The following is a 57671-nucleotide window of genomic DNA, read 5'->3' on the forward strand; positions in this document are numbered from 1 at the left end:
CGGTCAGATGCAGGAAGGCTGGCAAGGTACCGCTGAAGCTGGCGCACTGTCGCTGTCTTTTGAAGGGTCAACGCGCTTAAGAGATACCCCGGTAACGGCAATGAGAGCATCAATGCCAGGCAGATGAACAGCAGCGGATCATAAAGGCGATGCTGCGCCGGCAAGGCAACAAACAGCACCAGCAGCCCGACGGTGCAGGCCCAGTAGACATGATCGCTCCAGAACGGATTGATCATGTTGGCTTCTCTGGAGAAATTGATTGCGACGATGTTGGCAGCAAAAACGCCTGCCAGCGCAACATAAAACGGATAGGGAAAAGAGGTCGGCAAGGCGTGAAAGGCCAGCGCATAGGCTGAGGCGAGACCGGCGCACAACACCACAGATCGAAAGGCCAGCGAAACGGCGATCCTTAATCCGCTCTCGGCCGGAAAGCGTTCCTCCACCAGCCGCCACTGCCTTGCTTGCTCGATCTGCATGTCGAGCTCGTTAGCTGTCTGACCAAAGGAGCTCGGTCGTTGGTTCCGCTGAAAAGGCATCTTGCGATCCGACACTGTTGACTGTTCGGCAGACGATCACGCTTGACCGCATCCTGCTTCCAGTGCGCCCGGGAAAGACCCTACGTTTCCGCAGCGAGGCCCGCGCACCGGTTCCTGTCAAACACCTACATCAGCGGACTTAAGAACAACTAAAAACCGAGAAAATTTCGAACCACAACCTGCTGAAAGCCCAACAAATGAGACCCGGTGTAGTCGGCCGCAGGCCCCCTGCCAGCCCTCAAGGCCAATGCCTTCAGGGAAGTGCAGTGCCTTCCCTCCACAGGATCAGGCACCACTTGACACCAGTCATTCCGGCTTGTGGCCATGTACAAGCATGGTCATGCCCGGGATCATCGGCTCGATCGCAATGTTCTTGAACCCGGCTGCTTCCATCAGTCCGGCGACATAGGAGCTGGTGATGGAGCGGGCCTCGGGATTGAATGCCGTGTGCTGGAGCTGCCAGAGGGCGGCCAGTTTCGGACCGTCGCGCGCCTCGTCCACCATGAAGTCATGCACCATGAAATCTCCGCCGGGGGTGAGAACTTCAAAGGCCTTGCGTACCAGCCGCGGGATGGATGTCCCCGGCACACCGGAAAAGAGATAGGACATCAACACCGCATCCGCATGTTCCGGCCAGGGATCCTTCAGAGCGTTGCCGGGCCGGTAGGCGATCCGGCTTTCCAGCTCTTCCTCGGCTATGAACTCCTCACCGACCTTCGCAACATTCGGGAAGTCCAAAATGGTTGAGCGCAAACGCGGATAAGCCTTGCACAACGAGATCGAGAACGCACCGGTGCCGCCACCAACATCGAGTAGCGTTTCGGCGGCCGACAGGTCGACCAGCTTGGCAAGTCCCCGCCCCGGCCCCAGCGAACCGGCATGCTGGGATCTTGAGTAAAGTCGCGCCTCTTCCGGATCGCTGAACCAGTCTTCGTAAGAGGCCACCTGGTCCTCCTCGAGCGTATCGGTCAGCGCTTCATTGAGTTGTGTCAGAAACGGGTACATCTGCTTGTCGATCTGGAAGCGCAGATAGTCGCCGAAGTCATATTTGCGCCCCTTGACCAGAAAGGCCTCGGCAGCCGGGGAATTCGTGAAAGCATCGCCTTCCTTGCGCACAAGCCCCAGACTGGTGAGCGCTGTCAGCAGCGTGGTCGCCCGGTCCGGGTCGAGATCGCTTTTCTTGGCCACATCTGCAGGAGACAAGCTTTTCTCGGAAAGAACAGAAAACAAATCGACATGAAGTGCAGAAAAAAGTGCCTTTGACCCCATAAAACCAAAGGCAATATCAGAAATTTCTTCAGCCGTTTCCAGTGACTTCGCTTCGGCCATAATTGATCCTCCTCAGAAATTCTGAGTTAAAAATGTACAGAGCTCTCCCGGACAGGGAAAAATTCTTGAGAATGGTCAATTATAACTATTGTGCAGCGCAATGCAAATTGCACCGATAACGGCAGCCGGCAGCTGCCTGACCGAATTCGCTTGAAGATTTCAGACCTGCAATTCACCTTCGCAAGGTTCGACCGCCACAGCGCCAGATCTGGTCCAGTTTTGAAGGGATGACCGATGCACATCACACCCCGTTTTCTCGGTCTCCCGCATCATTTGCCTGGAGACCGACCAGCCAAAGCAGTTCTTTTCGGGGCCGGCCATGGCACGACATATCCCGGCCAGGACAGCAGCGGCCATGCGCTTGCAGCCGACGCCATCAGGCGCGCCAGCCAGGAAGACGCCGGGCTTGTCGACCGTTGGGATTTCGACCTGGGCGGTCCTTTGTTCAACGGCAACCCCGTGTGCTGCATCGACGCGGGCAACGTGCCAAGCTCCATTGATGACGCCGCCGGGAACCGCGCACGGATCGAACACATGATCCGAGAGGTGCTGAAGCGACCGGCTGTTCCTGTCCTCATCGGCGGTGACGACAGCATTCCGATCCCGTTTCTGGCCGGATTCGCCGATCATGGTCCCCTATGGGTCATGCAAATCGACGCACATCTGGATTGGCGGATCGAGGTCGGCGGCGAACCTTACGGCTATTCCAGTCCCATGCGTCGCATCAGCGAGATGCCGCATGTTGCGGGCATGGTGCAGGTGGGGCTCCGGGCCGTCGGCAGTGCCGGCAACGAGGAAGTGGCAGCGGCGCGGCAATTCGGCAGCCGCTTCGTGACCGCCCGTGAAATTCACGAGCGGGGGCCGCATGCAGCGCTCCAGCACATTCCGGAGGGCACGCGCTGCGTGGTGACGCTGGACTGCGATGGTCTGGACCCGTCGATCATGCCGGGTGTGGCGGCACGCACGCCGGGCGGACTGTCCTACACGCATGTGATCGATTTGATACAGGGGCTGGGCAGACGGGCGAGGATCGCAGGTTTTGACCTGGTGGAGTATTATCCACCCGCGGACATCGACAACATGACCGCACTCACCGCGTCACGGATCGTGGTCAATGCCCTTGGCACGATTGTACGGCAAACCTGAAACCCGGGTGCCATCGCAAACACATATGAGCTGTCCGGCGATTTGTGTTTGCCACCACCTGGCGACGGGATCTTTCGGCCTCAAAGACTGCGTGCAAACAGGACTTCGTCGCGGATCTCGATACCGTAGTCGCCGCGCAGCGGAATTTCCGGCTTCTTTTCGCGCTCGGCATCGATCACCCCCTGGGCGATCCGCTCCAGGCGGAAGCCGCGGCGCTGATAGAAGCGGAAGGCATCCAGGTTGTCATTGGAGGTGCGCACGGTCAGCCGGTCAATGCCGCTGGCTTTCGCGTCGTCGACAACTGCATTGAGAAGCAGCGTTCCGGTACCATGCCAGCGATTGAGTGAATCGAGCGTCAGGATTTCCCATTCCTGCTCACGTTTGATCAAGGTGACCAGACCCACAAGTTCATCACCGGCATAGGCAACGAAACCCGGCAGCGATGACGCATCGACGATTTCGCCGTCAAGCAGCATTTCAGGTCCTGCCCAGCGCTCGGCCAGAAGCTGGTAGACGGCGTCCTTGTCGTCCTCGGTGATCCGGCGTGTGACGATGCTCATGACCTGCCCTCAGCGGTGAAGTATACGTGACGACAGCGGTGTCCGCGCCTGCCAGCGTGCCCGTTCCAGTTCCGGATCGATATGCTCTTCTTCCGGAAATCCGACGCATAGATAAGCCACGAGCCGCCAGCTTTCGTCAACCTGCAGGATTTCCGAGACCTTTTCAGGGTCGAGGATCGACACCCAGCCGACCCCCACCCCTTCCGCCCTGGCCGCCAGCCAGAATGTGTGGATCATGCTGACCGTGGAATAGGCCAGCGTCTCCGGCATGGTCATGCGGCCGAGCCCGTGCCCCTGCTCCGGATCCTCGTCACTGAAAACCGCCAGATGCACCGGTGCTTCCTTGAGGCCCGCGAGCTTGAGTTGCCGATAGAGCTGTGCCTTGTCGTTGTCGTAGCTTTGGGCAGCTGCTTCATTTTCAGCTTCGAACGTTGCGATGATCTCGCCCCGTTTCTGCGCGCTGTCGACGATCGCAATCCGCCAGGGCTGGCTGTTGCCAACGGACGGCGCAAGATCGGCCAGCTCCAGCAGATGGTGCAGTGTTCCTTCCGGCAACGGATCCTGTCTGAACCGGCGCACATCCCGCCGCCACTTCAAAAGGGTCTCGAAATCAGTGCGAAACCGTTTGGAAAAGTCCGGTTTGGCGCCGTCGCCCGCTTGTCCTCCCGACATGGCGGCTCAGTGACCCGGAAATTCCACCAGCGTGCGCACCGGCACGTTGAGGGCTTCCAGCTTCTTTCGGCCGCCCAGGTCCGGCAGGTCGACGATGAAACAGGCGGCCTCGATATTCGCGCCCATCGAGCGAAGCAGCTTGCAGGCAGCTTCAGCGGTGCCGCCGGTCGCGATCAGGTCGTCCACCAGGATGACATGGTCGCCCGGACGGATGGCATCCTTGTGCATTTCCATCTCGTCCAGGCCATATTCCAGCGAATAGGCGATGCGCACGGTTTCGTGCGGCAGCTTGCCCTTTTTGCGGATCGGCACGAACCCGGCCGACAGCTGGTGCGCCACCGCGCCGCCAAGAATGAAACCACGCGCCTCGATGCCCGCGACCTGCTCGACCTTGGAGCCGGCCCAGGGCTGAACAAGCGCATCGACGGCCCGGCGAAACGCGCGTGCATTGCCCAGAAGCGTCGTGATGTCCCGGAACAGGATGCCCTCTTTGGGATAGTCCTTGATCGTGCGGATGGCGCTGATCAATTCATCCTGGATCGTCTGTTCGGTCATCACATGTCTTTCTTTTAAAAGCGTTCCGGCCGAAGCCCCCGGCCGGTGGTTATACCAAGTTTCCGCCGGTGGTCGAAGCCAATTCAGATGGACAAATGGGTTAGTCCCGGTTCAGCACACGCCCGGCCACTGCGTCGAGTTTTGCAACCAGTGCCGGATCGCGTTTGTCCGGTGCGGTCATGAAGGCAAACTCCAGCGCCGTGTCGGAGCCCGCCGGACAGGACTGGTGCTCTTTCGGCAGATCCCGCGCCACCCGGGCCACGAGGCGCTGCGCATTCTCCGCATTGTCGTGCAGGACCTTGATGATCGCCTGAATGTCGACTTCGCCGTGATCGGGATGCCAGCTGTCATAGTCGGTCACCATGGCAACGGTCGCGTAGCAGATCTCCGCTTCACGGGCGAGCTTGGCCTCCGGCATATTGGTCATGCCGATGACGTCGCATCCCCAGGACCGGTAGAGATGACTTTCGGCCAGCGAAGAAAACTGCGGACCTTCCATCGCCAGGTAGGTGCCACCTTTCGAATAGGCAAGGCTTTCCGCCTCCGCTGCCGACGCCACCGCATCCACCAGCTTGGGACTGACGGGCGTCGCCATGGAGACATGCGCAACACAGCCGGTTCCGAAGAAACTCTTCTCGCGGGCGATCGTACGGTCAATGAACTGATCAACCAGCACGAAGGTACCGGGAGCATGTTCTTCCTTGAGCGAACCGCAAGCCGAAACGGACAGCAGATCGGTGACGCCGCAGCGCTTCATCACATCGATGTTGGCGCGGTAGTTGATCGTCGTCGGAGAATAGACATGCCCCCGGCCGTGGCGCGGCAGGAACACGATTTTCAACCCGTTGATCGATCCGATACGCACCTGATCGGAAGGCGTTCCCCAGGGGCTTTCGACCGAGATCCACTCCGCGTCTTCCAGACCGGGAAGGTCATAGATGCCGGATCCGCCGATAATGCCCAATACTGCGTCTGCCATAACCGCTCCCAATCAAATCAGAAAACCGGTGCTTCGTCGCACCGGATGCCAGCAAGGTTTATTTCAACTGATCGGCGATGGCGTCAAGGCCGGCCTGCGCGCATTTGGCCTCATTTTCACTGCCGCCACCTCCGGCAACCCCGATCCCGCCAAGCAGCGTTCCGGAAGCCGTCACGATGGGCAGGCCGCCACCGAGCGGCACCACGCCCGGCATGGCACTCAGATCGCCGGCGCTGCCCGCCGCGACCTGCTGTTCCAGCTCCTGGGTCGGCATGTTGAAAGACGCCGCGGTCCGGGCCTTGGAGCGGGCGGCCTCGGTCACCTGTGCACCGCCCATATTGTTGCGCAAGGTCACCTGCTCGACACCGAAGCGGTCGACCACCGCAGCTCCCGCCTGAAATCCGGCTTCATTACAGACCTCCACGGCCCGCAGGGCAGCGCGCATCGCGAGCTGAAGATCCAGCACCTCGACCGTATGCGTTGCAGCGGACTGGGAACTGGCCGGTGCGGGAAGCAAAACAAACAACAAGACAATGAATGCTCGACGCATGCGTCACCTCAAAAAAGAAAAAGCCGCCGGAAAAACCGGCGGCTTTCATCATGCACTGTCACCGCGAGCAATCAATGCTCAACGTTGCGCCAGAGTTTCTTCTTCGTGAAGTACAGCAGGCCGGCGAAGACGATCAGGAAGATCATGACCCGGAAGCCGATCTTCTTGCGCTCTTCCAGATGCGGCTCTGCAGCCCACATCATGAACGCGGCAACGTCCTTGGCATACTGGTCCACCGTCATCGGCGTGCCGTCGGTGTATTCAACAGCCTCGTCATAAAGCGGCGGAGCCATGGAGATGAACTGGCCGGCCAGGAAGGAGTGGTTGTAGTACTGGCCTTCCGGAACCTCGAGCCCTTCCGGCGCATCCACATAACCCGTCAGCAGCGAGTAGATGTAGTCCGGGCCGTTTTCCTGGTACTGAGTGAAGATGTCGAACACGAAGCCCGGGAAACCGCGCTGAGCGGCACGGGCTTTCGCCAGCAGCGAGAAATCCGGCGGGTAGGCGCCGTTGTTGGCTGCACGCGCTGCCTGCTCGTTCGGGAACGGAGACGGGAAGCGGTCGGCCAGAATGGCCGGACGGTCATACATGTCGCCGAAATCATCCGGGCCATCGACAACGGTATACTCCGCTGCAATCGCCTTGGCCTGATCCTCGGTAAAACCGGGACCGCCGTCTTCCGCGAGATTGCGGAAGGCAACGAATTTCAGGCCGTGACAGGCCGAACAGTTCTCGCGATAGACCTTGAAGCCGCGCTGCAGCTGGCCACGGTCATAGAAACCGAACGGGCCGGAAAACGACCACTGCTGGTAGTCGATTTCAACCTTGGCGCCAGCTGCCATGGCCGGTGTTGCGATGGCAAGAGCTGCCACCGCCGCGAGGGAACGAACCATATTGATCATGGTGCTCATTGTCTCAATTAACTCCTGATCCGGTTCGCGTTACTTCGTGTCCGGTGCGGCAGCCGCACCAGCCGGTGTACCTGAACCACCCTTCAGAACCGCTTCGGAGATCGAGGCCGGCAGAGGTTTCGGCTTCTCAAGGAAACCGAGCATCGGCAGGATGATCAGGAAGTGGGCGAAGTAGTAGGCAGTGAAGATCCGCGACAGGGTCACGTAGATGCCTTCTGCCGGCATGGCGCCAAGGTAGCCAAGGGCCACGCAGACGGCTGCGAAGATCCAGAAGAACTGCTTGAACAGCGGACGGTAGGCGCCGGAGCGAACCTTGGACGTGTCCAGCCAGGGCAGGATGAACAGGACCGCGATCGCACCGAACATCAGCACAACGCCGCCAAGCTTGTCCGGAACCGCACGCAGGATCGCGTAGAACGGCAGGAAGTACCATTCAGGCACGATGTGTGCCGGGGTCACCAGCGGATTGGCCTCGATGTAGTTGTCGGCATGGCCCAGATAGTTCGGCAGGTAGAAGGCGAACCAGGAGAAGAGCACCATGAAGACGATGATCGCGAACAGATCCTTGACCGTGTAATACGGGTGGAATGGAACGGTGTCCTGCTTGGTCTTCGGCTGCACGCCCGTCGGGTTGTTGTTGCCCGTGGTGTGGAACGCCCACACATGCAGCAGAACCACGCCGAAGATCATGAACGGCAGCAGGTAGTGCAGGGAGAAGAACCGGTTGAGCGTCGGGTTGTCGACCGCGAAACCGCCCCACAGCCATGTCACGATGGTCTCGCCGACCAGCGGGATGGCGGAGAACAGGTTGGTGATAACCGTTGCGCCCCAGAAGGACATCTGACCCCAGGGCAGAACGTAGCCCATGAAGGCGGTGCCCATCATGATCAGGAAGATGATCACACCCAGGATCCAGGAGATCTCGCGCGGCGCCTTGTAGGAACCGTAATAGAGACCACGGAAGATATGGATGTAGACGGCGATGAAGAACATCGATGCACCGTTGGAGTGCAGATAGCGCAGCAGCCAGCCGAAGTTCACATCGCGCATGATGTGCTCAACGCTGCTGAACGCCATTTCCGTGTTCGGCGTGTAGTGCATGACCAGCACGATCCCGGTCAGGATCTGTGCGATCAGCACGAAAAAGAGAATGCCGCCGAATGTCCACCAGTAGTTCAGGTTTTTCGGCGTCGGGAAATCCACGAAGGAACCGCGAACGAGCGAAATGACCGGCAGGCGGCTTTCCAGCCACTTTGCCGCAGCGCTCTGCGGTACATAGTTTGAGTGTCCAGCCATGGCTGCCTCCTAAAAAATGCTTGCCGTTAGCCGATCTTGACGGTCGAGTCGCTGACGAACTCGAGCGGCGGAATGAGCAAATTCTCGGGAGCCGGTCCTTTACGGATACGGCCGGCGGTGTCGTAGTGGGAGCCGTGGCAGGGGCAGAACCAGCCGCCGAACTCGCCGGCGTCGCCAATCGGCACACAGCCAAGGTGGGTACAGATACCGACCTGAACCAGCCAGTTTTCCTTGCCCTCGACGCCGCGGTTCACATCCGTTGCTGCAGCATCGGCCGGAAGGTTGGCGTTTCGTGCCAGCTGGTCCGGCAGATCGCCGACCGGCACGGCCTTGGCCTCTTCCACTTCCGTCTCGGTGCGGTTGCGGATGAATACCGGCTTTCCACGCCACTGTACTGTAATTGATTGCCCCTCTTCCACGGCGGACACGTCAACCTCGATGGAGGCCAGCGCCAATGCGGAGGCGTCCGGGTTCATCTGGTCGATAAAGGGCCATGCCAGCGCGCCGGCGCCCACAGCGCCCATGGCGCCGGTCGCAATGTAGAGGAAATCGCGGCGGGTCGGTTCCGCCTGATCCGTATGTGCCAAGGTCGCGTCCTCTCGAAACCTGTTCTACCTGTACCGAAAGCCCGCAACAGGTCCGAATTCCCTTCTTGCCCAAGAAGAGAGCGGAACCATGCCGGGCTTTTCGGGGGCCAAGTACAGTGAAACTCTGCACTGGCCAAGCGGCTTGTCTTTTTGCACCCTTCGATACGCTTGTCCAGTTCAACAAACGTGTCGAAACGCATATGTCGCAGGCAAATCCACCACCGCGCCGCTTTTCTGCCCTTTTTTTGCAAACAAGCGCAAGACCGGAATTCAAATGAATCCCGGCCCCGCTGGTTTTCTAACGCTTTTAGGCTGCCTGAACAGAGGACAAAAAGCCGCCGGACTGGTGCTGCCACAGCTGTGCATAGAGGCCATTCCGGTCCAGAAGCTCCTGATGGGAGCCCTCTTCGATGATTCGACCCTGATCCATGACAATCAGCCGGTCCATGGCCGCGATGGTCGACAGGCGGTGTGCAATGGCAATCACCGTCTTGCCCTTCATCAGTTCGAACAGGCTCTCCTGGATCGCCAGCTCGACCTCTGAATCGAGCGCCGACGTCGCCTCGTCGAGGACAAGGATGGGGGCATCCTTCAGGAGAACACGCGCAATCGCGATACGCTGGCGCTGACCACCGGACAGTTTGACACCACGCTCACCGACATGGGCATCCAGCCCGGTGCGACCGTTCAGATCGGTCAGGTCCTTCACGAAGTCCGCAGCATGGGCCTTTTCAATGGCCGCCTCCACGTCCGCGCGGCTGACATCCGGCTTGCCATAGGCAACGTTTTCGAGGATCGAGCGGTGCAGCAACGAGGTATCCTGCGTCACCACACCGACATTGGCCCGGATATCATCCTGGCGCACCCCGGAAATGTCCTGACCGTCGATCACGATCCGCCCGCTTTCCAGGTCGTAGAACCTCAGAAGCAGGTTGATCAGCGTCGACTTGCCGGCTCCGGAGCGACCGATCAGACCGATCTTCTCGCCTGGCTTGATCGCCAGGTCGAGCTTCTCGATCACGCCGGTCTGTTTGCCATAGTGAAAGCCGATGCCCTCAAACTGGATCTCTCCCTTCGGGACCTCCAGGGCCACAGCGTCCGGCGCGTCCGTGACATCCCGCTCCCGCGAGATCGTGTTGATGCCATCCTGAACGGTGCCGATGTTCTCGAACAGACCGGACACTTCCCACAGGATCCATTGCGACATGCCCTGAAACCTCAGGACAAGCGCAACGGCAACCGCGATTTCGCCCGTCGTCACCTTGCCGGCCTGCCACAGACCGATGGACATGCCACCGACTGCAAACAGCAACATCATGTTGAGTGTCGTCAGGGTGATGTTCATGCCCGACACCAACCGCATTTGCAGAAATACGGTCTTCAGGAACGATGTCATCGAGGTCTTGGCATACTCTTCCTCCCGCTCGGCATGCGAAAACAGCTTCACGGTGGAAATGTTGGTATAGGCGTCGACGACATGGCCGGTCATCAGCGAGCGGGCATCCGCCTGGTCCCTGGACACGTTCTTCAGTCGCGGAATGAAGATCCGCATCGTGATCAGGTAACAGCCGAGCCAGGCGACAAACGGGATCAGGAAGTAGAGACTGGCTTCCGCGACCACGAACAGGGCAGCCACGAAATAGACGGCCACATAGACCAGGATGTCCGCAATCCGCGTGACGACCTCCCGGACCGCCAGGGCCGTCTGCATCAGCTTGTTGGCAATCCGCCCGGCAAAATCATTCTGATAGAAGGATATGCTTTGCCGCAGCAGGTATCGGTGCACACGCCAGCGCACCGACATGGGATAAGTGCCCATCAGCCCCTGGTGAAACAGCATTTCCCAGAAGGCTGCAAAGGCGGGCAGCAGCACCAGAACGACAAGGCCCATCCAGAGGAGCTGTCGCCAGTTGTCCTGGAAGAATGTTTCCGCGTCTTCCGTGCTGAGCCAGGTCACCAGCTCCCCCAGAAACGTGAAGATCATTACTTCCAGAACGGCAATGATTGCACCAAGAACGGACACGCCGGCCAGGATTGGCCAGACCGGCTTGGTGTAGTACCAGCAAAAGGCCCAGAAGCCTTTTGGCGGCACATCAAGTTCGGTATTTTCAAACGGATCTACGAGTTTTTCGAAACGTTCAAACATGGTCATCTCTCCGACCCGCTCAACCGTAACACGGCAAGGTGGGTCAAGGCATTCTCCTGATCAAAGGAGCGAGCGACGGGGCGAAGCGTGCGGTTTGACGCCAACATCAGGAGGCTCACCACGAAGCTTGTGAATGCCAGGGCCAGGATGAACGTGCCCCAGAACAGCGCACCGAGCTGGTCCGCAAAAACTGAGGCAGGCATCAGGCGTCCGGCAACTTCAAGCGCTTCGATCCGGCTCAGGTTGTAGATAAAGACCGGAATGAAAAACACAACGGCGGTTGCGAATGTCGCCCCCAGAAACACAGCAGCAGCGGCAAACAGCCGGCGCATGCGCTGAAAACGTCCTGGTTCCGGTTCTTCCGGCAGGGATACGTCGAAATCCGGGCGGTCTGCGAGCGCAGACAGGTCCGGTGAATAATGGACTGACATCGGATCGTCTCCGAAAAGGGATCGTTTTGGATGGTGACGGCAGACAGGCGCAAAACGACTGCAGCCAGCAGGCACGGCTTCAGCCGGTCACCGCAAATCTTGGATTTTGAAAGAAGGCTCGCTGCCTCCTAGCGGAGGCGGGCAGAGATCCTCGGGCAACCCGCAAGGGCGACAAACGGGTGGATCATGCAACGATCTATCATGTAGCCCTCCTGGTTGCGCAGCCGGGCGGCTGCTTGGGATAAAAAATCAGCCGTCTGCAGCTGACGATTGTGGTGGTAACTGCTTTTGAGTGGCTTGGGAAGGGCAATTGCGTCATTTCGCTGCATGAGGTCGAAACCTGTTGCCCAACCGCCACAGCCAATGAACACGCTATTGAACGCGCTTGTCCTGATCCGCATCGAGCTTCAGGTCGAAAGCCCGCATGTGCAGCTCCGCCTCGCGCGGTGACATGGGAGGAGAGACAACCTCCCCCTGGATCCTCTGGCACCCGAATTCCTTCAGAATGTCGAGTTGCTCGGATCGATTGACGCCAGTCGCACAAGCCTCAAGCCCCAGGTTTCCCGCAAGGCGGATTACAGACTGAACCAGCTGCCGCATATTGTCCTGCTCTTCCATGCCAGCCACCAGCTCAGGACAGATCTTGAGCATATCCGCGTCCAGACGGATCAGCTGACCGGCGCCTCCGTGTCCACCGCCGAACTCATCGACAGCGACCCGGCAACCGGTTGCGGACAGATCCTCTATCACGCCCACCAGGCCTTCCGGCTCATCGAAGCGGATGATCTTTTCATCCAGTTCGACAATGATATCGCTTGTCGGAATGGCGACATCCTCGCTCATCTGCCGGATTGCGTCCATGACGCCGGGTTGCTTGAGACCGACATCGGTCAGGTTGACCGACAGGAAAAACGGGACGTTTGAGGCTTCGCGCAGACGCTTTACCTCTGCCAGGCCGCGGCGAAGCGCAAAAAGCTCTATCTGGGCAAGTCGGCCAGTGTCTTCCTGACGTGACAGCAACCTTACCGGGTCGACAAGACCGTCCGTCGGATGCAGCCAGCGCGCATAGACCTCGTAGCCGACGATTTGCTGGCGCTTTAAACAATATTGCGGCTCCATCAACAGGCTCAGGTCACCTGTCTCCAGATCCTGATCCAACCGCGCCAGAACCATCCGGCGCTGCCGGTGGGCGGCACCGATCGCATCTGTGTACCAGGCGAAGCAGTTGCGGCCTGATTTTTTCGCCGCATAAAGCGCAATATCCGCGCGATGAATCAGTTCTGAAACACTTGCGTTGGCCGGATCAGCCAGGACCAGTCCTACGCTGCCCGCCACGCGCAGCTTCTGCCGGTCAACGGTAATCGGCCTGGAAAGCCCCCGCAGAATCTCCGCTCCCAGATGCTCCATTTGCTCCGGACCGGTCGGCTCGTGAACAACCGCGATGAATTCATCGCCGCCAATCCTGGCCACGAACCCCTCGGGTTCGAGCACCGACTTCAGTGTTCTGGCCGCCTGGCACAGCACCGCATCGCCAGCACTATGGCCATGGTGATCATTGATGTCCTTGAAGTGATCGAGATCCACATGAATGATGCCGATCTGCCCCGCTCCACCAGCACCGGTCGAACCCCTCTCCTGCAGATAAGCCGACATCTTCGCCCTGTTGGCGACCCCTGTCAGATCATCATGCTCGGCTTGATACTTCAGGCGCGTGCGGGCTTCTTCCAGTTCCTTGACGTGTTCGACCTGAGAGGTGACATCCCGGCAGATCAGGATGATCTTGGTGTCCTCGTCCGTTTCTCCCTCCACCACGGCGAAGGTCAGTTGATTCCAGAAAAGCTCGCCGTTCTTTCGGCGATTTCGGATCAGCTCGTGCACCCCGGACTGAACCTTGCTCAAATCATATTTGAAACTTGCGATCGTCTCGGGAGACAACTCGTTTTCCGGTGCAAGGATGAATTCCTGCGGCCGCCTGCCCCGGATTTCGTCGGCCGCATACCCTGTTATCCGTGTGTAGGCAGGGTTGGACCATTCGATATGTCCATAGATGTCCTGCATGATCAGGCCCTCATGGACGTGTTTCACGACCATGTTCAGGACCGCAGTATCATTCCCAAAGCTGGAGTTTTTCTTGGCGTCGGCCCGGCTCGCTTGCCTGCGGCCGGCAAAAAACCCTATCGCAAGGAACGCAAGGGCTATTCCCAGGCAGAACACCACATGATCTATCGGCAAATATGCCAAGTCGCCTGTCATATTCCAGCTTCAGCTCAGGTTTAAATCAGGCTTTATTTTATCCGCGCAATTCTGAACCAATCTCTAAACAATAAATCGCCATCTCTCCATATTAGTAGTTACACCAATACGGACTTTCATCTAAGTAAGATCCACTACGCTGCGCGCACACTCTGCAGGAATTGCTGGACCTGCTTCTGCAGATTGCCGGACAAATTGCCGAGTTCGGACGCTGCCCCATGCATTTCACGGGTCGCCGATTGGCTCTTCTGCATCGATCCGCTCAGGGCCTCAACGCAATCTGCGGCAAGTTCGGAACCAGAGCGCGCCGTCTGGGCGTTGCTGCTGATCTCCTGCGTCGCAGTTGTCTGCTCTTCAACCGCCTCCCGGATTTTCCCGGAAATCTCGCTGACCCGGCCGATGGTTTCCGCTATCGAACGAATGGCGGTTTCCGATAGTTCGGCGACTTCCTGAACCGAGGCAACCTGCGCGGAAATGTCGTCAGTGGCCTTGGTGGTCTGCTCTGCAAGCGCCTTCACCTCGTTTGCCACAACAGCAAAGCCGCGCCCGGCCTCACCCGCACGGGCTGCTTCGATGGTCGCATTCAGGGCCAGCAGGTTCGTCTGGCTAGCAATCTGGCTGATCAGTTCAACAATCTCGCCAATCGCCCGCCCGGTCTCGGACAGACGCCCGACGATCTCGTCGGTTTTCCGCGCCTCTTCCACCGCGACGCTGGCGATGTCCGTCGCCTGGTCAACATCTTCACGCACCCGGTTCAAGGACCCGGACAGCCGTTCTGCCGACCCGGTAACAATCTCGACCGATCCGCTGGTATCGGACGTTGCCGTATGGACCTGAGAGACAGCTTCAAGGGATGAGTTCACGGCGTCATTGAGGTCCGCGGAATTGTCCTCAACGCTTTGCGCCGCTTTCGAAAGCGCGGACACAACGCCGATGACCGATTTTTCAAAATCGTCCGCGACGTCCTGCATCAAGGCTTTGCGCTCTTCGCTCAGCGTTTCCTGATGTGCGAGTTCCTTGCGGGCCTGATCTTTTGCCCGTTCTGCCAGATCTGCCCGAAAGGCTGTCACCGATCGGGCAATGGCACCGATTTCGTCGCTGCGGCCTTCACCCTCGATCTGGATATCAAGATCGCCGGAGGACAATCTGTCGAGGCCATCCTGCAGACGTGCCAGGGGCCGTGCAAGCCCCACGGCAAGGACGACCGCAAAACCGAGAAACGCCAGCCCCACGGGTGAAACGACCAGTCCGATTGTAATCATCTGATCGAGAATCAAGGTATCGATCTGACGGGCGACATCGCCCGACAGAAACTGTTCAGCGCCCTTCGGCGTGCCGAGTTGTCCAATGATTGCCTGACGGAAAGTGTAGAAAGCAAATGCGGTGCCGGCCATCATGATAGCTGCTGCGGTGAGCACCATGGCAACAAATCGGCCCTTGATTGAAAGCGTCACGAGAATTCCCCGGTAATGTCACTGATCCTGGAATAGGCCATTCGCTTGGCTTGTCTCAGGCGGGCGAAATACTACCGCGATGCACGTAAAAATTCAGTAACGCGCCAGGGCTGGGGAAAATACGTACACGTCTTTAAGACACCACTCACGTCTGTCAAACGAGCAGTCTGGTCAGCAAATATCCGAGGCTTGCGGAAATGGCAGACAGAAACGTTCCCCAGGCCACATCGACCACGGCCACGATCACCGGCCAGTTTTTGAGCGTGGCGTAGTTTGTCACGTCGTAGGTGGCGTAGGTAAAGAACCCGAACAATGCACCATAGGTGATCGCGGTCACGATGCTCTCGTTCCGCAAGGCCGGCGCAACGGCGAAGATGACGATGCCGATCACATAGATGACATAGAACACGCCGGCCGCGGCGAGGTTCGGCTTCTCCATCAGGAGGTGTCCGATCCGGTCGAAGTAGAAACGGGTGGCAACTTGTGTCAGCCAAACATAATCGATGGCGAGAAACACAAGGGCCGTCGTGACATAGGCGATGATAAGCTTGAGCATGGAAATCTCTGTTGCGGTCTGGATGTTCTACGCCCACCGCCCCTTGCCGGATCAGATAAACGCCGATCTTGTGGAGCTTTCCGTACCGGCTCTCAGACAGGCTCTGTTTGAGATTTCAGGAAACCACCCGATTGCCGGTGCCAGAGCTGTGCATAGAGGCCATCGGTTTGCTGCAGCAGGGTCTGGTGTGTTCCCTGCTGCACGATCCGGCCTTTGTCCATGACAATGAGGCGGTCCATGGCCGCGATCGTCGACAGGCGGTGTGCAATTGCGATCACCGTCTTGCCGGTCATCAGAGCCTGAAGATTATCCTGGATCGCCGCTTCGACTTCGGAATCCAGCGCCGATGTCGCCTCATCGAGTACCAGGATCGGTGCGTCCTTCAAAAGCACGCGTGCAATCGCAATCCTCTGTCGCTGTCCACCGGACAGTTTCACGCCGCGCTCGCCCACAAAGGCATCCAGTCCCCTGCGCCCGCGCTTGTCTTCCAGCGCCTCGACAAATGTCAGCGCATGCGCCCGGCGCGCTGCTTCGACAATCTCGTCTTCGCTGGCTGTGCTGCGCCCGTAACCGATATTCTCCCGGATGGACCTGTGCAGAAGCGACGGGTCCTGGGTCACCATGCCGATGGACCGGCGCAGGCTCTCCTGACGAACGGTCCGGATATCCTGCCCATCAATCAGAATACGGCCACTCTCAACGTCGTAAAAACGCAGAAGCAGGCTTGTGATGGTGGTTTTCCCGGCACCGGAAGGCCCGACAATGCCAACGCGCTCACCGGGTTCTATGGACAGGTTGAGGTGATCGATAACACCTCCTGCCTTGCCATAGTGAAAGCGGATGTTTTCAAAGGAGATGGGGCCCTTGGAGACCTTCAGGTCAAATGCTTGTGGGCCATCGCTCAAAGCGATCGGCTTGACCACCGTCTCCATGCTGTCCTGCATTGACCCGAATTGCCGGAACAGGCCGTTGAGCTGATTGAACAGGCGGTTCAGCAGAATGTTGAGCCTGAGGATCAGGCTGAGGGCAAAGGCGACATGTCCGGCGCTGATGCCGCCATCCTGCCAGATCTTGAGCGCCATGCCGGCGATTGCAACGATCAGCAACCCGTTGATGAAGGACATCGTCATCCGGATCGAAGTCAGCAAACGGGTGAACACCTTCATCTTGTCGAGAAAGCCCTCGACGGCACCGCGCGCGCCGCGGTTTTCCTCTTCAAGGGATCCAAAAAGCTTGACCGACTGAATGTTCGTATAGGTGTCCACGAGCCGGCCGGTCACTCCAGAATAGGAATGGGCGAGATCTTTCGCGGCAACACGCACACGAGGAACGAAAGTCAGCGCTGCCACGGCAAAACAGGCGAGCCACAGCGCAACCAGAAGCCCCAGACGGAGATCAAGTTCGGTGATCAGCACAAGCGTTGTAAGGGCATAGACAACAATGAACCAGGCAACCTGAAGCAGGTTGATCATGAAGTCACCCGCGGACATGCCGGACTGCATGACCTTCTGTGAAAGCCGTCCTGCCAGATCGTCCTGAAAGTAGCTCAGGCTCTGTTTCATGACCCGTTGATGGCATTGCCAGCGCACCAGATTGAAGAAACCTGGAACGACGGTCTGTTCTTCCACCAGCGCCATCAGGGAATTGACGATGACCCGAACCACAAGCACAACGAACGCCATTCCGGCCAAGGTCCAGCCATGGTCGGAAAAGAACGTCTCCCGGTTGCCGTTTTCAAGAAGGTCGACCAGGTCGCCAAGAAAGTTGAAGATGGCGACTTCGACAAAGGCAGCTGCACCCCCCAGCGCCAGCATGGCCGCAAACGGCCAGCGCACCTGAGATACGAAATAGAACAGGAAGGCGATGCCGCCGCGCGGCATTTCGGCTTTGGGCGGCTCCCGGAACGCATCGATCCAGGATTCAAAAAGGCGGAACAACGGGGACACGGACAAGTTCCAAAAAAGGGGAAACGATTCTCGTCCCTATCCTACGCAAGCGAGCAACGGTTGGCCCAACGAAAAGAACGGGCCACGAAAACAGAGGCCCATCGGCGCATCAGTTCACCAAATTCTGGAAGATGATGCGGTCAATGCTGCCGTCCAGTTTCATTTCTTGCAGCACACGGTCCAGCTCCCGCTTGAACTTGTCAGCAGTTTGCTTGTCCCAGGCCTCGGAAAACCCCACATGGGCCGCCTCGTAGGTCAGCTGTTTGACCGGTTCGATCATATCGTAAACGTGTTTGCTCAGGATCGGATCCACCACGGACTTGTCCTGCACATAACAATCGGCGCGCCCGTAGTGAAGCAGCTTCAGGTTAAGCTCTGTGGTCTGTTCTTCGTTGAGAAAGATCTTGCCCTCGCCAACCAGGTCGAAAAATGCAGGGCCAGGGGTTTCAAATCCGCTGTTGTTGCCAAAAACAAGTCCCGTAAAATCGTCGGGAAACACCCAGCTGTTGTCAGCCACGCCCTTGCGGCAATAGACAAAAACGCTCTCATACGTGATGACGTCGGAGTATAGGCTGAGCCAGGGACGCTCCTTTGGTCTGTAGTAAGTGCCAAGGAGGGTGTTGATACGACCGCTGGCAACGAGATGCAGGGCACGGGACCAGGGCAGGGCTTCCAACTCGATTTGGTAACCCGGCAAACGCCGGTCGACCTCATAGATGATTTCAGCATAGACACCACCCGGTCCCGAAGGCGTTTGCATCATGTAGGGTGGAAAGCCAGAGTCCTGCACCATGGTGACGGTCTCAACCGTCAACTCTTTCGCAGCGGCCACCGGGCCGCACATGATCAAATATGCCGACAGAAACTGCAGAACTGCTCTGGAGAGAAACGCGTGCACGCCTCTTTTCCCATCACTTGAAACCTTGACCACAATACCGGTGTTTCCGGTGACCGCCTACAGAAACGGCGTTGCAAAACCCTTCCCCTCAGCCTGTGCTGGCATGCCGCCCGGGATTAGATTGCCCCAGTGGGAATGCTTGCCCCCATCCAGGCCGCGACGGGAGCGGGGCAGCGACTGCGCAACACGAGCAATGTGTCGCTGTCCCTCCAGGAGAAACGAGTCATTCAAGCCATTCCGTCATTCTCCACATTTTCTTGAGGAAAGAGCTCTAACCGCCAACGTAATTCTTGATGATCTTGTCGATCGTGCCGTCGGCTTTCATGTCCTTGATCGCCTTGTCCATGGCCGCGATGAAGGCTTCAGCCTCCGGTCCGGTCCAGGTCTCGGTATAGCCGATGAAAGACTCTTCCGAACTGGCATCTGTCACGCGTTCGACATTGTCGATGCCACCCGCATTGATCGCGATTTCCGCCGAGAGGCGTTCCTGCACATAACAATCGATTCGACCTGCGGAGAGCTTCTTCAGGTTCTGTTCCGTGCTCGGCGCTTCCTGAAGCGTGATGTCACCGGCTTCAACCATGGCAAAGAACTTGGCGCCGGGTGTCTGGAAACCGGTATTGTTGCCGAAGGTCAGTCCCTTGTAGTCGTCCGGGTAGGTCCAGTCCGCCTTGGCGACACCCGGATGGCAATAGACGCTGACCTGTTCTGTCATGGCCGGTTCGGAATAGGTTGCGATCCAGGGGCGCGCCTCCGGCTTGTAGTATGTTCCGACCAATCCATGGGCCCTGCCCTTCTCGACCAGTCCCACGGCCCGCGACCATGGCACGGCATCCAGCTTGAACGAGATACCGTCCATCCGCCGGCCGGCCTCTTTCACCACATCAGCCCAGATCCCCGACGCATCCGCGCCCTCTTTCAGCATGTAGGGCGGATAGGCCTCATCCTGAACGAGCACGATCTCCGCGGCCAAGGCCGGCCCGGAAACGGCGCCCATAAGGAGAAGAGTTGAAGCAAATAGGGAATGCAATTCACGGTACATATTTGATTACTCCTCACTACTTGCGATTTAGCGCGCAAATATTGTGCAGCGAGAAGTTTCTCCAAACATTAAGCCGAGTAATTACCAGCAGTAATCGCAATAAGATAATCAAAAAATCTTCAAGCCACGTCAGCGTATTTACGAAGACCCCAGGTAAGCGCTGATGATGCGGTTGACCGACCCGTCCTGGTGCATTTCTGTAAGCACACGATCCATCTCGACAATGAAGGCATCCGCCTCGGCACCAACCCAACTCATGGAATAGCCGATATGTGCCGTTTCTGAACTGATGGTTTGCACCCGCTGCACATTCTTCAGTCGGTTTCGGCGGATTTCCCGCTCGGCCGTGAGCTGTTCCTGCACATAGCAATCAAGCCGGCCGAGCTCCAGCATATTGAGGTTCATCTCCGTCGTCTGCGCTTCGAGCAGCGTGATATCACCGGCTTCGACAAGTTCGAAGAAACGCGCGCCTGGCGTCCGGAAACCCGTGTTGTTTCCGAAAGTGAGCCCCCTGAAATCTTCCGGATAGGACCAATCCTGCCGGGCAATACCCGGCCGACAATAGACACTGACATGTTCCGTGAACAAGGCTACGGAAAAGTGCCGGATCCAGGGTCTCACAACCGGCCTGTAATAGGTGCCGACCAGTCCCTGTGCCCCGCCGCCACGAACCAGCTCTATTGCCCTTGGCCAGGGAACCGCTTGCAGCGCAAACTCACTTTTTTGAAGCCGCTCGCCGGCCTCATCCAGAATGTCGCTGTAGACCCCGACGGCGTCTATCTGCTCCGCGCCCATGTAGGGCATATAGGAATCGTCTTGAACAAGCAGAACCTGCTCCGCGGCTGCATCAGCTGTCTGCATCAAAGACAGCAGCAGAATAAACGAACAAAAGGCAAATCGTCTCTCTCGCATCGACACCTGCCGCCGCGGCCTCCTGGTGAAACGCAGACACACAAATTAACGTAGCGTCATTAAGGAAATTTTACGGAAACCACCGAAAGTCGCTGTCAACTTGGCGTGACGACCAAACCAGCCTGTGCTGCAAGACCGGGTCACTTGCTTTGCGCTGCGGGTGTTCAGCTGATATGCCCCGCCCCATTGAGCTTTCACACAGGACACCATGCCCGACATCGCGCTTTATCAACCGGACATTCCACAGAACACCGGAACCATCCTGCGTCTTGCCGCCTGCATGAATGTGCGGGTGCACATCATCGAACCCGCCGGGTTTCCGATATCCGACAGTGCGCTCAAACGGGCGGGCATGGACTACCTGGAGCGCGCGGCCATGACCCGGCACATCTCATTTGACGAGTTCGAGGCCTGGCGCAAACCGCTCAGGAGGCGCATGGTGCTTTTGACCACCAAGGCGACTGACACCTACACCGGGTTCCGGTATTTCGCCGATGATATTCTCTTCCTGGGCCGCGAAAGCACCGGCGTTCCGGACAGCATCCACGAAACGGCAGACGCACGGCTGACCGTTCCGATGGTCGAGGGCATGCGATCGATCAACGTCGCGGTCACCTGCGGCATGGCACTCGGAGAAGCCTTGCGGCAAACAGGCACATTTCCTAGAAGCACAGGGTAGTGTTTTTGAAGGCACCGCGTCAGCGGTTGCACATTTCTTTGCTTAGGACGATGTCATGAACGCACCTTCCCCCGAAAACCGCGGCGGCCCCATTCCGGATGGCATCGACGACAAGAAAACCACCGCGCCCGCCTGGTTCAAGGAGTTGCGCGACCGGATCTGCCAGGCGTTCGAAGACCTGGAAGACGAACTCGGCACGTTGAACGGGCCGCTTGCCGACCAGCCGGCCGGCCGGTTCGAACGCACCCCCTGGGAGCGGACCGACAGCACCGGCGCAAAGGGCGGCGGCGGTGTCATGTCCATGATGCACGGCCGCGTTTTCGAAAAAGTTGGCGTTCATATCTCTACGGTCCACGGCGAGTTCTCGCCCGAGTTCAGGGGGCAGATCCCCGGTGCCAACGAAGATCCCCGTTTCTGGGCCTCCGGCATCAGCCTGATCGCCCATCCGCAGAACCCGCATGTGCCTGCGGTTCACATGAACACCCGTATGGTGGTCACGACACGGCAATGGTTCGGCGGCGGTGCCGACCTGACACCGGTTCTCGACGCAAGGCGCACGCAGCAGGACCCGGATACCGTCAGTTTTCACGAGGCGATGCAGACGGCCTGTGACGCCCATGACGTAGCCGACTACGGCGCCTACAAGACCTGGTGCGACGACTATTTCTTCCTGAAACACCGCAATGAACCGCGCGGCATCGGCGGCATCTTCTACGATTATCTCAACAGCGGTGACTGGGAGGCCGACTTTTCCTTCACCAAGGATGTCGGCCTGGCCTTTTTGAACATTTATCCCGAGCTTGTACGCCGCAACTTCGAAAAGACCTGGACGGATACCGACAGGGAGGAACAGCTGGTCCGGCGCGGGCGCTATGTCGAATACAACCTGCTTTACGACCGTGGCACGATTTTCGGGTTGAAGACCGGCGGCAACGTCTCTTCGATCCTGTCCTCCATGCCGCCTGTGGTGAAGTGGCCCTGACGGTTCCCGCCGCTTTGCGGTAAAGCCACTAGGCTCGGCTGATGTCGCCGAAGTCCCGATCGATAACCATGCGCGCAAACTGGTTCAGCATGTCCTGATCCAGTTTCTTGCCCATTTCCTTCATGGTGCCGAGCGCGGCCCGCACCGGCAGACCGTCCTTGTAGGCGCGTGTTTCGGTCAGGGCCGTAAAGATATCGCAGATCGTCATCAGCCGGACTTTGGGTGAGACCCGGTCGCCCTTGAGACCATCCGGATAGCCCGACCCGTCGAGATATTCATGGTGCTGGATCGCCATCTTTTTGATGTCGAACGGCACTTCGAGCCTCGGTTTCAGAATATCCCGGCCGAACTGCGGGTGTTTGTCGATGATCTTCCGTTCTTCCTCGGTCAGCTTGTCCGCCTTGTCGAGAATGGTAAGCGGGATCCGCATTTTGCCGATATCATGCAGCAGACCGCCTGCAACGACCTCCAGGCAGTCGGCCTTGCTCCAGCCAAGATGACCGGCAAACGCCCCCGCAAGCCCGGCAACCATCAGGGAATGGCAGTAGGTCGGGCTGTGATGGGCCTGCACGGCGTCGATCCAGGATGACATGCCGTCGAGCTCAAGAGCAGACAGAACCTCAGCTGCGCTTTCATTCAGCAGGTTGATCTGGATTTTCGACCCGTCAGCCGTCGACAGGGCAAGGCTCTCCAGGAAGGCATTGCCCTTTCGATAAGCTTCCAGGGTCGTCGCCGGAACACGTGCCGGCACGTCGCCCAGAGGGTCGAATTCGACCTTTCCCTTGATCGTGCGCAAGAGCAGCGCCAGCGGTGTCTCGCGCTCCAGCACCTGGGTCTTGCCCAATGCCGACGCCTGGATGACCTCGCGCCGGTTCTTCCGGTCCGCAAGGCAGATCACCGGTATCTCGGCAATGCTGTCCCAGGAATTCTTCAGGGCAGTCAGCCCGGCATCGGTCGCATTCAGAAGTTCCACCACGCCAATTCTTGCGTCTCCCACTGTGCGGGGCGAAACCTTGGCCATGTGAACAAGCCGTGCCGGAAAGAAGAACGGCAATTTCCTGACCGGGCTTTCAAGCGGAAGCGGACCGTCCGATATCAGAACAATTTCCATTCGCTCCCCCGTGTGTTCCAGAGCTCCGGCCCAGAAGTCGCTTCGACCCCGGTCCGTCACAATATGCTGCTGCACCAGTGGGGTGTAGCCCCCTAAAAATTAATTAAGAGCCGTGATCGGCCAACGCCAGCAAAGCTTCCCTGTCCAGCAAGAAGCGGCTGTCGCGCCATGCCGTCTCAAGCCTTTTCAGAAGATCGCCCAGGGCCGGTCCGGGCGCGTGACCGGTCGCGATCAGGTCTGCTCCCTTCAGCGGAAATTCCGGCCGTTGAACCTGTCTCAATCGCAACAGAAATTCCTCGAATTCACTGTCCGGCGCCGTGCCTTGAGCACTCCGGCCGGCCCAATGTGCGAGCAGGCCATCAACCGCCCCCTGTTGGCCGAATTCATAGATCATGTCCGCCGCGTCGGGCAGTTGGTCCACCCCGCGAAGGCGCTTCAACGCCGCCCAGGCCGTCCGCATTCTATTCCGCTCCGCGTTGGAGAGCCGAAAGCGGTCGCAGATCCGTTCCAGGTCTTCACGCACGAACCCGGCTAGCACCACGAGCCCGAGTTCCGGAGCCAGAACCTCTCCGGCAAAAGACTGCAGACGGCGCAGCGCCTCATAATCTTCAACACGCGCCAGGCCGCCGGTCGCGATCTCCCAAAGCCCGCAGTCATTCATCATTCTGAGGGCCGGGCCGGCAAGCGGAGCCTTGAGCAGCCGGCGCATTTCATGGCCGATCCTCTCGGCCGACAAGTGCCGCAGGCCATCACGCTGTCGCAGGCACGCACCAAGGCCTTCCGCATCCATGTCGCCAGCGCCGTAAGCTGCGTAAATCCGGAAGAAGCGCAAGATGCGAAGATAATCTTCCTGCAGCCGCTTGTCCGGGTCGCCAATGAAGCGGATCCGGCGTGCCAGACAATCCTCCAGCCCGCTGAGCGGGTCATGCAAAGTGCCGTGGCGGTCGACATAAAGTGCGTTCAGGGTGAAGTCGCGCCGTTCCGCATCCCGGGTCCAGTTGCGGCCAAACACGACCTTTGCCTGGCGACCGAAGGTTTCGACATCTTCGCGCAACGTCGTGACTTCATAGGGAAATCCGCCGGCAATCACGGTTACCGTGCCATGGTCGATGCCTGTGCCGATAGGTTTCAGACCGGCGGCCAGAGCACGTGCCGTGACGATTTCCGGCGTCGCGGTCGTGGCAATATCGACATCCGGAACGGGATGATCCAGCAAGGTGTTGCGCACGGCGCCGCCAACAACACGGGCCTGATCGCCTTGCTGCTCGATTGCGGAAAAAACCGCCTGAATGCCGTCCGTCCTCAGCCAATCGGCTTGGCTGAGGCGATGAATTGCGTCCGCTGTCATGACCTTATTCGTACCGCCCTGGAACAAATACGCCATCGCGCATCTGCGAGGGAATGTAATTTGCGCCTTCCGGGCTTCGTGTGAGGGTTGCCATGCTGACCAGACCGGCAATGACCAGAACCAGACCCGTCAGCGTCAGCCAGGCGATTGGCCCCTTTGACCAGCGCTCCGGATGGTTGCTTTTCTTGCTCATCCAGAGCCACAGGGCATAGCCGAAAAAGGGGAGCAGGAACAGAAAGAGATGTGCCAGGAAAACACGAAACATCAGCGATAAACCGTATCGTACAAGGAGCGGATGATTCCCGCGGTGACACCCCAGATATAGCGCTCACCATAGGGCATTGCATAGAAGTAGCGCCGTTTGCCCTGCCACTTCCGGCTGAGTTTCTGATGATTTGCCGGATCCATCAGAAAATTGAGCGGCACTTCGAAAACGTCTTCGACTTCGTCCGGATTGGGCCGGAATGCGGTTTCGGTCTGGATCAGGCCGATGATCGGCACCACCCGGTAACCCGACCCGGTCAGGTAGGGCGCCAGATGGCCGATAGGCTCGACTGCCGCAGGAGAGAGACCGATTTCCTCGTCGGCTTCGCGCAGCGCCGCTTCCACCGGACCGTCATCCGTCGGATCGATCTTTCCACCTGGAAAAGCCACCTGACCGGCGTGAGAGTTCAGATGTCCCGTCCGCTGTGTCAGCACCACATTCGGACCATCCCCGCGTTCCAGCAGGCCGATCAGCACTGCTGCATCGCGTGGCGGGCCGTCCCATTTTGCGTAAGGGCCAAGGTCCGGATTGAGAATATGGTCGCCGGTTTCCCTGACGCCGTCACCGGCTTTTTCCAGCGCAGTCGCCTCGGACAGCCGTATTCTAAGGCCATCAATCCAGGAGCGGGTGTCAAAGCTGTCAGTCATGAGCGGAACAGTCATGCAGCCGGGCCAACCGATCCAGTGTCAATTGTCATTCACATCCTCCGGATTGGCCAGAAGATCCGGACCAACCGCAAAAAAGCGGCCACCGCTCCAGATCCCCATTTCAACGCCGCTATCGGTGTCGCGTTCTTCCATCAGATCCGCCAGCTGATACATCAGCGCCCGCGTGAACAGGGCTTCGAGACGGCCTCTGACATGAACATAGGGTTTCAAACCGCCGCTGTCCGGTTCTTTTTCAAAGCGGATCGGATGATCGGCCCCGACGGTCACGACATCTCCCAGATTGGTCCGCAGGGTCAGCACCTGGTTGGAGGTCGATCCCTCCACAGCCATCTCGACCGCCAGCAGCGGCGCGTCCTCCACGGTGATGCCGATTTTTTCAACCGGCGTGACCAGATAATGTCTGCCATCTTCATCCCGGCGCAGCACGGAGGCGAACAGCTTGACCAGCGGCAACCGCCCGATCGGGGAGCCGAGATAGAACCAGGTGCCGTCCCGTGCAATGCGAATGTCCAGGTCACCGCAAAAGGGCGGGTTCCATTTTTCGACCGGTGGCGGTGCCTTGCCGCTGGCGTCCGCCCGGCTCATCAGGGCCTGAAGCCCCGCCGGCATGGTCTGCATTTCAGGTGCGGTTTTTTCCGCCATGTCCTCGCTCACCCCTAACCGTCGCCTGACCGGACCACCCGGATTTTTACCAAGTCCCGTCCCTTCACGATCATTTGCCTTCCGCCGCCGTCCAGAGGATGCAAGACCTTTTCCCCAAGGCATGGAAAGAATCTTGGACCTTTCCACTGTATGGCGCACAATTGCGCCTTATCTACTGATTTATATGGTGTCAGACTGCAAGAGTCGCAGCAACCACGGTGACAGGCGCAGCGTCCGTTATTTGGGTCTGACAGCCGGTTAGAACAATACGCGAAAGGTGATTCATGAGCGTTGTTTCCCCCTCCAGCCCCAGCGAAGAAGACCTCGCCGCCGTTGCTGAAAGCGCCGAACGCGCCGTTGCCCGCATCTCCGACGCCAAGACCGACATCGCCCAGATCATCTTCGGTCAGGAGACTGTCGTCGAGCAATCGCTCGTGACCATTCTGGCCGGCGGTCACGGATTGCTGGTCGGCGTGCCCGGCCTCGCCAAGACCAAGCTGGTGGAAACCCTCGGCACCGTGCTCGGCCTCGATGCCCGGCGCATTCAGTTCACACCGGACCTGATGCCCTCCGACATTCTCGGCGCGGAAGTGATGGAGCAAAGCAGCGATGGCGGCCGCTCCTTCCGTTTCATTCCGGGACCCGTGTTCTCACAGCTGCTCATGGCCGACGAGATCAACCGGGCCAGCCCGCGCACCCAGTCCGCACTTCTGCAGGCGATGCAGGAGTACCACGTCACGGTAGCCGGACACCCGCATGACCTGCCGCGTCCGTTCCACGTGCTGGCCACACAGAACCCGCTGGAACAGGAAGGCACCTACCCGCTGCCGGAAGCCCAGCTTGACCGGTTCCTCATGCAGATCGACGTGCATTACCCGGATCTGGAAGCCGAGCGCCGCATCCTCCTGGAAACGACCGGTGCCGACCAGGCCGTGGCGCAGGTGGCCATGTCGGCGAGTGAGCTCATGGACTACCAGCAGCTTGTCCGGCGCATGCCCGTTGGCGAATCCGTCGTCGAAGCGATCCTGAATCTTGTGCGCTCTGCAAGACCGGATGAAGGCGGCGCGTCCTCCGACATCACCAAGTTGATTGCCTGGGGTCCCGGCCCACGCGCCAGCCAGGCGCTGATGTTGACCGTTCGCGCCCGGGCGCTGGTCGATGGCCGCCTGGCGCCGTCAGTCGACGATGTTCTGGCACTGGCCGAACCGGTTCTGCAGCACCGCATGGCGCTGACCTTCGCCGCCCGCGCCGACGGCCATACGGTTCGCGACGTCATTCGCCGCGTGAAAGAACAGATCGCCTAAGTCACAGACAGGCAACGTCAGGAGCCCGAGAGCATGGATTCCAGCAGCGCACAGTCCGGTATCGACCCGCAGACCTGGCCGAATGTCATCGGCGAGGCGCGCTCGGTCGCCGATGCGCTGCCGGATCTCCTGGTCGAGGCCAGTCACGTCGCCAGTTCAATCATTGCCGGCTGGCACGGCCGGCGGCGCGCCGGCCCCGGCGAGAGCTTCTGGCAGTTCAGACCGTTCTATATGGGCGAACCGGCCAAGCGCATCCACTGGCGCCGCTCTGCCCGGGACGACCACCTTTATGTGCGCGAAAGAGAATGGGAGGCGGCCCACACGGTCTGGCTCTGGGCCGACCTTTCACCGTCCATGGTGTTCCGGTCCCGGCTTGCGGAGGTCAGCAAGCGGGACCGCGCCATCGTGCTCATGCTGGCCCTGGCCGACATGCTGGCGGAAACCGGCGAACGCATCGGCCTGCCCGGCCTGACCCGGCCGTTCTCGGACCGGCGGGCCGCTGAGCGCCTTGCCGACGCGTTGACCCACCTGTCACGACCGATCGCCTTGCCGGACACAACCGCCGTGCAACGTTTTGCCGACGTGGTGCTGGTGTCGGATTTCCTTGATCCGCTCGAAGACATCGCCGAATGGCTGTCGCGCGTCGCCAGCACCGGCGCCCGCGGTCACCTTGTGCAGGTGCTCGACCCGATTGAAGAGACCTTTCCCTTCGATGGACGTGTGGAGTTCACCGATCCGGAACTTGGTGTGCGCCTGACCGCGGGACGCGCCGAAAACTGGCGCGAGGATTACCAGAACAGGTTGGAAGCCCACCGAGCGGAGCTGCGCGACATGGCCCGCAAGGCAGGTTGGACCTATGTCCTTCATCACACGGACAGACCGGCCTCCGAACCATTGCTGGTCCTGCACAGCGCCCTCTCCGGCGCTCTCGATGTGATGCAGCAGGGAGGTGCCTGACCCGTGTTTGCCGGCCTCCCCCTGACCTTTACTGCGCCGTGGATTCTCACTGCTCTTGCGCTTTTGCCGGTAATCTGGTGGCTGCTGCGTCTGACGCCGCCCCGGCCGCGTGAAATCCAGTTTCCCCCGACCCGTCTGCTGCTCGATATCGACCAGCATGAGGAAACCCCGCAGCGCAGCCCCTGGTGGCTGACGCTTTTGCGGCTTCTGCTGGCCGCCATTCTGATTTTCGCCCTGGCAGGCCCGGTCTGGCGCTCGGCCGAACCGCTTGAAACCGGCGACGGCGTGCTTTGGGTTCTGGTCGACAATGGCTGGACATCCGCCAGAAGCTGGGACACGCAGGTTGGCGCTGCCGAACGCATCCTGACAGCTGCCGAACAGGAGGGCCAACCGCTTCTGTTCGCCGCCACCGCTGAAGGCCCGGGCCAGAATTTTGCGCCGGAAAGCGCGACAACCGCGCTGGACAAACTGCGCGCTCTCGAACCGAGACCCTATCCGCCGCTGCGCGCCGAACTCAGCCTTGGCCTGCGAAAGGCCGCACAGGCCACGCCGCCGTCCGCGATCATCTGGCTGTCCGACGGCACAAACACCAGCGGGTCCTTTGTCGACGACCTTGCCGACATTGTGGGCCAGGTGCCGATCACCGTCTTCACCGGTCTCGACACGCCCATGGGGTTGAAGGACCTGAACAACGACACCGACGCGCTAACCTTGAAAGTCGCACGGCATCCTGATCAGAAACTCGGCGCTGCGACCGTGCGCGCCCTTGATCTGAAAGGATTGGTCCTTGGCGAGGTGCAGGTCAATTTCGACAGCGGTGCGACGGAGACCGAAGCCCGGTTCGAACTGCCGAGCGAATTACGCAACGACATAGCCCGCGTCGAAATTGCCGGTGAGGCCGCCGCCGGGGCCGTGCAGCTGGTGGACGACAGCTGGCGCCGCCGGACCGTCGGCCTGATTTCCGGTCAGTCCGGCGATCTCGATCAGCCGCTGCTGTCACCGGTCTACTATCTCGAACGCGCACTGCTGCCCTTCTCCGACATTCGCCGCCCTCGGGTCAGCGATATTGACGAGGCCGTGCCCTCTCTGATCGACCAGGGCATCTCCGTGCTGGTTCTGGCCGATGTCGGCCGCCTGCCGGACACCACGGAAGCCACCTTGCGCGAATGGGTGGAAAACGGTGGCATGCTTGTGCGCTTCGCCGGCCCGCGCACCGCGGGCGGCAGCGATGCACTGATCCCTGTGCGCCTCAGGGCAGGTGATCGGTCGCTCGGAGGATCGCTCAGCTGGAAACAGCCGCAGCACCTGGCTGATTTTCCGGAAGGCTCGCCCTTTGCCGGGCTGAAGGTGCCAGAAGAAGTGACCGTGACCCGTCAGGTCCTCGCCGAACCGACCTCCGACCTGCCGGAGCGCACCTGGGCCATGCTGGAGGATGGCACACCTTTGGTGACCGCTGCGCCGATCGGAGCCGGATCCGTGGTCCTGTTTCACGTCACGGCCGATTCCGCCTGGTCCAACCTGCCGCTGTCCGGCGTTTTCCTGAACATGCTGCGCCGGATCCTGTCCGTTTCCAATGTGGTTGCCGCCTCGGAGACCGCGGAAGACGGAACACAATCCAACAGCGTCTTGCCGCCCCTCAGATTGCTGGACGGGTTCGGCCGGTTCGGTCCGCCGCCTGTCGAGGTCACACCCGTCAGCGCCGCCGACTTCCAGCGGGCCGCTGCCAGCCGCCGCACACCGCCCGGTCTCTATGGCACCGAAGACGGGTTCCGCGCGCTCAACCTGATGAAAAGAGACGACGAACTGGCCCCGCTCGACCTGTCGGTCTTTGGGGAAAGCCTTGCGGAAGCTCCCTATCCGACAACCGACCCGCTGGACCTCAGGGCCGTCTTCTTCACCCTTGCATTCCTGCTGATGGTGGTCGACGCCATTGCCGTGTTCCTGCTCGCCGGCGGCCTCAGCCGCATCGGCATGCGGAGCCGGCATATCAACGCGGCCTTTGCTGTGCTGTTCGGCTCGGTGCTTCTGGTGAACCTCGGCGCCGATCGGGCCTTCGCACAATCGACGAACAGCGAATTGCAGGCGCTTGAATCGACGCTGGACACCAGGCTCGCCTATGTCCTGACCGGCAATCCGGAAATCGACGATGCCAGTGCGGCCGGCCTGTCGGGCCTCTCCCAGTTTCTGGCCGAGCGCACGGCACTTGAGCCGGGGGCGCCGAGCGCCGTCGACATTGCCCGCGATGAACTTGCCTTCTATTCCCTGCTCTACTGGCCGATCGATCCCGCGATGGACAAACCAGGCGATCAGACCATTGCCCGCATCGACACCTTCATGCGCAATGGTGGCACCATCTTGTTCGACACGCGCGATCACATCAACGCCTCGGCCACCGGCTTCGGCTCGACGCCGGCAACCTTGAAGCTGCGCGAGATCCTGGAGGATCTGGATGTGCCGCCCCTGGAGCCGGTGCCACCCGATCACGTCCTGACCAAGGCTTTCTACCTGCTGGACACTTTCCCCGGGCGCTATGCCACCAGCCCGCTTTGGGTTGAGAGCCTGGAAGAAATCGCCGCGCGCGGCGACAGGCCCGTGCGCGCGGGCGACGGTGTGTCGCCGATCCTGATCACCGGCAATGATTTCGCCGCGGCCTGGGCAATTACCGAAACCGGCGAATTCATGTACCCGACAGTTCCGAACAATCCGATCCAGCGGGATTACGCCTTCCGTTCGGGTGTCAACATCGTCATGTACAGTCTGACCGGCAACTACAAGGCCGATCAGGTCCATATTCCTGCCCTGCTCGAACGGCTCGGCCAATGAGACAGATGGAGCGCTGATGGTCTGGTCCCTCTCCTTCGACCCGCTATTGCCTCTTTGGGCCCTGATCACCGGGGCAATCATCACGCTGCTTCTGACCGGTCTGTCCGGCTATCTGAACCTGCGCGGCTGGCTGCTCAGGGCCTTTACCATGGCACTTCTGGTGTTGGCGCTGTCCAATCCTGCCATTGAGCGCGAGGACCGGGAGCCGCTTTCCAGCGTGGTCGCTGTCGTGGTCGACAAGAGCCAGAGCCAGCGGCTCGACGGGCGCGCGGAAACCACCGACGAAACGGCTGCGGAAATCCAGCGGCGGATCGAGGCCCTGCCCGGGTTCGACCTGCGCGTTCTGGAAGCGCGCAATTCAGGTTCGGGCGATGGCACGCAGGTGTTTCAAACCCTTTCCAACGGTCTGGCCGATGTGCCGCCGGAGCGCGTCGGCGGTGCGATCATCATCACTGATGGCCAGATCCACGATATTCCTGAAACCGCGGGCGCCCTCGGCTTCGACGCCCCGGTGCACGGCCTGATCACCGGCCGTGTGGAAGAGCGCGACCGGCGCATCGTCCTGGACAAGGCCCCGCGCTTCGGCCTGGTCGGCTCCGAACAGACCGTCAGCCTGACCGTTGTCGACCAGGGCCAGGGCACCGGCCCGGGCGACCAGGTCCGCCTGACTGTCAAACGCGACGGCTCCGTCATTACCGAACGCATGGCCACCACGGGTGCCAAGATCGACATTCCGGTCGAGATTGCCCATGGCGGCGACAACATCTTCGAATTCGACGCCGAACCGCTCGAGGGTGAGCTCACCACACTGAACAACCGGGCTGTCGTCACCATTGACGGCATCCGTGAAAACCTGCGCGTATTGCTGGTTTCCGGCTCTCCGCATGCCGGTGAGCGCACCTGGCGCAACCTGCTCAAGTCGGATGCCTCGGTCGACCTGGTCCACTTCACCATTCTGCGCCCGCCTGAAAAACAGGATGGCACCCCGATCAATCAACTGTCCCTGATCGCCTTCCCGACACGCGAGCTGTTCTCGGTCAAGATCGACGAGTTCGATCTGATCATTTTCGACCGGTATGTCCGCCGCGGTGTGTTGCCGATGCTCTATTTCGACAACATCGCCCGCTATGTGCGCGATGGTGGAGCAGTCCTGCTGGCGGGCGGACCAGATTATGCCGAAGGTGGCAGCCTCTACCGGACACCGCTGGCACCGATCCTGCCTGCACGGCCGACCGGAACCATTCTGGAACAGCCCTTCCATGCAACGCTCGCCAATCTCGGCGAACGCCATCCGGTCACACGCGGCCTGCCGGGCTCCGAACAGGACCCGCCCGCCTGGAGCCGCTGGTTCCGCGCCGTCGACACCGAACTCGATGCCGGCCAGACGCTGATGTCGGGTCCGAGCGATACGCCGCTGCTGGTTCTGAACCGGGAAGGCGAAGGCCGCGTGGCGATGCTTCTGTCCGATCATGTCTGGCTATGGGCGCGCGGCTTTGAAGGCGGCGGCCCGCATGTGCCCCTGTTGCGCCGGCTGGCCCACTGGCTGATGCAGGAACCGGATCTGGAGGAAGAAGCACTCAACGTTTCCCTGCGGGGTCCGGAACTGGTCATTGAACGCCAGACCCTCGGCGAAACCATCGACAACGTCACCGTGGTGTCCCCCACAGGCGACAGCACGGACGTCGCGCTGACCGAACAGGAACCGGGCCTCTGGCGCGGCGGTCTTCCCGTCACCGAGACAGGGCTGTTCGCCATCTCGGAGGGCGACATGAATGCGCTAATTCATGTCGGCCCGCAGAACCCGCGGGAATACACAGACGTCCTGTCCTCGACGGAACCTCTGGCACCACTGACCAAGGCCACCGGAGGTGCGTCGGAGCGTCTGCGGGACATTGGCGGCGATCTCAACGTGCCGCGGGTCGTCTCCATGCGCGAATCGGCCAATTATGCCGGCAATGGCTGGATAGGTCTGAAGGCGACCGAAGCCAGCGTCCTCAACGGCATTGACCGTTATCCGCTGATGATCGGCCTGTTCGGCCTTGCGCTCCTGCTCGGTGCCCTGTCACTGACCTGGTATCGCGAAGGGCGCTGACACGCTGACAACACGAAGAAGCGAGTTACCGCATGAGTGGGCCCGTTCCGACAAATGCTGCGCAAGAACAGGAAAAAGGGCGCGTTGCTCTCTGGCTGGACCCTGAAGACATGGCCTGGCTGTCGAGGATCTGCCGGTGTCCGGCAGACGCGTCGGAGAGCGAAAAGGAAAGGTGCGCCCGTGTCCGGTTTCGGGCAAGCGCCGCCTTGCACAAGGCAGGACTAAGAGACTGATCCGCAGCCTGGTCCCAATCGAAGGCCCCTGCCACAATGCCCTGGATGGTTGAGGTGCCCCTGTGCAGGCAAGGGTGTTATTCGCTGATGATCGGCCTCATCGGCCTCACGCTCCTGACCGGTGCACCGTCACTGACCGGTTATCGCGAAGGGCGATAGCATTGGCGTAAGGACTGAATTCGCAGCTTACCCTTCAAGACGCGTGCAAACGCGCTCCTCAGGATGAGGTTGAAAGCAAGCGGCAACGCACCGGCACCACACTCGGCCTCATCCTGAAGAGGCCGTCAGGCCATCTCGAAGGACCGGACACTTGCTCTGCTCACTTCAAACTGGGGTCGAAGCGTCGGTAGGCGCTCCACCATGCACCGCACCGCTTGGCATGTCACCATCATTCAGCAGCGCCACCAGGAGCCGTGCAGGGTCGACCGGGCCGGGCAGCGTGATCCGGCCAGGAGGCACCTGCTGGAAACCGAAAGGGCTGTAATAGGGTGCATCACCGACCAGGAGGACGACCGTGTCGCCCGCTGCGGCCGCGGCTTCCATGGCGGTGCGCATCAGCGCCTTGCCGAGGCCGCGGTTCTTGAACTCCGGTGACACGGTCAACGGCCCGAGCAGGAGAGCGTCATCCTCGCCAACGCGGATCGGTGTCAGCCGGATGGATCCGGCAACACATTCACCGGACAAGCCAACAAAGGACAGGTCGGCCCGGTGAGGCACGTTTTCCCGGACCCTGAAGGCTGTACGCGCAAAACGGCCGGGCCCGAAGGCTTCCGCCTGCAGGGTTTCAATCGCCTCGTTGTCGGCAGTGTCTTCGGACCGGATGACCCACATCGTCTGTTTCATAATTCGAGTTCCAGCAAGCAGCTTTTTTAAAAACGCGCCTGCCGGTTGGCCCGGACGAAAGGATCAGAAGGTTCCGGGATCAGGTCAGCCGCGACGGTGCGAACGAGAAAAATCTCGTCGGCTGGTTCGTCGTCGGAGTGTCAGACCTGCGGTCATGGATCCCAGTCTCGTCATGTGCCGGCGCGATCCGCCGGCAACTTCTCAAGTGACGAAAGCGGTTAGCACGCATTGCCGCGCCGGGTCCAGCGCTTTTTTGGCTGTTTCCAGGTTGGCCTCGATTGTTCACGGATCAGCAACAGTGCATTCAGTTGATTGAAATGGCGCGTTCCCGCACAACCTAACAAACGAACGCAGCACAGCAATTCAGCAAGGGAGTGCATCATGGGACTGCTCGTCGACGGTGTCTGGAAAGACCAGTGGTATGACACGAAATCCACCGGTGGCCGGTTTGTCCGCAAGGATGCCGCATTTCGCAACTGGATCACCGCGGACGGTTCCGCCGGACCGAGTGGCAAGGATGGTTTCAAGGCCGAGGCAGGACGCTATCACCTGTTTGTTTCCTTTGCCTGCCCCTGGGCGCACCGCACGATGATCTTCCGCAAGCTGAAGGGGCTGGACGACAAGATCTCCCTCTCCGCGGTTCAGCCCTTGATGCTGGAAAACGGTTGGGAATTCGCCGAAGCGGAGCCTCTTGTGGGGGCAAAATACGCCTGGCATCTCTATGCCAAGGCCGACCCGCACTATACCGGACGGGCAACCGTGCCGGTCCTCTGGGACAAGAAACAGAACACGATTGTCAGCAATGAATCGTCTGAAATCATTCGGATGTTCAACTCCGCCTTTGACGGTCTGACCGGCTCGACGCTCGACTTCTATCCGCAAGAGCTTCGCGCTGACATCGACGCCATCAACGAGCGCATCTATCACACGGTGAACAACGGTGTTTACAAGTCCGGCTTCGCCACCAGCCAGGAAGCCTATGAAGAGGCGGTCACCGCGCTTTTCGAGACCCTTGACGACCTTGAGGACCGGCTCTCCGGCCAGCGCTACCTTGTCGGCGACCGCCTGACGGAAGCCGACTGGCGCCTGTTCACGACGCTGGTGCGTTTCGACCCGGTCTATGTTGGCCACTTCAAGTGCAATATCCGCCGGATCGAGGACTACCCGAACCTCTCCAATTACCTGCGGGAGCTCTATCAGGTGCCGGGTGTTGCCGAAACGGTCGATATGAAGACCATCAAGGAGCACTATTACGGCTCGCATGAAAGCGTGAACCCGACACGGATCGTTCCCGTCGGCCCGGATCTTGACTTGACGACACCGCATAACCGGGACCGGTTCAAGGCCGCTGCCTGATCGCTGCTGCCAGATCGCCGCTGTCTGACCAGCGCTGTTGCCGCTACCAGCGGCTGGAATCCAACAATGTACCTGCGCGGAACTCCTTGAGCCGCCGCGCAGTTGCCTTTGAAAGCCCCGGAGGTAGTTCCTCCTGCGCAAAGAACCGTGCCTCGACAATCTCCGCGTTCGGCGCCAGGAAGGTCTCTGCCTGCTGCCAGTTCGCCAGGTGAAACAGGCCGACATGATCGCGCCGGGTGCCACCGGTGTGAAGATAGATGTTGAGCAGTTGCGGATCTTCAGTCGCCGTGACCCCGGTTTCCTCAAAAACCTCCCGCCTTGCGGCCTCCGCCAATGTCTCCTCCCGTTCAACCCCGCCGCCCGGCAAATACCAGCCATCGAGATAGCTGTGCCGTACCAGCAGCACACCGCCGGTCTCGTCTTCCACGATGACCCGCACCCCCAGCGTATAGGAGTTGCGCAGCAGGCCGACCTGCTGGATCAGGCGAATGGTCCAGCTCGTGGGAAGAAAGGAAAGCAGTTTCAGCATGTTCGGGTCCGTGTTTCGGGCGGGATAACAGACACAACCAACGGGAAAGGCTTTGTTAACCCATGCAATTGCTGCAATGCAGCTCACTCAGAATAACGCTCCTCCTTCGAGGGAAGGTTGCCTATATATCGGGCAACAAGATGATTTCGAAGGCAGTTCTCCCGACTGCCTGATGTCCGAAGGAAAAGACCGATGTTGAACGCACTGTTTGGAAAACGCCGCCGCAACCGCAACCACTACCAGTGGAAGCCTGCCGTTGACCTCACCAACCCGCGCGTTGTCGCAACCCTGACCACCTTCCCGACCAACTGAGGTCGGATAGGGAACTGAACGGAGACAGAAGATGTTCGGTTTTGTGAATGTTGTGAACGCGACGCTGCGCGAGACCACGCGCTCCGCTGACACCAGCGCTCAAAAAGCTCCGAAGGCCGCCAAGTCGGCCAAACCGGGCAAATAAGCCGGACCACCGGTTTCCGGTTCAGTCCAAGATCAAAGGCGCCGCGTCATTTCTCCTTGACGCGGCGCCTTTCGTTTTGAAGATGCGCCACATGTTCACGCTTGCGCATCTCTCCGACCCTCATCTTGGTCCCCTGCCCGATCCGAAACTGCTGCAGCTCTTTTCCAAGCGCCTGCTCGGTTACCTGAACTGGCAGCGCAACCGCTCAAAGATCATGGGTGCCAATTACCTGGATCAGCTGGTCGAGGACATGAAGGCGCAGGCGCCCGACCACATCGCGGTCACGGGCGATCTGGTCAACATCGCCCTGCCACTTGAAATCACAGGCGCACGCGACTGGCTGGAAGAGGTCGGAGACCCGGACGACGTCTCCGTTGTTCCCGGCAACCACGACGCTTATGTACCCGGCGCCGTGCGCCGCGCCCGGTCGGCCTGGTGGCCCTATATGTGCGGCGACGATGCCGCGGAGGCCCCGGCCGTCGGCACCAGGTCGGAAGCCACCTTTCCCTATGTCCGCAAACGTGGCGACATCGCGCTGATCGGCGTCACCACGGGGCGTGCCAGCGGTCCCTGGTTCGCGACTGGCCGGGTCGGCAGTGAGCAGAGCAAACGCCTCAGGGCCATTCTGGAAGAGCTCGGCAAGGAAGGCTGTTTCCGGGTTGTCATGTTGCATCACCCGCCTTTCCGCAAAGCCACCGGCTGGCACAAGCGCCTATCGGACGCCTCGCGCGTGCGCGCCGTCATCAAGCGTGCCGGCGCGGAACTGATCCTGCACGGGCATACCCATATCGACAGTTTCGAGACAATCGAGGGACCGGACGGCCCCGTTCCGGTGGTCGGCGTGCCCTCCGCCACCAGCGCCCCGGGCGGCAAGAAACCGGCAGCACGCTACAATCTGTTCAAAATCGAAAGGACCAACGAAGGCTGGTCCTGCCGAATGGAGGAACACGGCTTCGATGCGCCGAACGAGCCGGTGAAGCTCTTGGTAGAACGGGACGTCGAGGTTTCCAAACAGGCCACCTGACACAGTTCAGGCAAGATCGGCGTCGTCGCTGAGGAACTGCCTGAAATACGGCAGCAATTCCTGATAAAGCGCTATGGTCGATTGAGAACCACCTGCATGGTTCCCAGACCGCTGCTCAAAAAACAACTCATTGCGAATATCCGCGAGCGTCTCGCGTCGCCTGGCAAATGCCGCATCCGCGCAGGCTCGGAAAGACCCGAACACCTGATAACCTCTAAAGGAACGCGCAAACGCAATGACCGCTTCCCGGTCTTCCGGGTCCGGCAGATCGGAAAGACTCAAACAGGCTTCCGACATGTTCCCTCCGAATGATAGCCGAAAGGCGACCCTCCGCGGCTCAAAGCGGATTGGCGAACCAGGCAAAGGCCACCAGGCCGACCACACCGGCGGCGATGCCGACGCCAAAAGCGCCGGCAACGGCAAGCCAGGGCGTCCGGCTTTCCTTGACGCGCACCACCTGGCTGTCAATCGCCACCTGGCGCAGCCGGTTGTTGAGCCAGTCGCCTTCCAGCGCCTTTTCCCGCTCCAGCACCCGTTCGGCGATATATTCGGTCAGGCAATCGGCCATGTCGTCGATATTGGCGGTCTCCAGAATGACCACCCGGCCGAGACGCGTGTCCTTCAGGAACCGGTAGGTCCGCCGGTCGCCGCCGACCACCACGTGGCTGGTGGCGTCGATCCAGAGCCGGGGCGTCGAACCGGAAATGATCTGCAGTGAAAACTGGTCGTCGTCCTGGGGGATTTCCTTGAAGACGTCTTTCAGTTCGTCCGCGAGCATGTCGAGGCGCGCCCGCTCGGTATCCTGCAGCTCCACCACCACATCCGAACGCTCGACCTCGCCAAGCTGCACCTTGCGGATTGCGTCCCGCAGGGAGCGCATGCGGGTGTGGGGGACAACGTTATCCTGCATTTCAGACATGGGGTGCCTGACTCCGTTTTACTCTTGGTCAATAGAATCTTAACTGACTCTTACCGGGACGGAACAGCCGCACGCCTTTTCCCTGCACGCTATCCACCGGGTATCCGAACATGGTTAACAAAGATTAAGACATTTTTTGACCCGAAGCCAGCAAGCCACCATTGGCCCGCCCCCTGATCATGGGTTATGCAAAGACAAATCGGATATTCCGGGGAGCGTGAACATGAATGTCGACGGCAAGAAGTACCGCACGATCTGGCTCGCCGAGGATGGCAGCGCGGTTGAGATCATCGACCAGACCAAGTTTCCCTATGCCTTTGAGATCGCCCGGCTCTACACGATGGCAGACGCCGCCCACGCGATCCGCGTCATGCAGGTGCGCGGTGCACCGCTGATCGGCGCAACGGCCGCCTATGGCGTCGCCCTTGCCATGCGCGAAGACCCTTCCGATGCCAACCTGCACGCCGCCTGTTCTGCGCTGCTGGAAACCCGGCCAACCGCGGTCAACCTGCATTGGGCACTCGACAAGGCGCGCAAGGCGCTCATTCAGGTCAACCCGGAAGCCCGCGAAGAAGCCGCCTTCCTGCTCGCCAACGCCATCTGCGATGAAGACATTGCCATCAACATGGCGATCGGCATGCATGGCATGGAGCTGATCGCCGCCATCGCCCGGCTGAAACGCGCCGGCGAACCGGTGAACATCCTCACCCACTGCAATGCCGGCTGGCTTGCCACCGTCGACTGGGGCACGGCCACGGCCCCGATCTACATGTCCCATGATGGCGGTATTCCGGTCCATGTCTGGGTCGATGAGACCCGCCCGCGCAACCAGGGCGCTTTCCTGACGGCCTGGGAGCTTGGCCATCACGGCGTGCCGCACACCGTCATCGTCGACAATGCGGGCGGCCATCTGATGCAGCATGGCGAGGTCGATATCGTGATCACCGGCACCGACCGCACCACGGCGACCGGCGATGTCTGCAACAAGATCGGCACCTATCTGAAAGCCCTGGCGGCCCGGGACAACAACGTGCCCTTCTATGTCGCCCTGCCCTCCCCCACTATCGATTTCTCGCTGTCGGACGGCGTGCAGGAAATCCCGATCGAGGAGCGCAGCGGCCTGGAAGTCAGCCAGATGACCGGCCGCACGCAGACCGGCGCCATCGAGACGATCGACATCGTCGCCGACGGCTCCGAGGTCGGCAATCCGGCCTTCGACGTCACGCCTGCCCGGCTTGTCACCGGCCTGATCACCGAACGCGGTGTTCTGGAAGCCAGCCGGAAATCAATTGCAGACGCGTTTCCGGAGCGGGTCAAGATGAGTGCGTGAGTGTGTCGCCGAGCGCTCGATGACAGCTCGCCCACATCGCCCCGACAATCGTCGTCCCATGGCTTGACCATGGGACCCATGCCATATCGTCACCACACGCGAGATTATCCCGACGAAACCTCGTCACGGCATGGATTGCAGGATCAAGTCCTGCAATGACGACAGTCGGCGGCCTGAGTGGCCGCCTAGCCGATCACCGGCACGTGTGGCGCCCGGTCCCTGCCGAGCAGCCCCTTGAGACGCGGGTCGTCGGCCACCTCGATGGCGCGTTTGTAGGGCCTGAAGCCGCAGGACTGATAGAAATGGATCGCCTGCGGGCTGTCGCCGGTACAGGTGTGCAGCCACAGGCGTTTCGTTTCCGGGCGCGCCCAGGCCATCTCCACGGCCTGCCCCATGAGCCAGCGCCCGAGACCACCGCCAATCGCTCCCGGCACAAGGCCGAAATAGGCAACGACAGGTTCGGCCGGATTGGCATAATCCAGTTCCAGCGTCCCGACGGACTTGCCACCCTTCATCGGCTGATAGAGTTCCCGCGCCGGCTCGGCCAGGGTTTTTGCCAGAACGTCCTCGTCCTGTTCCAGGCGGCTGAACCAGATCCAGTCCTCGCCGATCTCCTTGAACAGTTCGCGGTAGCTGGCGACATCCGGCGCGCTCCAGCGCTCCAGCGTCACGTCGCTGCGCGGCGGCGCAAGCGGTTTGGCAGGCGCCTGCAGCATTTCCAGATAGGTGACCACAAAGGCGATCTTGCCATCCGGAACTTCCGTATAGCCATCCAGATTGAGGGCTGCGCCAAACGTCTCTGCCACCGTCGATTCTCCTTCACTAGAGGTCAGGCTCCGGCCCATAGCAGCGCCGGGCCGGACCTCCAAGGGGGTGAATCGCGTATTGCGCGATATTAACGGCCTGTTAACCACGATTTGGCAAGCTTGAAGGCGTGTATCCAGGAAAGATGCAGCCATGCCCAAAGTCGGAAACTACGTCCAGCGCGATTATCACAACAAGTTTCGCTCCCAGCGAAAATCGACCTGGTCCGACTACAACAAGGCCTGGGCCAAGCGCCGCCAGGCATCTGCCCAGAAAATGCAGGAACTGCGCAACCTGGCCAGCACCTTCAACACCATCGGTCTGCAGGCCTCGCAGGCCAATACGATGTTCGTGATGCAGAACCAGGGCCGCGTCGGCGCCTATGCCAACCAGACCGCCGCCATGGCGCGGGTCAACGTTCTGGTCTGAGGCCCATCAGACCCCGGCTTTTTTCCGAAGAAATTCCCCAAACGGTTCTCAGATCGAGCCGATCGTCTTCAGCTTGATGCGCGGGTGGACTTCGGCCTGGCTCATGATGGTGGTGTGGGCCCGGAAGCGTTCGACGATGGAGCGGACGAAGGGCCGGGTCTGGGCCTGTCGCAACACCAGCTTCCTTGCCGGGCGGCATCCGTGAAAGCCCCAATATTAAGCTTAACAAGAGATGAAGCCACCGCGTATTTCGTTTCCGCTTGATCCAGGCAGCACGCCTGCATAGAAGGCGCCACACAACGAACGGGTCAATCACCGAACGCAAATTCTCGCTCGTGATTTCGAGGCTTCGCAAGAGCGGAACCGGCGCCGCATCGCGCTGAGGTTTTGCCGGCAGGCCAGACGAAAAGACCTTGTAAAAAATAACGACGAAAGCTATCAGAAGTTGCGCTTCTGACAACATCCCGCAGCGCCCCATCATCGACAAAAAGTGATGCGATGCAAACGGGCTCGAACGTATAAACCTCAGCTGATGAGTATCATCGATGAAGCAAAATTTTTCACGTTGGCTGACACCAATGGTTTGGCGCGCAGTCGTGATCGCCATACCGACTCTACTAAACACAGGCCCTGTCGCTGCAGATGAGCTGAAATACTGGATTTCTGAGCATTATTCGGAAGCACCCAATGTCAATACTTCAGCCATTGCCGGGCACGTAAGTAACTTCTCACCCACGGTATTTAAACCAGATTTGCCAAGCGTCAGTGATCCAAACACCGCGGATGTCCTTGTTTGCTTCGACAACAGGCCACTTCATGAGGCCGATCTCCCGCCTACGATCGATATTCCGGGGACTTCTGACCGTGGCATAAGTTTTTGCGAGAGCCGAGATGACATTGAGGGATACGGCTATTACCGGCACCCAAAAAGGAAAAGAAACAGTAAAAAAATAATTGATGGCCTCACCATCTCAAAAACAAGTAATGGTAAAATATATTGCGAAGCTATTTTTACAGGCCAATCGCTATTTTTCTTGCTAGGTTTGGACAATTCATTTTTTAACTACAAAAATGCCAACTCCCCAATCGTGCCATATACGATGGGAGATTTTCCATACGGCTCCAAAGAAGCACAACGCGGTCTTTTTCGTCATCTAGACGCCTCAGACCGCGCAACAACTGTGAGCACAGTTGCTGGAAAGGTGATTTTTCAAGAATTGGCCCTTGATCATTCTTGGTCGTGTTTACTACCGGCATTTCAGCTGTATTGGCGCGATGCATTCCATCAATGCCAACTTGGAGCACGATCACTCGATAAAGAATTATTTCGATCACAAATAGAACATGACCTACTGAAAGAAAATTATGAAGAAATATTAAGAATCACCAAATCCTGCAAGCGCAAAAATTAAATAAAAGGTACAATTTATGATAAATTCCGACTTCACAGAAGTATTTTTCACCATTCCGGGCAATCCGCCAAAGATCATTAAATGGGCAATTCAGCCTTACGATGAAGAAACTAAAAGAGGTTTCACCGATCCGGAGCGCGTAAAGTTAGCAACCGCTCTTGAGCGAGTTTTGACATCTGAAACGGGGGAAAGCTTGATAACACCCCCTCCCAATGGTGGAGACACATATTACATTATTAAGGCATTGGGATCTTTTATCGATCGAGATAAGCGATTTATGGGGCTTTCCGAAGCCGCTATTGACGGGACAGAGGCGTCATTCATTAATGAAGATGGGTCTTTACAATATGCCAGCTTGGAGAGGATTTTAGCCCACGAGCTCAGCCATTATGCACTGGGCACACTTGACCCACAGGCTGTCCCGGGGACCGAAGTTGCCCCAGCACCGGATATACCGCCTGAAGAAATAGATACTGCTAGCGAGTATGCCGCTTTTCTAAAAACAGAAAACGTAGACGATGTTTATGGCGGCGCTGTTAACTTTGCAAATAGCGTAATGAAGGATCTAGACGGATCTTCAACGACCGTCAGAACGCACTATTTTGGAAATGTTCTTGGCGTACATGAAGGGCAACAGCTTTCTGAATATATTACAAAGCTAAATCTGACCGATTATATTGGCGAAGACAAAATAGAGCGTACCAAGTTTGGTTTTCTTACGGCCGCCGATCAGGACGTCGAAATTCGCATCGATGACGGAGACACAAAAACAGATCTCCTGATAGGCATCGATGGAAATGACACCCTCATCTCCGGCGGTGGACGCGACTTCCTGTTCGGGGGTGACGGTGAAGACCAACTATTCGCCGGAGAGGGCAATGACGTTCTCGTTGGCGGCGAACACGCCGACAAATTGTCTGGCGGAACCGGCGAAGACGAGCTGTTCGGAGAAGCGGGTGACGATCACCTGGCTGGCGGCGTCAAGGACGACTTTACCTTCGAGGAGTACAAGACCTTCTTCGATGACCTCGATACCGAGATCGTCTTCGACGACGAAGAAAAAGACATTCTCGACGGCGGAGAGGGCAACGACACCTACTATCTTTTCAGCAAACAGGAAGTCGTCGAAGACCAGAGTGACTGGTTTACCCCATTCGAGGCAACGGGCGGTTACTCCTTTTTCGACGCTGTCCTGATCAGCAATGTTGATAGACCCGGCCTTCAGAAATTCGACCTTAGCTTGTACCAGAACGTGGATCGAATTCGCGATGCAGATGGGAAAGGCGAAATTTTCCTAGGCTACTCGGCCTATTCATACGATCGTTTTACCGACACGGTAACGAAGGACTATTTCCTCGAAGAGTTCAGCAATAAAGACTACGAGCGCACAACATCTTGGGGAATCGACGTCTACAAGAGCGATTTTGGAATGCTCTACTATGACGTCACCACGAAAGATCTGTACGGCTTCTCCCTATACACCGTTCAGGAGCATGGGGCCGATATTGATGGCCATTGGGAGGGCTACCATGCCCGGTTTGTTATCGAAGACTTCGACAAGGGAGACTTTGGCATTCACATTCCATTGCCGTCGATGGGCTCTGAGAGTGGCGAAACCGAGGCTCCCGGCCCGGAAAACGGAGAGGAAGACAAAGGCGCATTCTACCATGGCTTGGGTGGCGACGACGTTATCCTGGGCACCCAAGGCAACGATGCACTGAGAGGCGACGGCGGCAATGACGAACTGTCCGGCAGCGAAGGCGATGACGACCTTCTCGGCGGGGACGGCCATGACACGCTCGACGGCGGCGAAGGCAACGACTATCTCGGCGGTGGCGACGGCGACGATGTCGCCCATGGCGGCAATGGCAGCGACACTGTTGAAGCCGGCGCGGGCAACGACATCGTAACCGGCGGTTCTGGCCGGGACTATCTCATTGGCGGCACCGGCAATGACCGCCTGGACGGCGGCGCCGACGAGGACACGCTTGAAGGCGGCGATGGTGTCGACACTCTCTTCGGCGGCGGCGGTGACGACACGATCTCCGGTGGTGCCGAAGGAGACAATATCCACGGTGGCGGCGGCAACGACACCATCGAGGGCGGCACCGGCGACGACGTGCTTGCCGGCGGCGACGGCTCGGACCTTTACATCTACCGCCTCGGCGACGGCAACGACACCATCCTGGAAGGGTATACGGCAACCAGCAACCGCGTGCAGATGCAGGACATCGCCTTGGCCGATGTCACCTTCCACCGCGCCGGCACCAACGGCATGGACCTGGAAGCACGCGTTATCTCCACCGGCGAAAAGCTGCTGGTCGTCGATTTCTTCGACCAGGAAGACGGCCGCGGCCGCATCAGCAGCTTCCGTTTCTTCGATGGCGAAGACCGGACTGCCAATCTTTCCTACAACGACATCTTCGCACTGACGAACGCGGACAATCACGTCCCGATCTGGGCAGACACCGAAGAGACGGTGTCCGTGACCCCTGGTTCGGCCCTGTCGCTCAGCCTCGATCCGGCCTCCTATTCGGATGCCGATGGCGATGCGCTCAGCCTTACGGCGACGCTTGCCGATGGTTCGGATCTACCCGCCTGGCTCAGCTTCGATGCGGCCTCCGGGACCTTTACCGGAACACCGCCGGCCGGCTTCGGCGGCACGCTGCAGCTGCGTGTCGCGGCTAGTGACGGCAAGGTCAGCGCGACCAAATCCATCACGCTTCTCAACAGCGAAGGCAACGCAGCCCCCGTCGTTGCCAACGAGATCGACGCGCAGACAGCTCAGGAAGAGGGCGGCCTCTGGACCTTCCAGCTCCCTGCCTCCGTTTTTGCCGATGAGGACGGCTCCCAGCTGCAGCTCAGCGCGCACCTTGCCGATGGCAATCGTCTGCCCGACTGGCTGAGTTTCAATGCCGAAAGCGGTACCTTCTCCGGCTACCTGCCGGAAGAGTTTCACGGCGCCGTCGGCCTGGAAGTGGTTGCCAGCGACGGCTTCAAGACCGCCAGCGCGTTCTTCACCCTCTTTATCGACGAGGTCAACGACCCGGTCTTTGCCGCCGATGACAGGTTCTATGCCACGGTGGACGCACCACTTGTGCTGACAGCGGATGCACTCAGCGCCAACGACACCGATCTGGACAGCGGCCAGTTCACCATCGTGTCGGTTCAGGATGCGGCCAACTGCACCGTATCGCTCGACGGCAACGGCAATGTGGTGGTCAACGCGACCAGCCAGGATCTCATCGAACATGGCACGTTCACATATACGATCAGCGACGGCACCAACACGTCGACCGCTTCGGTCACCATCGATTTCGTGACCGAAAGCTCCTATCTCGGCGACCTGGAATACGGCACCGACGGCGATGACAATCTTGACCTGCGCTACAACCGGAAAAAATACTTTCTGGATATGGGCGCTGGCGACGACTATGTCCGCGGCAGCACCAACAACGACATCTATTTCTATGACCTTGGCGACGGCAACGACCGGATCCACGAAGGCGGGTCGAGTTCCCATGACCGTGTGTTCCTGTCCGATGCGATTTCCGTTTCGGATGTGACTGTCGTCAAGAAGGAGCGCAACAGCGGCAACGAAAAATCCAGTCTGGTACTGGAATTCTCCGACGGCGGCAGCCTCGAGCTGATGGCGCAGTATAACGACAACGAGTCACTCATCACGGGCATTGAAGAGGTTCATTTTGCCGACGGTACCGTCTGGGGCAAGGAGCAGCTTGCGGATATGGCACTCGCAAGCATGTCCACCGATGCCGATGACGAGATCACAGGCTTTGACGACCGGAACGACACCATCGAAGGTGGCCTTGGCAACGACAAGATCTGGGGCACGGAAGGCAACGACACCTATCTCTACGATCTCGGCGACGGCAACGACATCATCGACGAAGGCGATGTTGGCGAGGGTTTCGCAGACACACTTGTCTTTGGCGCCGGGATCGCGGCGGACACGATTACCTTCTCCAACTATTACGACGACGTTACGCTGACCTTCGCCGATGGTGGATCGGTGACGCTTGACGATCAATTCGAAGCACGCCAGGAGGCGGGCATCGAACTCTTCAAATTCGCCGATGGCACCATCTGGGGCAAGGACGATCTGGCTCGGCTGGTGCGGGAGGCTGCGGCTACGTCCGGCGACGATACCATCCACGGCTTCAGCGATCGCGGCGATGTTCTGGAAGGTGGCGCCGGCAATGACACGATCAGGGGCATGGATGGAGACGACACCTATCTCTATGACCTGGGTGACGGTAACGACACGATCTTCGACACCTATGGCGATGGTGCGGCCGACCGGATCGTGTTCGGCGACGGCATCCTGGCCTCACAGGTCACCGTGTCACGGTCGCAGTCCGACCGGGACGACGTCACGCTTCACTTTGCCGATGGCGGTTCGATCCTGCTCGACGAACAATTCTACGAGACCCGGAGCCGCAAGGACTCCGGCGTCGAACAGTTCGTCTTCAATGATGGCACCGTCTGGACCGAGGCAACGCTGCTCGACATTCTGTCCCAGCCGCAGAACAGGGCACCGCTGGTCTCAAATGCACTGGCAGACCAGACGTCCAACGAAGACACGGCCTGGACCTTCACCGTTCCGGCCGACAGCTTCTCCGACGCCGACGGCGATGCGCTCACCTACAGCGCGACGCTGGCCGACGGCTCGGCCCTGCCCGCCTGGATTGGCTTTGACGCAGATACCCGGACCTTCTCGGGGACACCGTCGCAGGACTTCAACGGCACCCTGTCGCTCAAGGTCATCGCCTCTGACGGCACGGCTTCCGCTTCGGATGTGTTTGACCTCGTGATCGCACCGGAAAATGACGCCCCCGTGGTGGCCAATGACATCACCGGTCAATCGGGTACGGAAGACATGGCCTGGAGCTTCACCGTTCCGGCAGATGCCTTCACTGACGTCGATGGCGACGCGCTTACCTATAGCGCGACGCTTGCCGACGGCTCCGACCTGCCCACGTGGCTGAGCTTCGATGCCGCAACCCGGACCTTCTCCGGAACACCGCCGCAGGGCACTGCCGGCACCCTGTCGCTGAAAGTCATCGCGTCCGACGGGACCCTGTCAGCCGAAGATCTGTTTGACCTTTCCATCGAGGCCGCAGCTCCCTCCACGACCATCAATGTCATCACCGGCACCGATGGCAAGGAGACGCTGGAAGGTACGGATGGCAACGACATCCTGCGCGCCGGCGGCGAAAACGACTGGCTGGAAAACTCCAAGGGCAACGATGTCCTGCTCGGCGGCGACGGTTACGATCAGGCCCGCTTCGAAGGCGCGGCGTCCGATTATGTGTTCCGCTGGAACAAAGATGGCAGCTTTACCGCCACAAGCGCTGAATATGGTGTCGACACGCTTCACAGCATCAATGGCATCTGGTTCAGAGGCGAAGGCAAATGGTACCGCACGGAGGACCTGCTGCCGCAACACAGCTCCTTCAAGACCTTTGCCGGCACGGACAGCTACGAGTTCATCTACGCCTCTCACGGCGACGACATCGTTGTTGCCGGCGCCGGCAACGACACCATCCAGCCGCTAGGTGGCAACGATATTATCTTTGGCGACGGCGACGATCATCTCCATTTGGAAGGCGCTCGCGCCGACTATGAGTTCCAGTGGAACCCGGACGGTTCGGTCTACGCGATCCATGCGACCGACGGCGTCAAGATCCTGAACGGGATCGATGAAGTCACCTTCCGCGGCTCTGGCGAATGGGCCTGGCTGAACAACCTTTATGTCGATCCGGACAGCCGCACCGTTGTCGACGGCACCAGCGGCAACGACACGCTTGCCGGAACGGATTTTGCCGATGTCGTTGAGGCCGGTGACGGTGACGATGTCATCGAAGGCAGCGCCGGAGACGACACGATCTTCGGTGGCGCTGGAAACGACCAGGTCACCTATGGCGGCAGCGCTGCGGATGTCACCGTCACGGAAAACCAGGACGGCACCTACACCATCACCAGCGCAGCCTTTGGCACCGATCTGCTGTCCGGCATCGAAACGCTCTATTTCAGCGGCGAAAATGCCAGCTACCAGCTCAGCGCACTGGTCTCGGTCACCGGGGGCACGTCCAACCTGATTGAAGGCACCGACGGCAAGGAGACGCTGGAAGGCACGGATGGGGATGACATCCTGCGCGCCGGCGGTGAAAACGACTGGATCCGGAACTCCAAGGGCAATGATGTCCTGCTCGGCGGCGACGGTTACGACCAGGCCCGCTTTGCCGGGGCTGCCTCGGACTATGTCTTCCGCTGGAACAAGGACGGCAGCTTCACCGCGACGAGCGCAGAGTATGGCGTCGATACGCTTCACAGCATCAACGGCATCTGGTTTTCGGGTGAAGGCAAATGGTACCGCACGGAGGACCTGTTGCCGCAGCACAGTTCCTTCAGGACCTTTGCCGGAACGGACAGCTACGAGTTCATCTACGCCTCTCATGGTGACGACATCGTTGTGGCCGGCGCCGGCAACGACACCATCCAGCCGCTCGGCGGCAACGACATCCTGTTCGGCGGCGACGGCACCGATCACCTGCATCTGGAAGGCGCGCGCGCCGACTACGAGTTCCAGTGGAACCCGGACGGCACGATCTATGTCATTCATGCCACCGATGGCGTGAAGATCCTGAACGGCATGGAAGACGTCACCTTCCGCGGCACTGGCGAATGGAGCACGCTTGAGGCTCTCTACACCGATCCGGACAGCCGCACCGTCATGGTTGGCACAAGCGGCAACGAGACGCTCACCGGGACGGACCTCGTCGACGTCATCGAAGCCGGTAGCGGTGACGATGTCATTGATGGCGGCGCGGGTGGCGATGTCCTCTTCGGGGAAGCCGGCAGCGACACCTTCGTCTTCCAGGAAGGCGTCACGGGCCACGACACGGTTGGTGACTTTGTCGCCGGAGCGGGCACGGAGGACGTGCTCCAGTTCGCTTCCAGCGTGTTCTCAGATGCCGATGCGGTTCTCGCAGCTGCCGATACGGTCGGTGGCAACACCGTGATCACGGTCGACGGCGACACCAGCATCACCCTGCTGAACGTCACCAAGGCGGACCTTCACCTGGACGACTTCACCTTCGTCTAAAGAAAGACAGCCTGAAGCTTGAAACGGAAAGAGCCGGTCAAACGACCGGCTCTTTTTTTGATACGTCACCCGGAAGCCCGAGGGGCTCTACCCTTAGAGCATTTTCCGACCAGATTGGCGCATTCTGTTTGAGATCTGGCGAGGCGATCTGCGCGGAGGGGTGGGCAGTCCATAGCGGGGCTATGGACAAGTGGCCCGACAAAGCAGACGTCTGCCAGACACAAACCCGAAGGGTCGGGCCAGTGCGGCCCAATGCCCGCGGAAGCTGTCTCGACCGTGCCGCCAGCACGCTCTTCGTCAGCTCCCTTGGTCTTGGACCAAACTGGCTCCGGCAGAATGCACCAATTTGGTCGGAAAATGCTCTAGATCGAGCCGATCGTCTTCAGCTTGATGCGCGGGTGGACTTCGGCCTGGCTCATGATGGTGGTGTGGGCCCGGAAGCGCTCGACGATGGAGCGGACGAAGGGCCGTGTCTGCGGCGAGGTCAGGAGCACAGGCACCTCGCCCTGCTGGGCGGCCTCCTCGAAGGCATCGCGCACGCGGCCGACAAACTCCTGCAGCTTGCTCGGCTGCATGGCGAGCTGGCGGTCGTCGCCCTCGCCCACGATCGCCTCCAGGAAGGCCTGTTCCCATTGCGGCGACAGGGCGATCAGCGGCAGATAGCCGCCGGGCGACAAGTTGGACGCGCAGATCTGGCGGCCAAGGCGCGTGCGCACATGTTCGGCAATGGTGTCCGTGTTGCGGGTCATGCCGGTCGCCTCCGACACGCCTTCCAGGATCGTGCCGAGATCGCGCACCGAAATGCGCTCGTTGAGCAGCGTCTGCAAGACGCGCTGGATACCGGAGACGGTGATCTGCGACGGGATCAGATCTTCCACCAGCTTGGCCTGTTCGCCCTGCAGCTCCTTCAGCAGTTTCTGAACATCGCCATAGGTCAGGAGTTCGGAAATATTGGCCTTGATGGTCTCTGTCAGATGGGTCGACAGCACGGTGGCCGGGTCAACCACTGTATATCCGCGCAGGGACGCGTCCTCGCGATACTGGGCCTCCACCCAGGTGGCCGGCAGTCCGAAGGTCGGTTCGGTCGTGTGCGTGCCCGGCAATTTGACCTGGCCACCGGCCGGATCCATGACCATGAAGTGGTTCGGGTAGAGCACCCCGCGCCCGGCCTCGACTTCCTTGACCTTGATGACATAGTCGTTGGCGCCGAGCTGGATGTTGTCGAGAATGCGTACGGGCGGCATGATCACGCCCATGTCGCCGGCGACCTGGCGACGCAACGCCTTGATCTGCTCGGTCAGGACATCGCCCTCGCTGGTGGCCTTGCCGTTGATCAGCGGCAGCAGCGCATAGCCCAGTTCGATGCGCAGTTCGTCCATCTTGAGCGCATCGGTGATCGGCGGTTCCGGCGGCGGCGGCGGAGCGGTCTCGATTGCCTTCACCTGTGCCGCCTTGGCCGCTTCCTGTTTCTTCTGCGTGCCAACCCTGTAGGCAAGATAACCGGCAACACCGGCCAGACCGAAAAACGGGATCATCGGCATGCCCGGCAGCAGCGCCAGGATCACCATCACGGCCGCGGACATGCCAAGTGCCTTCGGATAGCCCGTGAACTGAGCCGTCAGCGCCTTGTCGGCAGCACCATGCACCCCGGCCTTGGAGACCAGCAGGCCGGCCGCGGTCGAGACGATCAGCGCAGGGATCTGCGAGACAAGGCCGTCACCGATGGTCAGCAGCGTGTAGTTGTTGGCCGCTTCGGAGAAGCTCAGCTCCATCTGGGCAACGCCGATGAAGATGCCGCCAAGAATGTTGATGAAGGTGATCAGCAGGCCGGCAATGGCATCGCCGCGCACGAATTTCGAGGCACCGTCCATAGCGCCGAAGAAGGAGCTTTCGTCTTCCAGCGCCTTGCGCCGTGACTTGGCTTCCGCCTCATCGATGAGGCCAGCTGAGAGATCCGCGTCGATTGCCATCTGCTTGCCCGGCATGGCGTCCAGGGTGAAGCGGGCGGCGACTTCCGCGATACGGCCGGAACCCTTGGTGATGACCACGAAGTTCACGATCACCAGGATCGCGAAGACGATGATCCCGATGACAAAGTTCCCGCCCATCACGAGGTTGCCGAAGGACTGGATGACGTTGCCGGCGGCCGCGGTCCCCTCGTGGCCGTTCGACAGGATCAGGCGGGTCGAGGCGATGTTCAGGCCAAGCCGCAGCATCGTCGCGATCAGGAGCACCGTCGGGAAGGACGAGAATTCCAGCGGTTTCTGGATGAACAGGCCCGTCATCAGGATCAGGACCGAGAAGATGATCGACACCGCCAGGAACATGTCCAGCATCACGGGAGGCATCGGCAGGATCAGCAGCGTCAGGATGACGAGAATGCCGGTGGCAAGACCGATATCGCCCTTCTTCAGGGTATCGATCAGCTCCGCAACGCTCGGGAAACCGGACACCCCGCCGCCGGTCTGCGGTGCAGCCGCCTGCTGGCCCGGCGCAGCGCCACCCGGGCCTTTCGGCCCGCCTGCACCACCTTGTCCGTCTGCCGCCGTGTCCGACATTCCGATTTCAGTTCCTTACCTGCGCCATCCGTCCTGAAGCGGCGCTGCGTCCTCTGGTCCGGGCCCTATCCGGGCCCGAAAGCTTATGTGCGGGCTTCGCCAGGCCCGGGCACGCTGATACCTTCATCGGTATATTGATTCAGCTTGTTGCGCAGCGTCCGGATCGAGATACCCAGAATTTTCGCTGCATGGGTCCGGTTGCCCAGACAATGGTCCAGCGTGTCCAGGATGAGGTCCCGCTCCACGTCGGCAACCGTGCGGCCGACAAAGGATCGTGTCACAGCTTCCGCGGTTTGCGCCGCCCGTTCTGCAGGGCCTCTGGAGACGGTCAGTGGAGAGCCGTCGGGCATGCGGATCGCCTCAACGCCGATTTCAGCACCGTTTGCCAGGAGAATGGCCCGGTGCATGGTGTTTTCCAGTTCGCGGACGTTCCCGGGCCACGGATTGCTCATCAGCGCCTGACGCGCCTCGGCCGACAGCGGACGCACCGGCACGCCGTTGGCCTCCGAATAATGGGAGATGAAGAAGCCTGCGAGTTCCATGATGTCGGCCGGACGCTCCCGCAGAGCCGGCAGTTTCAGATTGACGACATTCAGCCGGAACAGGAGATCTTCGCGAAACTGGCCCTGCCGCACGGTTTCGGCCAGATCCCGGTTGGAGGTGGCCAGGATGCGGATATTCACCGGAACCGGACGTGTGCCGCCGACGCGGTCGATCATCCGTTCCTGGATCGCGCGCAGCAACTTGGCCTGCAGCCGCACATCCATCTCGGAAATCTCGTCCAGGAGCAGCGTGCCGCCGTCGGCTTCCTCGAATTTGCCGATCCGCCGTGCCACGGCCCCGGTAAAGGCGCCCTTCTCGTGGCCGAACAATTCAGATTCCAGCAGATGTTCCGGGATCGCGGCGCAGTTGATCGAAATGAAGGGTTTCGAGGCCCGGTTCGAACATTTGTGCACGTGGCGGGCGATGACTTCCTTGCCCGTGCCGGATTCGCCGGTGATCAAAACGGAGGCTTCAGAGGGCGCCACCTGCTCGGCCAGCTTGACCACGGTGGCCATCGCCTCGTCGCGGTAAATCAGGTCGCCGCGTTCCTGGGCGACCGCCGCCAGAACGGCCGCGATCATTTCCGGATCCGGCGGCAGCGGGATATATTCCTTCGCGCCGGCCCGGATCGCCGAAACGGCCGCCTGGGCATCGGTCTCGATGCCACAGGCAACGACCGGAACGTGGACCCTTTCGTCCTGAAGTTTCTGGATCAGGCCGGCAATGTCGAGATGCACCTCGACCATCAGAAGGTCCGCGCCGCGGCCCGATCTGAGAACCTTCAGGGCCCCTTCGACATCGTCCGCATGGGTGACCTGCGCCCCGCTCTGCATGGCGATCTTCGAAGCGGTGGTCAGCTGACCGCCGAGGGTTCCGACTATTAACAGACGCATCCGTGCTGTTTCCTATCGATCCGTCTTGATGATTTCCGTCATGGTCACGCCGAGCTTGTCTTCCACAAGGACAACTTCGCCGCGGGCAACCAGACGGTTGTTCACGTAAATGTCGATGGCCTCACCGACCTTGCGGTCGAGTTCCAGCACCGTGCCGGAGGCCAGCTTCAAGAGATCCGAGACATGCATGCGGGAATGCCCGAGCACCGCGGAAATCCGGACCGGGACATCAAACACGGCCTCCAGATCGGCCGCGGATTGCGGTCCGAGAACCTCACCGTCATCTGCGTGACGCTCGGGAGCTTCCAGCTCGTCGAGCGGAATGTTGGTATCCTGTTCGTCGCTCATGCGTCAGTGTCCTTTTCCGCCGGCTTGTCCGACGGAGTTCCGCGTTTTTCTGAACTGCGCGCCCGCAAATAGGCGCGGATACTCGTGTCGATCTCGCCTTCCAGCGCTTTCCGGTCCCGCCGGATGCCACCATCGGCCCATTCGATATGGCAATCGCCCCGGCTGATTTCAGGCTCTCCGAGGATCACCAGGCGTCCCTCGAACCCCTTTTCATGCACGATCGGGTCTACCTGGGCTTTCAGCGCCTCGACATCCTTTTCCGCGATGCGGATGACAAGATGCGGCGCCTTGCGCAAGGGCCCCAGACATTCTGACACCAACGCCACCGTTTCGGCCAGCGGCTGGCGGGCAATCAGGTGGGCGCACAGGCGTCTAGCCACAAGAAATGACAGGCTAATCGCATCCTGCTCCCGGGCGGCCTGGACCTCGTCCAGTGTCTCCAGCACCTGCCCCACTGCCCGCACGAGATGACCGACCTCCTCCGTCAGCAGCGTCTCCTGCTTGGTCTGCAGGTCCTGAAGGGCCTTGACCCGGCCTTCCTCGAACGCCTTGGCCTGAGCCTCCTTCAGAAGCTTCTTGTGCTCGGAAACCGGGATCATCGGAATTTCCGGTTCGGGCGGAGCAACCACCTCCGGCTCCTCCGGTTCGGAGAAGTCGACATTGAACAGGAATTTCGACGGGTTGCTCATACTGCCCATTCTGTTTCCGCTACGCGCCGCTTGCCGCATCAATAGATAATCTCGTCATCGCCCTTGGACTTGGAGATCATGATCTCGCCCTTGGCCGCCAGGTCCTTGGCCTTGTTGACCATGCTGGTCTGTGCCTCGTCCACGTCTCTAAGGCGTACAGGTCCAAGCGCATCCATGTCGTCCTGCAGAAGCTTGGCTGCGCGCGAGGACATATTGCCGAAGAAGAATTCCCGCGCCGTGTCGGTCGAGCCCTTCAGGGCGATCGCCAGCTGGTCCTTCTCCACATGGCGCAGCAGCGTCTGGCAGCTTGCCGCGTCGAGCTTGAGCAGATCGTCGAAGGTGAACATCAGCGTCTTGATCCGGTCCGCCGCCTCGCGGTTGTCCTCTTCCAGCGCGGCCAGGAACCGGGCCTCTGTCTGCCGGTCGAAATTGTTGAAGATGTCGGCCATCATCTCGTGACTGTCCCGGCGCGACGTGTTGGTGAGGTTCGACATGAACTCGACACGGAGCGTCTGCTCGACCTTCTCCAGAACTTCCTTTTGAACGGCATCCATGCGCAGCATCCGGCTGACGACTTCGAGCGCCAGCTCTTCCGGCAGGATACCCAGAACACGCGCGGCATGGTCCGAGTTGATCTTCGACAGCACCACCGCAACGGTTTGCGGATATTCGTTCTTCAGATAGTTGGCGAGAACGTTCTCCTGCACATTGGAGAGCTTCTCCCACATGTTGCGGCCTGCCGGTCCGCGGATCTCCTCCATGATGATGGAGACCTTGTCACCGGGCAGGAAGCTGGCCAGAAGACGTTCGGTTGCATCCACGTTGCCGGTCAGCGCCCCGGTGGAACTGACACGGCGCACGAAATCCTTGAACAGGTCCTCCAGCATGTTCGGCGTGACCGGCCCCAGATTGGCCATGGCAGCCGACACCTGGCGCACTTCGATTTCGTCCAGCTTCTCCCAGATCGGCGCACCATGCTGCTCACCAAGCGCCAGCAGCAGGACGGCTGCCCGTTCGGCACCCTTCAGCTCACGATCTTCGTGCTCTGCGCTGACCTGGAGCTGTTTCTGGAGTTGATCGCTTACCATCAGGCTGCCTGCTCATCCAGCCAGCCGCGAACAATGTTCACCGCTTCCGTCGGATGATCCGAGATCATGCCGCCGACCTTTGCGATCGAACTCGCCTGCATGGCGCCTTCCTGTTTGGCCTGCTCAAGCCATTCAATAACAAACTCGTCTTCTTCCGGCTCATCCTTCGGCACTTCGGTTTCAACCACCAGCGTACCGTCCGGTCCGATCATCAGTTCCTGCGGCTGTTTTTCTTCCGGTGTCACGATGCGGCGCAGCAGCGGGCGGACCACGAACAGCAGCAACAGAACCGCGATCAGGAACAGGACACCGAGTTCGGCGAACCGGATGATGTCGTCCCTTGTGAATTCAAACAGTCCGTCCGGCTCGGCCAGGAGGTCGTCCTGGGGCGGCAGGGCGAACTGCAGATTGACCACTTCCACGCTGTCACCGCGTGTCGCGTCGAAGCCGACGGCCGAGCGGACCAGAACCGCGATACGATCCAGCGTCTCCTGGGAACGCGGCGTATAGACATTGTTTCCGCTGCCATCCGGCTGATACGTGCCGTCCACCAGCACCGCAACGGACAGTCGGCGCACCTGACCGGCTTCGACCACTTCGGTCCGCGTCGACCTGGAAATCTCGTAATTGGTGATTTCTTCGGTCAGCGTCGAAGTATCCCGCTCGCCGCCGCCATCCTCTTGCGCATTTGCGTTGGGCTGCTGGTTACCCACAGTCACCTGACCGTTCCGCGACACCGCCGAGCTTGCTTCTTCCTTGGTCTGGGTCGAACGCACGACCTGGCCTTCCGGGTCGAAGGTCTCCGTGGTTTCGGTCAGCCGGTTGTAATCCACTTCCGCGTTGACGCGGACCCGCGCACGTCCCGGACCAACCACGGAATTCAGAATTTCCTCAATCTGGTTGCGCAACCGGCTTTCGACGGCGACCGTGCGTTCCTGCAACGAGGCCGAAACCATGCCGTCTTCGTCATTACCGACACCCGAGGCGAGCAAGCGACCGCTCTCATCGACAATCGACACCCGATCCGGATCAAGCCCGTCAACAGCCGTTGCCACGAGGTGCTGCACGGCGCGGATTTCGCCAGGACCCAGCGCACCGCGCACATTCAGCACGATGGAGGCCGAAGGCGGACGGCGGTCCCGCTGGAACAGTTGCCGCTCCGGGATGACCAGATGAACGCGGGCGGCCCGAATGCGATCGAGCGAACCGATCGTGCGTGACAACTCGCCTTCCATGGCGCGCAGGTGATTGATGTTCTGAACGAAACTGGTGGCCCCCAGCGTATCGGTCCGGTCAAAGATCTCGTAGCCGATGGACCCGCCGGTCGGCAGACCTTCTGCAGCAAGCTGCATTCTAAGCCGGGCAACCTGCTCCTTGGACACAAGAATGGTGGAGCCTTCGCGCTTGAGCTGGAACTGCACTCCCTGGCTTTCCAGCTGGGTCACGATGGCCGCGGAATC

52 protein-coding genes (2 of these 52 only partly in view) are annotated in these 57671 nt (G+C 59.9%); 15 read left to right on the forward strand and 37 right to left on the reverse strand.

From position 1 onward, the window contains the following. Together ACO6TG_RS08150 and ACO6TG_RS08155 are read right to left on the reverse strand one after the other, a co-directional pair. A protein-coding gene (locus ACO6TG_RS08150) for a hypothetical protein (RefSeq protein ID WP_422377714.1) crosses the window boundary here: on the reverse strand, nucleotides 1–476 show its 5' portion. 34 nt of this gene lie to the left of the window's left edge; only the first 476 of its 510 coding nucleotides appear in the window; the start codon lies at nucleotides 474–476; its stop codon lies beyond the left edge, outside the window. Nucleotides 477–842: 366 nt separating this feature from the next. Next, on the reverse strand, nucleotides 843–1865 hold the full coding sequence (locus tag ACO6TG_RS08155; protein WP_422377715.1) for a methyltransferase: 1023 nt from the start codon (nucleotides 1863–1865) through the stop codon (nucleotides 843–845). Between the two features lie 234 nt (nucleotides 1866–2099). Between ACO6TG_RS08155 and ACO6TG_RS08160 the strand changes: the two genes are divergently transcribed. After that, nucleotides 2100–3011 (forward strand): agmatinase, encoded by a 912-nt coding sequence (locus tag ACO6TG_RS08160; RefSeq protein WP_422377716.1) that lies wholly within the window; start codon nucleotides 2100–2102, stop codon nucleotides 3009–3011. A gap of 80 nt (nucleotides 3012–3091) precedes the next feature. Here the strand turns inward: ACO6TG_RS08160 and ACO6TG_RS08165 are convergent, their stop codons facing one another. The 11 genes from ACO6TG_RS08165 to ACO6TG_RS08215 all read right to left on the reverse strand — a co-directional run bounded on the left by ACO6TG_RS08165 (nucleotide 3092) and on the right by ACO6TG_RS08215 (nucleotide 13756). Next, entirely contained in the window at nucleotides 3092–3571 is a 480-nt protein-coding gene (locus ACO6TG_RS08165; RefSeq protein WP_422377717.1) for a GNAT family N-acetyltransferase, read from the reverse strand. Between the two features lie 9 nt (nucleotides 3572–3580). Beyond that, nucleotides 3581–4243: a 5,6-dimethylbenzimidazole synthase gene (bluB, locus tag ACO6TG_RS08170; RefSeq protein ID WP_422377718.1), complete on the reverse strand. Its 663-nt coding sequence runs from the start codon at nucleotides 4241–4243 to the stop codon at nucleotides 3581–3583. Between the two features lie 6 nt (nucleotides 4244–4249). Further along, the gene (locus ACO6TG_RS08175; RefSeq protein ID WP_094071961.1) at nucleotides 4250–4798 is read right to left on the reverse strand and encodes an adenine phosphoribosyltransferase; all 549 of its coding nucleotides are present in this window, start codon (nucleotides 4796–4798) and stop codon (nucleotides 4250–4252) included. Between the two features lie 100 nt (nucleotides 4799–4898). Further along, the gene (locus ACO6TG_RS08180) at nucleotides 4899–5777 is read right to left on the reverse strand and encodes an S-methyl-5'-thioadenosine phosphorylase (RefSeq protein WP_422377719.1); all 879 of its coding nucleotides are present in this window, start codon (nucleotides 5775–5777) and stop codon (nucleotides 4899–4901) included. 58 nt (nucleotides 5778–5835) lie between these two features. Then, entirely contained in the window at nucleotides 5836–6327 is a 492-nt protein-coding gene (locus ACO6TG_RS08185) for a GlcG/HbpS family heme-binding protein (RefSeq protein ID WP_422377720.1), read from the reverse strand. Nucleotides 6328–6398: 71 nt separating this feature from the next. Then, a complete protein-coding gene (locus ACO6TG_RS08190) occupies nucleotides 6399–7238 on the reverse strand; it encodes a cytochrome c1 (protein WP_422377721.1) in 840 nt (279 codons plus the stop codon). 30 nt (nucleotides 7239–7268) lie between these two features. Further along, nucleotides 7269–8534, reverse strand: a complete 1266-nt coding sequence (locus tag ACO6TG_RS08195) for a cytochrome b (protein WP_422377722.1) — start codon at nucleotides 8532–8534, stop codon at nucleotides 7269–7271. A 26-nt stretch (nucleotides 8535–8560) separates the two neighbouring features. After that, nucleotides 8561–9121, reverse strand: coding sequence for a ubiquinol-cytochrome c reductase iron-sulfur subunit (gene petA / locus ACO6TG_RS08200; protein ID WP_094071966.1), 561 nt, complete (start codon nucleotides 9119–9121; stop codon nucleotides 8561–8563). 307 nt (nucleotides 9122–9428) lie between these two features. Next, nucleotides 9429–11267: an ABC transporter ATP-binding protein gene (locus ACO6TG_RS08205; RefSeq protein WP_422377723.1), complete on the reverse strand. Its 1839-nt coding sequence runs from the start codon at nucleotides 11265–11267 to the stop codon at nucleotides 9429–9431. 2 nt (nucleotides 11268–11269) lie between these two features. Next, complete coding sequence (locus tag ACO6TG_RS08210) at nucleotides 11270–11698, reverse strand: hypothetical protein (RefSeq protein WP_422377724.1); 429 nt, start codon at nucleotides 11696–11698, stop codon at nucleotides 11270–11272. A 372-nt stretch (nucleotides 11699–12070) separates the two neighbouring features. Further along, nucleotides 12071–13756, reverse strand: coding sequence for a putative bifunctional diguanylate cyclase/phosphodiesterase (locus ACO6TG_RS08215; protein WP_422377725.1), 1686 nt, complete (start codon nucleotides 13754–13756; stop codon nucleotides 12071–12073). On the opposite strand from ACO6TG_RS08215, the gene ACO6TG_RS08220 reads away from it, so the two are divergent. Next, nucleotides 13736–13975, forward strand: a complete 240-nt coding sequence (locus ACO6TG_RS08220) for a hypothetical protein (RefSeq protein WP_422377726.1) — start codon at nucleotides 13736–13738, stop codon at nucleotides 13973–13975. The genes ACO6TG_RS08215 and ACO6TG_RS08220 overlap by 21 nt on opposite strands. A gap of 110 nt (nucleotides 13976–14085) precedes the next feature. Here ACO6TG_RS08220 and ACO6TG_RS08225 read toward each other — a convergent pair whose 3' ends face one another. The 6 genes from ACO6TG_RS08225 to ACO6TG_RS08250 form a co-directional block, all read right to left on the reverse strand. Next, nucleotides 14086–15405 (reverse strand): methyl-accepting chemotaxis protein, encoded by a 1320-nt coding sequence (locus ACO6TG_RS08225; protein ID WP_422377727.1) that lies wholly within the window; start codon nucleotides 15403–15405, stop codon nucleotides 14086–14088. Between the two features lie 154 nt (nucleotides 15406–15559). After that, nucleotides 15560–15961: a DUF2177 family protein gene (locus ACO6TG_RS08230; RefSeq protein ID WP_422377728.1), complete on the reverse strand. Its 402-nt coding sequence runs from the start codon at nucleotides 15959–15961 to the stop codon at nucleotides 15560–15562. Between the two features lie 92 nt (nucleotides 15962–16053). Beyond that, entirely contained in the window at nucleotides 16054–17913 is a 1860-nt protein-coding gene (locus ACO6TG_RS08235; protein WP_422377729.1) for an ABC transporter ATP-binding protein, read from the reverse strand. A gap of 103 nt (nucleotides 17914–18016) precedes the next feature. Continuing rightward, a complete protein-coding gene (locus ACO6TG_RS08240) occupies nucleotides 18017–18700 on the reverse strand; it encodes a substrate-binding periplasmic protein (protein ID WP_422377730.1) in 684 nt (227 codons plus the stop codon). A gap of 376 nt (nucleotides 18701–19076) precedes the next feature. Next, the gene (locus ACO6TG_RS08245) at nucleotides 19077–19847 is read right to left on the reverse strand and encodes a substrate-binding periplasmic protein (protein ID WP_422377731.1); all 771 of its coding nucleotides are present in this window, start codon (nucleotides 19845–19847) and stop codon (nucleotides 19077–19079) included. A gap of 138 nt (nucleotides 19848–19985) precedes the next feature. Continuing rightward, entirely contained in the window at nucleotides 19986–20708 is a 723-nt protein-coding gene (locus tag ACO6TG_RS08250; RefSeq protein ID WP_422377732.1) for a substrate-binding periplasmic protein, read from the reverse strand. Between the two features lie 259 nt (nucleotides 20709–20967). Here ACO6TG_RS08250 and ACO6TG_RS08255 point away from each other — a divergent pair, with 259 nt between their 5' ends. Both ACO6TG_RS08255 and hemF read left to right on the forward strand, forming a co-directional pair. Beyond that, entirely contained in the window at nucleotides 20968–21438 is a 471-nt protein-coding gene (locus tag ACO6TG_RS08255) for a tRNA (cytidine(34)-2'-O)-methyltransferase (protein WP_422377733.1), read from the forward strand. Between the two features lie 55 nt (nucleotides 21439–21493). Then, nucleotides 21494–22420: an oxygen-dependent coproporphyrinogen oxidase gene (gene hemF, locus ACO6TG_RS08260; protein ID WP_422377734.1), complete on the forward strand. Its 927-nt coding sequence runs from the start codon at nucleotides 21494–21496 to the stop codon at nucleotides 22418–22420. Nucleotides 22421–22448: 28 nt separating this feature from the next. Here the strand turns inward: hemF and ACO6TG_RS08265 are convergent, their stop codons facing one another. From ACO6TG_RS08265 to ACO6TG_RS08285, 5 genes are all read right to left on the reverse strand, one after another. Continuing rightward, nucleotides 22449–23531, reverse strand: coding sequence for an HD-GYP domain-containing protein (locus tag ACO6TG_RS08265; RefSeq protein ID WP_422377735.1), 1083 nt, complete (start codon nucleotides 23529–23531; stop codon nucleotides 22449–22451). A gap of 103 nt (nucleotides 23532–23634) precedes the next feature. After that, nucleotides 23635–24879, reverse strand: a complete 1245-nt coding sequence (locus ACO6TG_RS08270) for a CCA tRNA nucleotidyltransferase (RefSeq protein ID WP_422377736.1) — start codon at nucleotides 24877–24879, stop codon at nucleotides 23635–23637. Between the two features lie 4 nt (nucleotides 24880–24883). Continuing rightward, nucleotides 24884–25144 (reverse strand): DUF6111 family protein, encoded by a 261-nt coding sequence (locus tag ACO6TG_RS08275; protein ID WP_094071979.1) that lies wholly within the window; start codon nucleotides 25142–25144, stop codon nucleotides 24884–24886. Beyond that, nucleotides 25144–25791 carry a CoA pyrophosphatase gene (locus tag ACO6TG_RS08280; protein WP_422377737.1) on the reverse strand — a complete coding sequence of 216 codons (648 nt, stop codon included), beginning with the start codon at nucleotides 25789–25791 and terminating at the stop codon, nucleotides 25144–25146. Before ACO6TG_RS08280 ends, ACO6TG_RS08275 begins: the two co-directional genes overlap by 1 nt. Nucleotides 25792–25830: 39 nt before the next feature. Continuing rightward, complete coding sequence (locus ACO6TG_RS08285; protein WP_422377738.1) at nucleotides 25831–26454, reverse strand: DUF1285 domain-containing protein; 624 nt, start codon at nucleotides 26452–26454, stop codon at nucleotides 25831–25833. A 284-nt stretch (nucleotides 26455–26738) separates the two neighbouring features. Between ACO6TG_RS08285 and ACO6TG_RS08290 the strand changes: the two genes are divergently transcribed. The 5 genes from ACO6TG_RS08290 to ACO6TG_RS08310 all read left to right on the forward strand — a co-directional run bounded on the left by ACO6TG_RS08290 (nucleotide 26739) and on the right by ACO6TG_RS08310 (nucleotide 34022). Further along, a complete protein-coding gene (locus ACO6TG_RS08290; RefSeq protein ID WP_422377739.1) occupies nucleotides 26739–27758 on the forward strand; it encodes an AAA family ATPase in 1020 nt (339 codons plus the stop codon). Between the two features lie 33 nt (nucleotides 27759–27791). Beyond that, a complete protein-coding gene (locus ACO6TG_RS08295) occupies nucleotides 27792–28715 on the forward strand; it encodes a DUF58 domain-containing protein (RefSeq protein ID WP_422377740.1) in 924 nt (307 codons plus the stop codon). Nucleotides 28716–28718: 3 nt separating this feature from the next. Further along, complete coding sequence (locus ACO6TG_RS08300; RefSeq protein ID WP_422377741.1) at nucleotides 28719–31538, forward strand: DUF4159 domain-containing protein; 2820 nt, start codon at nucleotides 28719–28721, stop codon at nucleotides 31536–31538. Between the two features lie 16 nt (nucleotides 31539–31554). Next, complete coding sequence (locus ACO6TG_RS08305) at nucleotides 31555–33630, forward strand: hypothetical protein (protein WP_422377742.1); 2076 nt, start codon at nucleotides 31555–31557, stop codon at nucleotides 33628–33630. Nucleotides 33631–33899: 269 nt separating this feature from the next. Beyond that, a complete protein-coding gene (locus ACO6TG_RS08310) occupies nucleotides 33900–34022 on the forward strand; it encodes a hypothetical protein (protein WP_422377743.1) in 123 nt (40 codons plus the stop codon). A 165-nt stretch (nucleotides 34023–34187) separates the two neighbouring features. Here ACO6TG_RS08310 and ACO6TG_RS08315 read toward each other — a convergent pair whose 3' ends face one another. After that, on the reverse strand, nucleotides 34188–34706 hold the full coding sequence (locus tag ACO6TG_RS08315; protein WP_422377744.1) for a GNAT family N-acetyltransferase: 519 nt from the start codon (nucleotides 34704–34706) through the stop codon (nucleotides 34188–34190). A 381-nt stretch (nucleotides 34707–35087) separates the two neighbouring features. Between ACO6TG_RS08315 and ACO6TG_RS08320 the strand changes: the two genes are divergently transcribed. Beyond that, nucleotides 35088–36062 (forward strand): glutathione S-transferase family protein, encoded by a 975-nt coding sequence (locus ACO6TG_RS08320; protein ID WP_422377745.1) that lies wholly within the window; start codon nucleotides 35088–35090, stop codon nucleotides 36060–36062. 43 nt (nucleotides 36063–36105) lie between these two features. On the opposite strand, the gene ACO6TG_RS08325 is transcribed toward ACO6TG_RS08320, so the two are convergent. Next, a complete protein-coding gene (locus ACO6TG_RS08325) occupies nucleotides 36106–36591 on the reverse strand; it encodes an NUDIX domain-containing protein (protein ID WP_422377746.1) in 486 nt (161 codons plus the stop codon). Between the two features lie 548 nt (nucleotides 36592–37139). On the opposite strand from ACO6TG_RS08325, the gene ACO6TG_RS08330 reads away from it, so the two are divergent. Further along, nucleotides 37140–38072, forward strand: a complete 933-nt coding sequence (locus ACO6TG_RS08330; protein WP_422377747.1) for a metallophosphoesterase family protein — start codon at nucleotides 37140–37142, stop codon at nucleotides 38070–38072. A gap of 6 nt (nucleotides 38073–38078) precedes the next feature. Here the strand turns inward: ACO6TG_RS08330 and ACO6TG_RS08335 are convergent, their stop codons facing one another. Together ACO6TG_RS08335 and ACO6TG_RS08340 are read right to left on the reverse strand one after the other, a co-directional pair. Continuing rightward, nucleotides 38079–38354 (reverse strand): hypothetical protein, encoded by a 276-nt coding sequence (locus ACO6TG_RS08335; RefSeq protein ID WP_422377748.1) that lies wholly within the window; start codon nucleotides 38352–38354, stop codon nucleotides 38079–38081. Between the two features lie 55 nt (nucleotides 38355–38409). Next, nucleotides 38410–38991: a hypothetical protein gene (locus ACO6TG_RS08340; RefSeq protein ID WP_422377749.1), complete on the reverse strand. Its 582-nt coding sequence runs from the start codon at nucleotides 38989–38991 to the stop codon at nucleotides 38410–38412. Nucleotides 38992–39214: 223 nt separating this feature from the next. Between ACO6TG_RS08340 and mtnA the strand changes: the two genes are divergently transcribed. Next, complete coding sequence (gene mtnA / locus ACO6TG_RS08345) at nucleotides 39215–40321, forward strand: S-methyl-5-thioribose-1-phosphate isomerase (protein WP_422377750.1); 1107 nt, start codon at nucleotides 39215–39217, stop codon at nucleotides 40319–40321. Nucleotides 40322–40506: 185 nt separating this feature from the next. Here the strand turns inward: mtnA and ACO6TG_RS08350 are convergent, their stop codons facing one another. Next, the gene (locus ACO6TG_RS08350) at nucleotides 40507–41127 is read right to left on the reverse strand and encodes a GNAT family N-acetyltransferase (protein WP_422377751.1); all 621 of its coding nucleotides are present in this window, start codon (nucleotides 41125–41127) and stop codon (nucleotides 40507–40509) included. A 151-nt stretch (nucleotides 41128–41278) separates the two neighbouring features. Here ACO6TG_RS08350 and ACO6TG_RS08355 point away from each other — a divergent pair, with 151 nt between their 5' ends. Beyond that, the gene (locus ACO6TG_RS08355) at nucleotides 41279–41554 is read left to right on the forward strand and encodes a flagellar biosynthesis protein (protein ID WP_094071993.1); all 276 of its coding nucleotides are present in this window, start codon (nucleotides 41279–41281) and stop codon (nucleotides 41552–41554) included. 48 nt (nucleotides 41555–41602) lie between these two features. On the opposite strand, the gene ACO6TG_RS08360 is transcribed toward ACO6TG_RS08355, so the two are convergent. Then, complete coding sequence (locus ACO6TG_RS08360; protein WP_422378975.1) at nucleotides 41603–41728, reverse strand: hypothetical protein; 126 nt, start codon at nucleotides 41726–41728, stop codon at nucleotides 41603–41605. Nucleotides 41729–42099: 371 nt separating this feature from the next. Between ACO6TG_RS08360 and ACO6TG_RS08365 the strand changes: the two genes are divergently transcribed. Continuing rightward, the gene (locus tag ACO6TG_RS08365) at nucleotides 42100–42966 is read left to right on the forward strand and encodes a hypothetical protein (RefSeq protein WP_422377752.1); all 867 of its coding nucleotides are present in this window, start codon (nucleotides 42100–42102) and stop codon (nucleotides 42964–42966) included. A gap of 658 nt (nucleotides 42967–43624) precedes the next feature. Here the strand turns inward: ACO6TG_RS08365 and ACO6TG_RS08370 are convergent. After that, nucleotides 43625–43825 carry a hypothetical protein gene (locus tag ACO6TG_RS08370; protein ID WP_422378976.1) on the reverse strand — a complete coding sequence of 67 codons (201 nt, stop codon included), beginning with the start codon at nucleotides 43823–43825 and terminating at the stop codon, nucleotides 43625–43627. Here ACO6TG_RS08370 and ACO6TG_RS08375 point away from each other — a divergent pair. Continuing rightward, nucleotides 43799–50092, forward strand: coding sequence for a putative Ig domain-containing protein (locus ACO6TG_RS08375; RefSeq protein WP_422378857.1), 6294 nt, complete (start codon nucleotides 43799–43801; stop codon nucleotides 50090–50092). The two genes, ACO6TG_RS08370 and ACO6TG_RS08375, sit on opposite strands and share 27 nt — an antisense overlap. 362 nt (nucleotides 50093–50454) lie before the next feature. Here the strand turns inward: ACO6TG_RS08375 and flhA are convergent, their stop codons facing one another. From flhA to fliF, 6 genes are all read right to left on the reverse strand, one after another. Further along, a complete protein-coding gene (flhA, locus tag ACO6TG_RS08380; RefSeq protein WP_422377753.1) occupies nucleotides 50455–52650 on the reverse strand; it encodes a flagellar biosynthesis protein FlhA in 2196 nt (731 codons plus the stop codon). 83 nt (nucleotides 52651–52733) lie between these two features. Beyond that, nucleotides 52734–54086, reverse strand: coding sequence for a sigma-54-dependent transcriptional regulator (locus tag ACO6TG_RS08385; RefSeq protein WP_422377754.1), 1353 nt, complete (start codon nucleotides 54084–54086; stop codon nucleotides 52734–52736). A 12-nt stretch (nucleotides 54087–54098) separates the two neighbouring features. Next, the gene (gene fliN / locus ACO6TG_RS08390) at nucleotides 54099–54434 is read right to left on the reverse strand and encodes a flagellar motor switch protein FliN (protein WP_094071996.1); all 336 of its coding nucleotides are present in this window, start codon (nucleotides 54432–54434) and stop codon (nucleotides 54099–54101) included. Continuing rightward, nucleotides 54431–55132, reverse strand: coding sequence for a FliH/SctL family protein (locus ACO6TG_RS08395; RefSeq protein ID WP_422377755.1), 702 nt, complete (start codon nucleotides 55130–55132; stop codon nucleotides 54431–54433). The genes fliN and ACO6TG_RS08395 overlap by 4 nt, the downstream gene beginning before the upstream one ends. Nucleotides 55133–55161: 29 nt before the next feature. Continuing rightward, the gene (fliG, locus tag ACO6TG_RS08400) at nucleotides 55162–56211 is read right to left on the reverse strand and encodes a flagellar motor switch protein FliG (protein WP_422377756.1); all 1050 of its coding nucleotides are present in this window, start codon (nucleotides 56209–56211) and stop codon (nucleotides 55162–55164) included. Continuing rightward, nucleotides 56211–57671 carry the 3' portion of a flagellar basal-body MS-ring/collar protein FliF gene (fliF, locus tag ACO6TG_RS08405; protein WP_422377757.1) on the reverse strand. The gene runs 156 nt beyond the window's last position, so 1461 of the gene's 1617 nt are visible here — the last part of the coding sequence; its start codon lies beyond the right edge, outside the window; its stop codon occupies nucleotides 56211–56213. The genes fliG and fliF overlap by 1 nt, the downstream gene beginning before the upstream one ends.

Origin of the sequence: Roseibium sp. (assembly GCF_965233565.1) — a bacterium.
Lineage (GTDB): Bacteria > Pseudomonadota > Alphaproteobacteria > Rhizobiales > Stappiaceae > Roseibium.

Coding starts and splice junctions, on each gene's coding strand:
- ACO6TG_RS08315 (WP_422377744.1), bottom strand. CDS start 34,706: ATGAAACAGACGATGTGGGTCATCCGGTCCGAAGACACTGCCGACAAC.
- ACO6TG_RS08220 (WP_422377726.1), top strand. CDS start 13,736: ATGTCCATAGATGTCCTGCATGATCAGGCCCTCATGGACGTGTTTCAC.
- ACO6TG_RS08275 (WP_094071979.1), bottom strand. CDS start 25,144: ATGTTTCGTGTTTTCCTGGCACATCTCTTTCTGTTCCTGCTCCCCTTT.
- ACO6TG_RS08195 (WP_422377722.1), bottom strand. CDS start 8,534: ATGGCTGGACACTCAAACTATGTACCGCAGAGCGCTGCGGCAAAGTGG.
- ACO6TG_RS08210 (WP_422377724.1), bottom strand. CDS start 11,698: ATGTCAGTCCATTATTCACCGGACCTGTCTGCGCTCGCAGACCGCCCG.
- ACO6TG_RS08215 (WP_422377725.1), bottom strand. CDS start 13,756: ATGCAGGACATCTATGGACATATCGAATGGTCCAACCCTGCCTACACA.
- bluB (WP_422377718.1), bottom strand. CDS start 4,243: ATGTCGGGAGGACAAGCGGGCGACGGCGCCAAACCGGACTTTTCCAAA.
- ACO6TG_RS08165 (WP_422377717.1), bottom strand. CDS start 3,571: ATGAGCATCGTCACACGCCGGATCACCGAGGACGACAAGGACGCCGTC.
- ACO6TG_RS08365 (WP_422377752.1), top strand. CDS start 42,100: ATGAAGCAAAATTTTTCACGTTGGCTGACACCAATGGTTTGGCGCGCA.
- ACO6TG_RS08185 (WP_422377720.1), bottom strand. CDS start 6,327: ATGCGTCGAGCATTCATTGTCTTGTTGTTTGTTTTGCTTCCCGCACCG.
- ACO6TG_RS08160 (WP_422377716.1), top strand. CDS start 2,100: ATGCACATCACACCCCGTTTTCTCGGTCTCCCGCATCATTTGCCTGGA.
- ACO6TG_RS08245 (WP_422377731.1), bottom strand. CDS start 19,847: ATGTACCGTGAATTGCATTCCCTATTTGCTTCAACTCTTCTCCTTATG.
- ACO6TG_RS08325 (WP_422377746.1), bottom strand. CDS start 36,591: ATGCTGAAACTGCTTTCCTTTCTTCCCACGAGCTGGACCATTCGCCTG.
- hemF (WP_422377734.1), top strand. CDS start 21,494: ATGAACGCACCTTCCCCCGAAAACCGCGGCGGCCCCATTCCGGATGGC.
- ACO6TG_RS08385 (WP_422377754.1), bottom strand. CDS start 54,086: ATGCGTCTGTTAATAGTCGGAACCCTCGGCGGTCAGCTGACCACCGCT.
- ACO6TG_RS08320 (WP_422377745.1), top strand. CDS start 35,088: ATGGGACTGCTCGTCGACGGTGTCTGGAAAGACCAGTGGTATGACACG.
- ACO6TG_RS08295 (WP_422377740.1), top strand. CDS start 27,792: ATGGATTCCAGCAGCGCACAGTCCGGTATCGACCCGCAGACCTGGCCG.
- ACO6TG_RS08230 (WP_422377728.1), bottom strand. CDS start 15,961: ATGCTCAAGCTTATCATCGCCTATGTCACGACGGCCCTTGTGTTTCTC.
- ACO6TG_RS08285 (WP_422377738.1), bottom strand. CDS start 26,454: ATGGCGGAAAAAACCGCACCTGAAATGCAGACCATGCCGGCGGGGCTT.
- fliN (WP_094071996.1), bottom strand. CDS start 54,434: ATGAGCGACGAACAGGATACCAACATTCCGCTCGACGAGCTGGAAGCT.
- ACO6TG_RS08340 (WP_422377749.1), bottom strand. CDS start 38,991: ATGTCTGAAATGCAGGATAACGTTGTCCCCCACACCCGCATGCGCTCC.
- ACO6TG_RS08255 (WP_422377733.1), top strand. CDS start 20,968: ATGCCCGACATCGCGCTTTATCAACCGGACATTCCACAGAACACCGGA.
- fliG (WP_422377756.1), bottom strand. CDS start 56,211: ATGGTAAGCGATCAACTCCAGAAACAGCTCCAGGTCAGCGCAGAGCAC.
- ACO6TG_RS08290 (WP_422377739.1), top strand. CDS start 26,739: ATGAGCGTTGTTTCCCCCTCCAGCCCCAGCGAAGAAGACCTCGCCGCC.
- ACO6TG_RS08395 (WP_422377755.1), bottom strand. CDS start 55,132: ATGGGCAGTATGAGCAACCCGTCGAAATTCCTGTTCAATGTCGACTTC.
- ACO6TG_RS08265 (WP_422377735.1), bottom strand. CDS start 23,531: ATGGAAATTGTTCTGATATCGGACGGTCCGCTTCCGCTTGAAAGCCCG.
- ACO6TG_RS08175 (WP_094071961.1), bottom strand. CDS start 4,798: ATGACCGAACAGACGATCCAGGATGAATTGATCAGCGCCATCCGCACG.
- mtnA (WP_422377750.1), top strand. CDS start 39,215: ATGAATGTCGACGGCAAGAAGTACCGCACGATCTGGCTCGCCGAGGAT.
- ACO6TG_RS08305 (WP_422377742.1), top strand. CDS start 31,555: ATGGTCTGGTCCCTCTCCTTCGACCCGCTATTGCCTCTTTGGGCCCTG.
- ACO6TG_RS08155 (WP_422377715.1), bottom strand. CDS start 1,865: ATGGCCGAAGCGAAGTCACTGGAAACGGCTGAAGAAATTTCTGATATT.
- flhA (WP_422377753.1), bottom strand. CDS start 52,650: ATGTCGGACACGGCGGCAGACGGACAAGGTGGTGCAGGCGGGCCGAAA.
- ACO6TG_RS08180 (WP_422377719.1), bottom strand. CDS start 5,777: ATGGCAGACGCAGTATTGGGCATTATCGGCGGATCCGGCATCTATGAC.
- ACO6TG_RS08355 (WP_094071993.1), top strand. CDS start 41,279: ATGCCCAAAGTCGGAAACTACGTCCAGCGCGATTATCACAACAAGTTT.
- ACO6TG_RS08250 (WP_422377732.1), bottom strand. CDS start 20,708: ATGCAGACAGCTGATGCAGCCGCGGAGCAGGTTCTGCTTGTTCAAGAC.
- ACO6TG_RS08240 (WP_422377730.1), bottom strand. CDS start 18,700: ATGGTGCAGGACTCTGGCTTTCCACCCTACATGATGCAAACGCCTTCG.
- ACO6TG_RS08330 (WP_422377747.1), top strand. CDS start 37,140: ATGTTCACGCTTGCGCATCTCTCCGACCCTCATCTTGGTCCCCTGCCC.
- ACO6TG_RS08190 (WP_422377721.1), bottom strand. CDS start 7,238: ATGAGCACCATGATCAATATGGTTCGTTCCCTCGCGGCGGTGGCAGCT.
- ACO6TG_RS08280 (WP_422377737.1), bottom strand. CDS start 25,791: ATGACTGACAGCTTTGACACCCGCTCCTGGATTGATGGCCTTAGAATA.
- ACO6TG_RS08205 (WP_422377723.1), bottom strand. CDS start 11,267: ATGTTTGAACGTTTCGAAAAACTCGTAGATCCGTTTGAAAATACCGAA.
- ACO6TG_RS08270 (WP_422377736.1), bottom strand. CDS start 24,879: ATGACAGCGGACGCAATTCATCGCCTCAGCCAAGCCGATTGGCTGAGG.
- ACO6TG_RS08310 (WP_422377743.1), top strand. CDS start 33,900: ATGCCCTGGATGGTTGAGGTGCCCCTGTGCAGGCAAGGGTGTTATTCG.